This window comes from Caulobacter sp. SRI_008, assembly GCF_057586355.1.
In genome coordinates, this window is record NZ_JBYCZS010000003.1 from 1 (window position 1) to 56202 (window position 56202).

52 protein-coding genes (1 of these 52 only partly in view) are annotated in these 56202 nt (G+C 69.4%); 24 read left to right on the top strand and 28 right to left on the bottom strand.

The window, feature by feature from the left end; all coding sequences use genetic code 11:
- Both AC2YHT_RS03425 and pdeM read left to right on the top strand, forming a co-directional pair.
- Positions 1 to 2061, top strand: a 2061-nt coding sequence (locus tag AC2YHT_RS03425) for a helicase-related protein (RefSeq protein ID WP_487288184.1), incomplete at its 5' end; no start/stop codon positions are given.
- 10 nt (positions 2062 to 2071) lie between these two features.
- Positions 2072 to 2779: a ligase-associated DNA damage response endonuclease PdeM gene (gene pdeM / locus AC2YHT_RS03430; protein ID WP_487288185.1), complete on the top strand. Its 708-nt coding sequence runs from the start codon at positions 2072 to 2074 to the stop codon at positions 2777 to 2779.
- 175 nt (positions 2780 to 2954) lie between these two features.
- On the opposite strand, the gene AC2YHT_RS03435 is transcribed toward pdeM, so the two are convergent.
- The gene (locus tag AC2YHT_RS03435) at positions 2955 to 3245 is read right to left on the bottom strand and encodes a hypothetical protein (protein ID WP_487288186.1); all 291 of its coding nucleotides are present in this window, start codon (positions 3243 to 3245) and stop codon (positions 2955 to 2957) included.
- A gap of 118 nt (positions 3246 to 3363) precedes the next feature.
- Here AC2YHT_RS03435 and AC2YHT_RS03440 point away from each other — a divergent pair, with 118 nt between their 5' ends.
- From AC2YHT_RS03440 to AC2YHT_RS03470, 7 genes are all read left to right on the top strand, one after another.
- A complete protein-coding gene (locus tag AC2YHT_RS03440) occupies positions 3364 to 4584 on the top strand; it encodes a putative DNA modification/repair radical SAM protein (RefSeq protein ID WP_487288187.1) in 1221 nt (406 codons plus the stop codon).
- Positions 4584 to 6098, top strand: a complete 1515-nt coding sequence (locus tag AC2YHT_RS03445) for a UdgX family uracil-DNA binding protein (RefSeq protein WP_487288188.1) — start codon at positions 4584 to 4586, stop codon at positions 6096 to 6098. Before AC2YHT_RS03440 ends, AC2YHT_RS03445 begins: the two co-directional genes overlap by 1 nt.
- Positions 6099 to 6308: 210 nt before the next feature.
- Positions 6309 to 6902 (top strand): RNA polymerase sigma factor, encoded by a 594-nt coding sequence (locus tag AC2YHT_RS03450; RefSeq protein ID WP_487288189.1) that lies wholly within the window; start codon positions 6309 to 6311, stop codon positions 6900 to 6902.
- A complete protein-coding gene (locus tag AC2YHT_RS03455; protein WP_487288190.1) occupies positions 6899 to 7855 on the top strand; it encodes a FecR family protein in 957 nt (318 codons plus the stop codon). Before AC2YHT_RS03450 ends, AC2YHT_RS03455 begins: the two co-directional genes overlap by 4 nt.
- Positions 7856 to 8950: 1095 nt before the next feature.
- Entirely contained in the window at positions 8951 to 12232 is a 3282-nt protein-coding gene (locus AC2YHT_RS03460) for a TonB-dependent receptor (protein ID WP_487288191.1), read from the top strand.
- A 175-nt stretch (positions 12233 to 12407) separates the two neighbouring features.
- Complete coding sequence (locus tag AC2YHT_RS03465; protein WP_487288192.1) at positions 12408 to 13388, top strand: sensor histidine kinase; 981 nt, start codon at positions 12408 to 12410, stop codon at positions 13386 to 13388.
- 16 nt (positions 13389 to 13404) lie between these two features.
- Positions 13405 to 14442: a P1 family peptidase gene (locus tag AC2YHT_RS03470; protein WP_487288193.1), complete on the top strand. Its 1038-nt coding sequence runs from the start codon at positions 13405 to 13407 to the stop codon at positions 14440 to 14442.
- On the opposite strand, the gene AC2YHT_RS03475 is transcribed toward AC2YHT_RS03470, so the two are convergent.
- The 9 genes from AC2YHT_RS03475 to AC2YHT_RS03515 all read right to left on the bottom strand — a co-directional run bounded on the left by AC2YHT_RS03475 (position 14391) and on the right by AC2YHT_RS03515 (position 23057).
- Positions 14391 to 14921, bottom strand: coding sequence for a MarR family winged helix-turn-helix transcriptional regulator (locus AC2YHT_RS03475; protein ID WP_487288194.1), 531 nt, complete (start codon positions 14919 to 14921; stop codon positions 14391 to 14393). The genes AC2YHT_RS03470 and AC2YHT_RS03475 overlap by 52 nt on opposite strands.
- 214 nt (positions 14922 to 15135) lie before the next feature.
- Positions 15136 to 16041, bottom strand: a complete 906-nt coding sequence (locus AC2YHT_RS03480) for a hypothetical protein (RefSeq protein ID WP_487288195.1) — start codon at positions 16039 to 16041, stop codon at positions 15136 to 15138.
- Between the two features lie 82 nt (positions 16042 to 16123).
- Positions 16124 to 16363 carry a hypothetical protein gene (locus AC2YHT_RS03485; RefSeq protein ID WP_487288429.1) on the bottom strand — a complete coding sequence of 80 codons (240 nt, stop codon included), beginning with the start codon at positions 16361 to 16363 and terminating at the stop codon, positions 16124 to 16126.
- A gap of 31 nt (positions 16364 to 16394) precedes the next feature.
- A complete protein-coding gene (locus tag AC2YHT_RS03490) occupies positions 16395 to 16649 on the bottom strand; it encodes a DUF3297 family protein (RefSeq protein ID WP_110121943.1) in 255 nt (84 codons plus the stop codon).
- Positions 16650 to 16744: 95 nt separating this feature from the next.
- Complete coding sequence (locus AC2YHT_RS03495; RefSeq protein WP_487288196.1) at positions 16745 to 18160, bottom strand: serine hydrolase domain-containing protein; 1416 nt, start codon at positions 18158 to 18160, stop codon at positions 16745 to 16747.
- Between the two features lie 86 nt (positions 18161 to 18246).
- Positions 18247 to 20526 (bottom strand): DNA topoisomerase IV subunit A, encoded by a 2280-nt coding sequence (gene parC / locus AC2YHT_RS03500; protein ID WP_487288197.1) that lies wholly within the window; start codon positions 20524 to 20526, stop codon positions 18247 to 18249.
- A gap of 70 nt (positions 20527 to 20596) precedes the next feature.
- The gene (locus AC2YHT_RS03505) at positions 20597 to 20815 is read right to left on the bottom strand and encodes a hypothetical protein (protein ID WP_110121947.1); all 219 of its coding nucleotides are present in this window, start codon (positions 20813 to 20815) and stop codon (positions 20597 to 20599) included.
- Positions 20816 to 20898: 83 nt separating this feature from the next.
- Positions 20899 to 22389, bottom strand: coding sequence for an ATP-binding protein (locus AC2YHT_RS03510; protein WP_487288198.1), 1491 nt, complete (start codon positions 22387 to 22389; stop codon positions 20899 to 20901).
- On the bottom strand, positions 22386 to 23057 hold the full coding sequence (locus tag AC2YHT_RS03515; protein ID WP_110121948.1) for a response regulator: 672 nt from the start codon (positions 23055 to 23057) through the stop codon (positions 22386 to 22388). Before AC2YHT_RS03515 ends, AC2YHT_RS03510 begins: the two co-directional genes overlap by 4 nt.
- A 122-nt stretch (positions 23058 to 23179) precedes the next feature.
- Between AC2YHT_RS03515 and AC2YHT_RS03520 the strand changes: the two genes are divergently transcribed.
- Both AC2YHT_RS03520 and AC2YHT_RS03525 read left to right on the top strand, forming a co-directional pair.
- Entirely contained in the window at positions 23180 to 25999 is a 2820-nt protein-coding gene (locus AC2YHT_RS03520; protein WP_487288199.1) for a TonB-dependent receptor plug domain-containing protein, read from the top strand.
- Between the two features lie 130 nt (positions 26000 to 26129).
- Entirely contained in the window at positions 26130 to 26900 is a 771-nt protein-coding gene (locus tag AC2YHT_RS03525) for a siderophore-interacting protein (RefSeq protein ID WP_487288200.1), read from the top strand.
- Positions 26901 to 27086: 186 nt separating this feature from the next.
- Here the strand turns inward: AC2YHT_RS03525 and recO are convergent, their stop codons facing one another.
- The 5 genes from recO to lepB all read right to left on the bottom strand — a co-directional run bounded on the left by recO (position 27087) and on the right by lepB (position 31350).
- Complete coding sequence (recO, locus tag AC2YHT_RS03530; RefSeq protein ID WP_487288201.1) at positions 27087 to 27818, bottom strand: DNA repair protein RecO; 732 nt, start codon at positions 27816 to 27818, stop codon at positions 27087 to 27089.
- 18 nt (positions 27819 to 27836) lie between these two features.
- Positions 27837 to 28691, bottom strand: coding sequence for an arylamine N-acetyltransferase family protein (locus tag AC2YHT_RS03535; RefSeq protein WP_487288202.1), 855 nt, complete (start codon positions 28689 to 28691; stop codon positions 27837 to 27839).
- Positions 28684 to 29634 carry a GTPase Era gene (gene era / locus AC2YHT_RS03540; RefSeq protein ID WP_487288203.1) on the bottom strand — a complete coding sequence of 317 codons (951 nt, stop codon included), beginning with the start codon at positions 29632 to 29634 and terminating at the stop codon, positions 28684 to 28686. Before era ends, AC2YHT_RS03535 begins: the two co-directional genes overlap by 8 nt.
- A gap of 146 nt (positions 29635 to 29780) precedes the next feature.
- Entirely contained in the window at positions 29781 to 30488 is a 708-nt protein-coding gene (rnc, locus tag AC2YHT_RS03545; RefSeq protein WP_487288204.1) for a ribonuclease III, read from the bottom strand.
- Positions 30489 to 30492: 4 nt separating this feature from the next.
- Positions 30493 to 31350 (bottom strand): signal peptidase I, encoded by an 858-nt coding sequence (lepB, locus tag AC2YHT_RS03550; RefSeq protein ID WP_487288205.1) that lies wholly within the window; start codon positions 31348 to 31350, stop codon positions 30493 to 30495.
- Between the two features lie 207 nt (positions 31351 to 31557).
- On the opposite strand from lepB, the gene AC2YHT_RS03555 reads away from it, so the two are divergent.
- Positions 31558 to 32904 carry a S41 family peptidase gene (locus AC2YHT_RS03555; protein WP_487288206.1) on the top strand — a complete coding sequence of 449 codons (1347 nt, stop codon included), beginning with the start codon at positions 31558 to 31560 and terminating at the stop codon, positions 32902 to 32904.
- Between the two features lie 138 nt (positions 32905 to 33042).
- Here the strand turns inward: AC2YHT_RS03555 and AC2YHT_RS03560 are convergent, their stop codons facing one another.
- From AC2YHT_RS03560 to pyrE, 4 genes are all read right to left on the bottom strand, one after another.
- A complete protein-coding gene (locus tag AC2YHT_RS03560; RefSeq protein ID WP_487288207.1) occupies positions 33043 to 33186 on the bottom strand; it encodes a hypothetical protein in 144 nt (47 codons plus the stop codon).
- Positions 33187 to 33255: 69 nt separating this feature from the next.
- A complete protein-coding gene (acpS, locus tag AC2YHT_RS03565; protein WP_487288208.1) occupies positions 33256 to 33657 on the bottom strand; it encodes a holo-ACP synthase in 402 nt (133 codons plus the stop codon).
- On the bottom strand, positions 33654 to 34409 hold the full coding sequence (locus AC2YHT_RS03570) for a pyridoxine 5'-phosphate synthase (RefSeq protein ID WP_487288209.1): 756 nt from the start codon (positions 34407 to 34409) through the stop codon (positions 33654 to 33656). Before AC2YHT_RS03570 ends, acpS begins: the two co-directional genes overlap by 4 nt.
- Before the next feature lie 5 nt (positions 34410 to 34414).
- Positions 34415 to 34999 (bottom strand): orotate phosphoribosyltransferase, encoded by a 585-nt coding sequence (gene pyrE / locus AC2YHT_RS03575; RefSeq protein WP_487288210.1) that lies wholly within the window; start codon positions 34997 to 34999, stop codon positions 34415 to 34417.
- 67 nt (positions 35000 to 35066) lie between these two features.
- Here pyrE and AC2YHT_RS03580 point away from each other — a divergent pair, with 67 nt between their 5' ends.
- Both AC2YHT_RS03580 and AC2YHT_RS03585 read left to right on the top strand, forming a co-directional pair.
- Positions 35067 to 35477, top strand: a complete 411-nt coding sequence (locus AC2YHT_RS03580) for an NUDIX domain-containing protein (protein ID WP_487288211.1) — start codon at positions 35067 to 35069, stop codon at positions 35475 to 35477.
- A gap of 78 nt (positions 35478 to 35555) precedes the next feature.
- A complete protein-coding gene (locus AC2YHT_RS03585; RefSeq protein ID WP_487288212.1) occupies positions 35556 to 36011 on the top strand; it encodes a carboxymuconolactone decarboxylase family protein in 456 nt (151 codons plus the stop codon).
- 21 nt (positions 36012 to 36032) lie between these two features.
- Here AC2YHT_RS03585 and AC2YHT_RS03590 read toward each other — a convergent pair whose 3' ends face one another.
- Both AC2YHT_RS03590 and rpoZ read right to left on the bottom strand, forming a co-directional pair.
- Complete coding sequence (locus AC2YHT_RS03590; RefSeq protein ID WP_233245374.1) at positions 36033 to 38111, bottom strand: RelA/SpoT family protein; 2079 nt, start codon at positions 38109 to 38111, stop codon at positions 36033 to 36035.
- A 257-nt stretch (positions 38112 to 38368) separates the two neighbouring features.
- Positions 38369 to 38728 (bottom strand): DNA-directed RNA polymerase subunit omega, encoded by a 360-nt coding sequence (gene rpoZ, locus AC2YHT_RS03595; protein ID WP_058350513.1) that lies wholly within the window; start codon positions 38726 to 38728, stop codon positions 38369 to 38371.
- 229 nt (positions 38729 to 38957) lie between these two features.
- Between rpoZ and AC2YHT_RS03600 the strand changes: the two genes are divergently transcribed.
- On the top strand, positions 38958 to 39572 hold the full coding sequence (locus tag AC2YHT_RS03600) for a sulfotransferase family 2 domain-containing protein (protein ID WP_487288213.1): 615 nt from the start codon (positions 38958 to 38960) through the stop codon (positions 39570 to 39572).
- 124 nt (positions 39573 to 39696) lie between these two features.
- Here the strand turns inward: AC2YHT_RS03600 and folK are convergent, their stop codons facing one another.
- Positions 39697 to 40176, bottom strand: coding sequence for a 2-amino-4-hydroxy-6-hydroxymethyldihydropteridine diphosphokinase (folK, locus tag AC2YHT_RS03605; protein ID WP_487288214.1), 480 nt, complete (start codon positions 40174 to 40176; stop codon positions 39697 to 39699).
- Positions 40177 to 40225: 49 nt separating this feature from the next.
- Between folK and AC2YHT_RS03610 the strand changes: the two genes are divergently transcribed.
- A complete protein-coding gene (locus tag AC2YHT_RS03610) occupies positions 40226 to 40828 on the top strand; it encodes a LabA-like NYN domain-containing protein (protein ID WP_110121965.1) in 603 nt (200 codons plus the stop codon).
- 12 nt (positions 40829 to 40840) lie between these two features.
- Positions 40841 to 41515: a uracil-DNA glycosylase gene (locus AC2YHT_RS03615; protein WP_487288215.1), complete on the top strand. Its 675-nt coding sequence runs from the start codon at positions 40841 to 40843 to the stop codon at positions 41513 to 41515.
- Here the strand turns inward: AC2YHT_RS03615 and AC2YHT_RS03620 are convergent.
- The 5 genes from AC2YHT_RS03620 to glpK form a co-directional block, all read right to left on the bottom strand.
- Positions 41512 to 42531 carry a hypothetical protein gene (locus AC2YHT_RS03620; RefSeq protein WP_487288216.1) on the bottom strand — a complete coding sequence of 340 codons (1020 nt, stop codon included), beginning with the start codon at positions 42529 to 42531 and terminating at the stop codon, positions 41512 to 41514. The two genes, AC2YHT_RS03615 and AC2YHT_RS03620, sit on opposite strands and share 4 nt — an antisense overlap.
- Positions 42532 to 42653: 122 nt before the next feature.
- Positions 42654 to 43496 carry an alpha/beta hydrolase gene (locus AC2YHT_RS03625; RefSeq protein ID WP_487288217.1) on the bottom strand — a complete coding sequence of 281 codons (843 nt, stop codon included), beginning with the start codon at positions 43494 to 43496 and terminating at the stop codon, positions 42654 to 42656.
- Entirely contained in the window at positions 43496 to 44599 is a 1104-nt protein-coding gene (locus AC2YHT_RS03630) for a Gfo/Idh/MocA family protein (protein WP_487288218.1), read from the bottom strand. Before AC2YHT_RS03630 ends, AC2YHT_RS03625 begins: the two co-directional genes overlap by 1 nt.
- 23 nt (positions 44600 to 44622) lie before the next feature.
- Complete coding sequence (locus AC2YHT_RS03635) at positions 44623 to 45582, bottom strand: SMP-30/gluconolactonase/LRE family protein (RefSeq protein WP_487288219.1); 960 nt, start codon at positions 45580 to 45582, stop codon at positions 44623 to 44625.
- A 181-nt stretch (positions 45583 to 45763) separates the two neighbouring features.
- Positions 45764 to 47257 carry a glycerol kinase GlpK gene (glpK, locus tag AC2YHT_RS03640; RefSeq protein ID WP_487288220.1) on the bottom strand — a complete coding sequence of 498 codons (1494 nt, stop codon included), beginning with the start codon at positions 47255 to 47257 and terminating at the stop codon, positions 45764 to 45766.
- 143 nt (positions 47258 to 47400) lie between these two features.
- Between glpK and AC2YHT_RS03645 the strand changes: the two genes are divergently transcribed.
- The 5 genes from AC2YHT_RS03645 to AC2YHT_RS03665 all read left to right on the top strand — a co-directional run bounded on the left by AC2YHT_RS03645 (position 47401) and on the right by AC2YHT_RS03665 (position 52728).
- Positions 47401 to 48522, top strand: a complete 1122-nt coding sequence (locus AC2YHT_RS03645; protein WP_110121971.1) for a DUF2336 domain-containing protein — start codon at positions 47401 to 47403, stop codon at positions 48520 to 48522.
- Between the two features lie 58 nt (positions 48523 to 48580).
- Positions 48581 to 49360, top strand: coding sequence for an NAD kinase (locus tag AC2YHT_RS03650; RefSeq protein WP_487288221.1), 780 nt, complete (start codon positions 48581 to 48583; stop codon positions 49358 to 49360).
- A 90-nt stretch (positions 49361 to 49450) separates the two neighbouring features.
- On the top strand, positions 49451 to 49927 hold the full coding sequence (locus AC2YHT_RS03655) for an Hpt domain-containing protein (protein WP_110121973.1): 477 nt from the start codon (positions 49451 to 49453) through the stop codon (positions 49925 to 49927).
- 126 nt (positions 49928 to 50053) lie between these two features.
- Positions 50054 to 51259, top strand: coding sequence for a glycosyltransferase (locus tag AC2YHT_RS03660; protein ID WP_487288222.1), 1206 nt, complete (start codon positions 50054 to 50056; stop codon positions 51257 to 51259).
- On the top strand, positions 51154 to 52728 hold the full coding sequence (locus tag AC2YHT_RS03665; protein WP_487288223.1) for a hypothetical protein: 1575 nt from the start codon (positions 51154 to 51156) through the stop codon (positions 52726 to 52728). The genes AC2YHT_RS03660 and AC2YHT_RS03665 overlap by 106 nt, the downstream gene beginning before the upstream one ends.
- Before the next feature lie 142 nt (positions 52729 to 52870).
- On the opposite strand, the gene folD is transcribed toward AC2YHT_RS03665, so the two are convergent.
- Complete coding sequence (gene folD / locus AC2YHT_RS03670; protein WP_487288224.1) at positions 52871 to 53749, bottom strand: bifunctional methylenetetrahydrofolate dehydrogenase/methenyltetrahydrofolate cyclohydrolase FolD; 879 nt, start codon at positions 53747 to 53749, stop codon at positions 52871 to 52873.
- Positions 53750 to 53873: 124 nt separating this feature from the next.
- On the opposite strand from folD, the gene crtY reads away from it, so the two are divergent.
- Both crtY and AC2YHT_RS03680 read left to right on the top strand, forming a co-directional pair.
- Complete coding sequence (gene crtY, locus AC2YHT_RS03675) at positions 53874 to 55061, top strand: lycopene beta-cyclase CrtY (protein WP_487288225.1); 1188 nt, start codon at positions 53874 to 53876, stop codon at positions 55059 to 55061.
- Positions 55058 to 56202 carry the 5' portion of a phytoene desaturase gene (locus AC2YHT_RS03680; RefSeq protein ID WP_487288226.1) on the top strand. It continues 379 nt past the right edge of the window, so the window shows 1145 of its 1524 coding nt (coding positions 1-1145); it begins with the start codon at positions 55058 to 55060; its stop codon lies off the right edge, out of view. Before crtY ends, AC2YHT_RS03680 begins: the two co-directional genes overlap by 4 nt.

Sequence of the window (56202 nt, forward strand, 5' to 3'; positions counted from 1 at the left end):
CGGGGGGGGGGGACAAAAACCCCCACCGCCCCCCCCAGCGCCAGCGGCCTGCGGCCGTCCCCCTCCGGCCCTCCGGGCCACCTCCCCCAAGGGGGGAGGATCGATCGCGCCCAGAAACCTCCCCCTCTGGGGGAGGCGGCGCTTCGCGCCGGTGGGGGGGCGGTTTCAGCTTCCGAAACGCTCGACGCCCTCCCCCCTCCGATCGCTTCGCGATCGCCTCCCCCAGAGGGGGAGGTTCCTTCCGTCGACCTCGTCCTCGGCTCCGGCGGCGCCCAGCCCGTCGTCGAGGTCCTGGTCTCCGGCGGCCGCGTGCCGTGGGCCGGCCACACCGCCCAGCACGCCATGGCCGAGGTCTATGCGATCATCGCCGCCAGCCGCACGGCGCTCGTTTTCGTCAACACGCGTTTCCAAGCAGAATTTGCGTTCCAGGAGCTGTGGAAGCTCAACGACGAAGGCCTGCCGATCGCCCTGCACCACGGCAGCCTGTCGGCCGAGCAGCGGCGCAAGGTCGAGGCGGCCATGGCGCGCGGCGAGCTGCGGGCCGTGGTCTGCACCTCGACCCTGGACATGGGCATCGACTGGGGCGACGTGGATCTGGTCATCCAGTTGGCCGCGCCCAAGGGGGCCTCGCGGATGGTCCAGCGGATCGGCCGCGCCAACCACCGCCTCGACGAGCCCAGCCGCGCCCTGTTCGTGCCCGCCAGCCGCTTCGAGATGCTGGAGTGCCGCGCCGCCGCCGACGCCATCCTGGAAAACCATCTCGACGGCGAACCGGCCCGGGTCGGCGCTCTCGACGTCCTGGCCCAGCACGTCATGGGCTGCGCCTGCTCCGAGCCCTTCAAGCTGCTCGACCTCTATGACGAGGTTCGCACCGCCGGCCCCTATGCCGACATGTCGTGGGAGGACTTCGAGACCGTGGTCGATTTCGTCTCAACCGGCGGCTACGCGCTCAAGACCTACGATCGCTTCCGCCGGATCGTGGAAGACGTCGACGGCTTCTGGAAGGCCCGCAACGCCCAGGTCGTCCAGCGCCACCGGATGAACGTCGGCGCCATCGTCTCGCCGGCGGTGGTCAATGTCCGCATCGGCGGCGGCCGCAGACCGATGGGCGGCAGGAAGATCGGCGAGGCCGAGGAAGGCTATTTCGAGCAGCTGACCCCGGGCGACACCTTCGTGTTCGCCGGCCAGGTCTGGCGCTTCAACAGCCTGGTGGGCGCTGACGCCTTCGTCACGCCCGCGCCGGACAAGGACCCGAAGATGCCCAGTTGGGGCGGGTCGAAGTTCCCGCTCTCGACCTATCTGGCCGGCCGCGTGCGTAAGATGATGCACGACGAGGCCGAGTGGCTGGCCCTGCCCCCCGACGTGCAGGAGTGGATGGCCTATCAGAAGCTCCGCTCGCTGATCCCCGACGAGGACGAGATGCTGCTGGAGACCTTCCCACGCGGGAAGCGGTTCCACATGGTCATGTACCCCTTCGAGGGGCGGCTGGCGCACACCACCCTGGCCATGCTGCTGACCCGCCGACTGGACCGCCTGGGCGTCGGGCCGCTGGGCTTTGTCTGCAACGACTACGCCCTCAACATCTGGTCGCTGCGGCCGATGGACGAGCTGGATCTCTCCGACCTCTTCGACCAGGACATGCTGGGCGACGACCTGGAGGACTGGCTCAACGAAAGCTTCCTGATGAAGCGCGCCTTCAAGGCCTGCGCCCTGGTCGGCGGGCTGATCGAGCGACGCTATCCCGGCGAGGAGAAGTCGGGCCGGCAGGTCACCTTCTCGACCGACCTGATCTACGACGTGCTGCGCAAGCACCAGCCCGACCACCTCTTGCTACGCTGCGCCCGTATGGATGCGGCGACCGGTCAGCTGGACGTGGCGCGGCTGGGGGATCTACTGGCTCGCATCAAGGGCCGCATCCGCCATGCGGCGCTGGACAAGGTTTCGCCCTTCGCCGTGCCGATCATGCTGGAGATCGGCCGCGAGCGCGCGCCCGGCGACGCGGCCAGCGACATGATCCTGGCCGAGGCGGAGGAAGACCTGATCGCGGAGGCCCTTTCTTGAGGTGTTCGGCTTGACGAGGTTCCAGCTCAGCGACTGCGGCGGCCTGACGGTCATGGTGTCCGAGCGGCTGGTGCTGCTGCGCGGCTCCGGCGCCCTGTGGCTGGAGGCCGAGCGCGCCCTGGTGGTCGCCGACCTGCACTTCGAGAAGGGCTCGTCCTACGCCGCCCGCTTCGGCCAGATGCTGCCGCCCTACGACACCCGCGAGACCCTGACCCGCCTGGAGGCCGAGGTGGCGGCCCTGACGCCGGCGACCTTGATCTTCCTCGGCGACAGCTTTCACGACGGCGCGGCCGAGGATCGCCTGGCCGCCGACGACGCCGAGCGCCTGCGCGCCCTCGCCGTCGGCCGCGACCTGATCTGGGCGGTGGGCAACCACGACGCCGACGGCCCCCGCGCCCTGCCCGGCCAGGTGATCGACGAGCTTTCCATCGGCGGCCTGATCCTGCGCCACGAGCCCGAGCCCGGCGTCCAGCCCGGCGAGGTGGCCGGCCACCTGCACCCGGCCGCCCGCGTCTCCAGCGGTCGCGGCAGCGTGCGCAAGCGCTGCTTCGTCACCGACGGCCAGCGCCTGATCCTGCCGGCCTTCGGGGCCTATACCGGGGGCCTCAACATCCTCGACCAGGCCTTTTCCAACCTGTTCGCCGCCCCGCCCCTGGCCGGCGCCCTGGGCGGCAAGCGGGTGCACGCGGTGGGGCCGCGCTCGCTGCGGCCGGATTAGGTCGCGTTCAAGATCGCCTCGCGCTTGAAGCATCACCCATAACCGCCTCCCTCGCCCTTGTGGCGAGGGCCCATGCCGGCGACCGCTCAAACACAGGCCGTCCTGTAAAGGTTTGAGCAGCGGAACCATGGATCCTGGGCACAAGGCCCAGGAAGGCGATCTCTGGAGATTCGCCCTACCCCTTCGCCAGCCGCCGCCGATTGGCGCGCACCTTGGTCCGGTAGTCCCGGATCACCGCCCGCGTCGCCGCGTCCGGGGCCTGGGGCAGGCCGCCGGTCCAGAACTTCAGCCCCACGTCGGCCGCCGCCGCCATCTTCTCGGTGGTCATGCGGATCGCCTCGCTCTGCGCCCGCGCCCCGCCGCCGGCCAGGACCATGGTCCTAAGGCCGATGACGGCCGAAGCCTCCATCCCCAGCGCCCAGGCGTCGAACATCGTCGAAGGCCAGTCGTCTTTACGGCGCGCCATGAAAGGCTCCTTTTGCTGAAAGGGGATCGCGTGGGACCGACGGTTGTTCCCCGACAGGCGACATAGCGCGCGACATCACGCCGCTGGACGGAACATATGGAGAACGATACGGTAAGCGATGGCCGTTCTCGATATCCGCCGCAAGCTCTCCATCCTCGCCGACGCCGCCAAGTACGACGCCTCCTGCGCCTCATCGGGCGGCGAGAAGCGCGACTCCGTCGGCGGCAAGGGCGTCGGCTCCACCGAAGGCATGGGCATCTGCCACGCCTACGCCCCGGACGGGCGCTGCATCAGCCTGCTGAAGATCCTGCTGACCAACTTCTGCATCTACGACTGCGCCTACTGCATCAACCGGGTGTCGTCGAACACGCCCCGGGCGCGGTTTTCCGTGCAGGAGGTCGTCGACCTCACCCTCAACTTCTACAAGCGCAACTATATCGAGGGCCTCTTCCTGTCGTCGGGCGTCATCCGCAACGGCGACTACACGATGGAGGAGATGGTCCGCATCGCCAAAGCCTTGCGGCTGGACCACGACTTCCGCGGCTACATCCACCTGAAACTCATCCCCGAGGCCTCGCCGGAGCTGGCGGCCGAAGCCGGGCTCTATGCCGACCGGGTGTCGATCAACATCGAACTGCCCCAGGACGAGAGCCTGAAGTCCCTGGCCCCCGAGAAGGACGTCGGCGACATCAAGCGGGCCATGGGCCGCATGCGCCTGGCCATCGACGAGCGCGCCGAGCCGGCCCGCACGGCGCCCCGCAAGACCTTCGCCCGCAGCCAGTCGACCCAGCTGATCGTCGGCGCCGACCAGGCGAGCGACGGCGACATCCTGGCCCGCAGCGCCTCGCTCTACGGCGCCTATCGCCTCAGCCGCGTCTACTATTCGGCCTTCAGCCCGATCCCGGATTCCAGCCACCGCCTGCCGTCTAGCCGCCCGCCCCTGCTGCGCGAGCATCGCCTCTACCAGGCCGACTGGCTGATGCGGTTCTACGGCTTCGAGCAGCCGGAGATCATCAGCGCCGGCGAGGATTTGGACCTGTCGGTCGATCCCAAGACCGGCTGGGCGCTGCGGAACCGCGACAGATTCCCCGTCGACGTCAACGCCGCCGACCGCGAGACCCTGCTGCGCGTGCCGGGCCTGGGCGCCAAGGCCGTCGACCGCATCCTGCTGGCCCGTCGCCAGGCGCGGCTGACCCTCGACGACCTCAAGCGCGTCGGCGCCGTGGTCAAGCGCGCCAAGGCCTTCGTCGTCGCCGAGGGCTGGACGCCGGGCATGGCCACCGACGGTGAGCACCTGAAGGCCCGCCTGGTCGAACCGGCGCAGCTGAGCCTCTTCTGATGCGCGTGGTGCGGCTGGCCTCCGAGATCGACTTCGACGGCTGGCGGGTCGCGGCGCGCGACCTGCGGGCCGAGGGCGTTTCGCCCGAAGCCGTGATCTGGACGGTGGAGCGCGACCTCTTCTCCCCTCCCCCTTCCGGGGAGGGGGCAGGGGGTGGGGGTGTCGGCGCGGAGATGGCCGATCGATCCTCTAGAGACGCCGAGCTCACACCCCCACCCCAACCCCTCCCCGCAAGGGGGAGGGGCTTTACGGTGCCGCCCGCCTTCGTCGAGTTGGCCAAGTCCGTCGTCCTGCACCGCTCCGGCGAGCGCTTCGCCCTGCTCTATCGGCTGCTGTGGCGGCTGGAGCGCGAACCCCGCCTGATCGACAACCCCGCCGATCCCGATGTCGCGAAAGCCCGCGACATGGAAAAGGCGGTGTCGCGGGCGATCCACAAGATGCACGCCTTCGTCCGCTTCCGCCTGGTCGAGACCGAGCCGGAGGCCTACGCCGCCTGGTTCGAGCCGGCCCACCGCGTCACCGAGGCCGCCGCCCCGTTCTTCGCCCGCCGCTTCACCACCATGACCTGGACCATACTGACGCCCGACGCCTGCGTGGCCTGGGACGGGCAGACGCTGAAGGTCTCCGACGGCGCCGATCCGGCCGACGCGCCGGCCGAAGACGCCCAGGAAGAGCTCTGGCGCACCTACTACGCCTCGATCTTCAACCCGGCGCGGCTGAACGAGAAGATGATGCGCCAGGAGATGCCCAAGCGCTATTGGCGCAACCTCCCAGAGGCGCGGCTCATTCCGCAGCTGATCGAAACCGCCCAGGCGCGCGCCGCCGCCATGGTCGCCGCCACGCCCTCCCCCGCTCCCGACCGCGTGCTGAAGGCCGCCCTGCGCCAGGCTCGCGACGGATCCTACAACGGCGACGTCCCCGCCAGCCTCGAGGCCGTGGCGGCCGGCGTGCAGCTGTGCCGCCGCTGCGACCTGTGGCGCGACGTCACCCAGGGCGTCCCCGGCCAAGGCGCGGCCCACGCCCGGCTGATGTTCGTCGGCGAGCAGCCCGGCGACCAGGAGGACCTGGCCGGCCGCCCCTTCGTCGGCCCCGCCGGCCAGGTGTTCGACGAGGCGCTCGCACAGGCCGGCGTGCCGCGCGATCGGACCTACGTCACCAACGCAGTCAAACACTTCAAGCACGAGCCGCGCGGCAAGCGGCGCATCCACAAGACCCCGGACCGGGGCGAGGTGCAGGCCTGCCGCTGGTGGCTCGACGCCGAGCGACGACTGGTCCGCCCCCGGGTGATCGTCGCCCTCGGCGCAACGGCGGCGCACGCGGTGATGGGCAAGATCACGCCCATCGGCGCCAATCGCGGCGAGGCGCTGCAACTGCCCGATCAAACCCGGGCGGTGCTGACCTACCACCCGTCCTTCCTGCTGCGCCTGCCGGACGCCGCCGCCCGCGAGCGTGCACGAACCGAATTCGTCGAGGATTTGCGCCTTGCGGGCGAGCTTGCCGGACTGCTCGACTGAAGGAGGCGCGAGCGCTCGCCTGACGGACAGGCCGCGCAAAAAATCTGCTGAATCTTTTGGCGTCCGCGCACCGGGCGCAAGTCCTTGCCCCACCTCGCAATGTTACCCGCGGAAACACGGCGCATAAGCCCTCTCCGCCGTCGGGGCGCGTGTTCGCCTCTTGCCACGACGGCTTCGCCGGGGTTGGTTCCCGGCCGGGGAACGAGGGCGATGACACCAGAAGACGAACAGCGCCGAGCCTGGTTCCGCAGGGAAATCCTGCCCCTGGAACCGCGGCTTCTGGCCTATGCGCGCAAGTTTTGCCGCAACGGCGAGGCCGATCCGGAAGATCTGGTCCACGACGCCTTCGCCCGGGTGATCGCCTGCAAGACCTGGCGCGAGATCACCAATCCCGCCGCCTTCGCCTCGCGCACCATCCGCAACATCGCCTTCGACGGCCTGCGTCGCCGCAAGGTGCTGACCATCACCGCCGTGGCCGATTTCGAGCAGATCGGCGGCATGGACGAGACACCCGGACCCGAGGCCTCGCTGGTCTCGCGCGACGAACTTCGCCAGCTGCGCGAGGCGATCGCCGAGCTGCCGACACAATGCCGGCGTGTATTCACCCTCAGGAAAGTCTATAGCCTGTCGCCGGGCGAGATAGCGGTTCGCATGGGCCTGTCCGTCTCGACTGTCGAGAAGCACCTGATCAAGGGGCTTCGCTACTGTTCCGAAAAGCTGGGCCGCTCGGGCGCGACCCAGCCAGTGCGTATCGACGAAGGGCGTTCATGGGTCGGGAAGCGGGATCGCGACGCGAAGCAGTGAGAGCAGCCGCCGCCCAGTGGGTGGTGCGGCTGTCCGATCCTGCCTGCGCGCCTGACGAACGGGCCGCCTTCGAGGCCTGGCGCGCCGAAAGCTTCGAAAACGAGGCCGCCTTCGAGCGCGAGCACGCCGCCTGGGAGCGCGCCGATCGTCTGCGTGTGTTCAAGCCTGTCTCCGCCAAGCCGGACGCCGACCTGTTCGCGCCGGAAGAAGCCCGTCGCGCCTTCGACCGCCGCTCGCCCTGGACGATGATGGCCGCGGCCGCCGCGATCGCCGGCGTCCTTGGGGCCGGCATGCTCAGCGCCACTGCCTCGACCGCCTACGCCACCGACATCGGCGAGCGCCGCGTCGTGGTGCTGGCCGACAACAGCCGCATCGAGCTCAACACCGACAGCAAGGTCGTCGTGCGTTACCGCAACGGCGTGCGCGAGGTGAAGCTGGTCAAGGGCGAGGCCCTGTTCGAAGCCGCCCCCGACGCCCGTCCCTTCGTGGTCAAGGCCCGCGACGCCCGCATCGAGACCGGCGGCGGCGAGCTTTCCGTCCGCCTGGGGGCCGAGAACGCCGCCGTCACCGTCCGCCGCGGCGCCGCCGACATCGAGCCCGACGGCAAGGGGCCGGCCAAGGAAGTGCGGATCGCCGCCGGCACGGCCATGGTCTACGGCCCGCACGGCGGTCACGCCCAGCCGCTGTCGGACGCCGAGATCGACCGGGCGCTCGCCTGGCGCCAGGGCGCCATCGCGCTGAACGGCCAGTCGCTGAGCCAGGCCGTGGCCGAGTTCAACCGCTACAACCGCCAGAAGGTCCGCATCGCCGACCCGTCGATCGCCGACCTGCGCCTGGCCGGCTACTTCCAGAGCACCGAACCCCAGGCCTTCGTCACCGCCGTCACCAGCGCCTTCCCGGTCCGGGCCAGCGAAGGCGACGACGGCGTGATCCGCCTGGCGCGGAAGGGGTAGCTCGAGACCCTCCCGTCCCTCAAAGCACCTCTCCCATAGGGAGAGGGAGGGGCCCACGCGAAGCGTGGGAGGGTGAGGGGTTACACCGCCCACGGTCCCACCCCGATCCTCTCCCCGTAAAATCCCCGCGAAAGCGGGGAGCCAGGCTTTTAGCCGTCCCGAACTCGCCCCAAATCCCGCCTCCCTCGCCCCTGTGGCGAGGGCCCATGCCGGCGACCGCTCAGACCTTGAGCCATCCTTGATCGGCCTGAGCGGCTGAACGATGGATCCTGGGCACAAGGCCCAGGAAGGCGGCGTTTGGGGTTGGGGAGGTTACAGGGAGGGAGAGCCTGCCTCTCCTCCGTAAAATCCCCGCGAAAGCGGGGACCCAGGTGTTTTATCGTCGAGCGCCGGGGGTTTCAGAAAAAGCCTGGGTCCCCGCTTTCGCGGGGATTTTACGGAGGGAGGTCTGCTGACGGGGATAGGCGAAGCTGGATCCCCGCCGGCCTCGGATCAAACCCCAACCAATCCAACCCCTTACAACTTTCTCACCGTCCTGGATCAGACGCGCTCAAACCACCCGCATAATAACCCCGTCTCGCCGCACCGAAGGGGCGCGCGGCCAGCGACCATGCGGCGGCGGGATGCGATCGAGCGGGACTGGGGCGGATTGGGAAGATCCGTCGCGTCCGGGGACCTGGCGCTGGCCAGGCCCGCCCGCCGTCGGCTTGGGCGAGGACTACAGAGCACCCCTCTCCTCGTCGCCGTCCAAACGGGAAACCTGGCGGATGGTCCTGGTAAGGCGTTAAGAGCGCCGCCGCCCGGGAAGCCGGCAGCCCAACGACCGCGCGGAGCGCACGGGCTTCGTCGAAACGGTAACAACACAAAGCACCTCCGGGCGTCGCCCGGGCGCTCCGCTCTCCTTCATCAGCTCAGCGGATCACCGCGTGAGGACGAGGTCGCGCGCCCTCAACGTTGCCCATCCGCCACACCCGTCACACCTCCGCCACAAATTTTACGCGCCGACTGGAGGTTTCCGTAACGCCCCCCGTCGAAGCCGGTAAGAACGTCGCGTCGAGGGGGCGCGGCGGACAAAGGGGACTCGAGATCTTGTCCATGCGTACCGATCAACGCCGCCGGACCGTCCGCGGCCTGCTGCTGGCCTCGGCCGCCGTCCTGACCATCGCCGGTCAGGCCGCCGCCCAGGGCTCGCGCCACACCTTCAACATCCCGCCGCAGGACGCCGTCTCGGCCCTGCAGACCTACGCCAAGCAGACCGGCAAGCAGGTCCTGTTCCCGTACGAGGCCGCCGCCGGCCGCAAGACCCCGGCCGTGACCGGCGAACTGCCGGACGCCGAGGCCCTGAAGCGCCTGGCCGAGGCCGCCGGCCTGGTCGTCGCCTCGGACGACGGCAAGACCATCACGCTGCGCGCCGCCCCGGCCGCCCGCCCCCAGTCGGAAGCCGCCGCGACTGAAGCGGCTCCCGAAGAAGTCGCCGAAGTCGAAGCCATCGTCGTCGTCGGCAGCCAGATCGAAGGCGCCAAGACCACCGAAGCCCTGCCGGTGACCGTGGTCGGCGAGGCCGAGATCGTCGCCACCGGCGCCGTTTCGGGCGACGAGCTGTTCCGTTCGATCCCGCAGGCCGGCGACGTCCAGTTCCAGGAAGCCCGCACCACCGGCAACCTCAACGACGCCCGCGGCGACGTCTCGTCGATCAACCTGCGCAACCTGGGCACCGGCAACACGCTGATGCTGCTGAACGGTCGCCGCCTGGTGCTGCACCCCGGCACCCAGACCGAGAACTTCGTTCCGGTGCAGACCGCCAACACCAACGCCCTGCCCGTCTCGGGCGTGAAGCGCGTCGAAGTGCTGCGCGACGGCGCGGCGGCCATCTACGGCACCGACGCCGTGGCCGGCGTGGTCAACACCGTGCTCGACACCAAGTTCCGCGGCCTGAAGATCGAAAGCCAGGTCGGCGGCTCGGAAGGCACCGGCTATCGCGAAGGCTCGTTCAACGTGAAGGCCGGCACGCGCCTGGAAGACGGCACGCGCCTGACCTTCTTCGGCAACTACACCGCTCACAGCCGGATGATGGCCACCGAGCGCGACTACGCCGCCAGCGAAGATCACCGCAGCCAGATCGAGGACGAGCTGTTCGCCGGCTCGACCAGCTTCGACAACCGCTCGACCTCCAGCCCCTGGGGTTCGTTCACGGTGATCCCGTCCTCGACGGTGGTCCGCCAGAACGGCACGGCCCTGACCTCGTCGGGCGTGTTCCACATCGAGCCGGTGTCCAACACCGCCGCCGGCTGCAGCAGCGCCACGCTCAGCGGCGACATCTGCATCAAGTCGGGCACGATCACCGGCACGACCGACCGCGTGCTGCGCTACGACGAAAACACCCAGCGCACCCTCAAGGGCGGGCTGGAGCGCACCAACCTGTTCTCGACCGCCGAGAAGGATCTGGACAACGGCCTGACCCTGTTCGGCGAAGCCGGCTTCTACCACGCCCTGTTCACCGGCCAGCGCGAGCAGTCGGCCCCGCTGTCGTCGGCCCCGATCAGCATCGCGGCCAACGCCTACTGGAACCCCTTCGGCCCGACCACGCTCAGCGACGGCTCGGCCAACCCCAACCGGCTCTCGGGCCTGACGGGCGTGCCGACCACGGGCCTGGCGATGAACATCACCACCTACCGTCCGGTCGACGCGGGTCCGCGCACCTACACCGTCACCGACAACAACTTCCGCCTGCTGGGCGGCGTGAAGGGCAAGTGGAACGGCTGGAAGTGGGAATCGGCGCTGCTGTATTCCGAGGCCAACACCAAGGACGCCACCCACAACGCCATCAGCAACACCCTCTTCCAGGCGGCCGTGAACCGCACGGACTCCACCGCCTACAACCCGTTCAACGGCGGTTCGCTGACCAACTATTCGGGTGAGGATGGCACGCCCAACAGCAAGGCGACGATCAACTCGTTCCTGATCGACGTCTACCGCATCAGCAAGACCTCTCTGGCCCTGGCCGACTTCAAGGTCAACAAGGCCGACCTGTTCAGCCTGCCCGGCGGCGACGTCGGCGTGGCCCTGGGCGCCGAATGGCGTCGCGAGACCTTCAGCGACGACCGCGACGACCGCATGGACGGCACGATCACCTACACCAACTCGGTGACGGGCGTGACCTACGGCAGCGACGTCATGGGCGCCTCGGCGGCTCCGGACGTCTCGGCCCACCGCCAGATCTCGTCGATCTTCGGCGAACTGGCCGTGCCGATCATCTCGTCGGACATGAACATCCCGTTCGTCGAGGAAGTGACCCTGCAGCTCGCCGCCCGCGACGAGTACTATTCCGACTTCGGCAACGTGCTGAAGCCCAAGGGCGCCCTGCTGTGGAAGGTCGGCCAAGGCCTGTCGTTCCGCACCTCGGTGTCGCAGAGCTTCCGCGCGCCGAACCTGCCGCAGTTCTACAGCGAAGGCGCGACCGTCTCGAACAGCCGCACCGACTACGCCGCCTGCCGGATCAACGCCGTCACCTGCTCCAGCGCCAGCACGCTGGAAGTGCGCATCGGCAACAAGGACCTGAAGCCGGAAGAAGCCGACAACGCCTCGATCGGCTTCGTCTACCAGCCGCGCTTCATCCCGCTCGAGTTCGGCAAGGTCACCCTGACCACCGACTTCTGGTCGATCCGCGAAAAGAACGTCATCGGCATCCTGGGCGGCTACAACCAGATCGCCTACGACTACCTGCTGCGTCTGCAAGGCAGCTCGAACCCCAACGTGGTGCGTGAGGCCGCGACCGGCACGAACACCGTCGGCACGATCTCCTACATCAACGACACCTACATGAACCTGCAGCCGCGGGTCCTGCAGGGGGTCGACTTCAGCCTCGACTACGACCTGGACGACACCCCCTGGGGCGACTTCGGCGTCACCGTCAACGTGGCCAAGCTGACCAAGTACGACCAGGCCGCCAGCCCGATCGAACAGATCCTGATGAAGGCCGTCGCCGACGGCACCCTGTCGGGCCTGACGATCTCCAGCGCCGGCAGCCAGATCCGCCTGGACGGCAATCCGGAGTTCCGCGGCAGCGTCAGCATGACCTGGCGCAAGAACGGCTGGGGCGCCGGCGCCTTCGTCAACTACGTCGGTTCGGTCTACGACACCGGCGTGACCCAGGTGAACGGCCGCTACTACGAGGTCGACGACTGGACCACGGTCAGCCTCTACGGCCAGTACGCCTTCAAGAGCGGCGGCCGCATGGACGGCACGACCTTCCGCGTCGGCGTGCGCAACATCGCCGACAAGGATCCGCCGCTGAACTCGTCGAACTTCGGCTACTACGGCTCGCTGGCCAACTCGACCGGCCGCTACTGGTACCTGAACGCCAGCAAGAAGTTCTGATCCTCCACCCAAGGGTGATCACGCAGGGCCCGCCCGTCGCCAGACGAGCGGGCCTTTCCGTATTCGGACCATGGCGGTCGGGATTTGCGTGACCCGAAAGTTGTTTTAGGAAATAGTTCCGGCAACGGCGACGTGAGCTTTCGACGCCGTACGAGTCGGGGCCTTTTCGAAAATCATGTCGCGCGTGGGCTCGTCCTCGATCGCTTTGCGCTATGCCTTGGCGGGCGCCGCCGCCGCGGCCGCCTTCTTCGTGCGCCTGGCGCTGAACAGCTGGTTCCCGCCCGGCTTTCCGTACCTGACCTTCTTCCCGGCCATCGTGCTGACCGCCTATTTCGCTGGCCGCGGCCCCGCGATCCTGTGCGCGACCCTCTCGGGCCTGGCGGCCTGGTACTTCTTCATCCCGCCGTACAACAGCTTCCGGTTCGACTTCGCGACCATGGTGGCGATCGCGTTCTACGTCTTCGTCACGGCGGTCGACATCTTCTTCATCGACGGCATGCGCCAGACGATGCGCAAGCTGGCGGTCGAGCGCGAAAGCCTGGCCGACCTGGCCCGCAGCCGCGACCTGCTCTATCGCGAGATGCACCATCGGGTGAGCAACAACATCCAGGTGGTCGGCGCCCTGCTGCGCCTGCAATCGTCGGGCATGAAGGACGAGGACGCCCGCCACGCCCTGACCGAGGCCGGCGGCCGCATCGAGACCATCGCCAAGATCCAGCGCCAGCTGCACGACCAGACCGGCGAGCCGACGCCCTTCCGGTCCTTCGCCGAGGCCCTGCTGGACGACGCAGGGCAAGCGGCCGGCGCCCGCCACGGCGTGCGGGTCGAGGGCGGCGAGACGGCCCTGCATCCCGAACAGGCCACGCCCGTCACCCTGGTCATGCTGGAGTGCTTCAACAACGCCCTGGAGCACGCCTTCGCGTCCGGTTCGGACGGCCGCATCGTCGTGGCTCTGGAGCAGGACGGCGCCGACCATGTGCTGACCATCCGCGACAACGGCGCCGGCCCGCCGGACGGCTTCGAGCCGGCCAAGTCGCAGAGCCTGGGCCTGCGCATCGTCCACGCCATGGCCCGCCAACTGGGCGGCGCCTTCACCATGGCCCGCGTCGACGGCTGGACCGTCTGCCGCCTGACCTATACGCCTACGCCCGCCTAGAGCGGAGTTCAGCCTCATGCCCCGTCCCGGTCCGCGCAACCTGATCACCGACGTCGCGGGTCTCGCGGTTGGCCACGCCCAGGACGAGGCCGTGCGCTCCGGCGTCACCGCCCTGCTCTGCCCCGAAGCCTGGACGGCCGGCGTCGACGTGCGCGGCGGCGGGCCCGGCACGCGCGAGATCGACGTGCTGAGGCCGGAGAACAATTTCAGCAAGGCCCACGCCATCTGCCTGTCGGGCGGCTCCGTCTTCGGCCTGGGCGCGGCCGACGGCGTGGTCGCGGCCCTGTCGGCGGCCGGGCGCGGCATCCGCCTGGCCCCGACCTCGCCGGCCATCCCGATCGTGCCGGCGGCCGTGCTGCACGACCTGGGCAACGGCGGCGACAAGGACTGGGGCCTGGACCCGCCCTACCGCTGGCTCGGCATCGAGGCCGCCGCCGCGGCGAGTGAGGACTTCGCCCTGGGCTCGGTCGGCGCCGGCGTCGGGGCGATGGCGGGCCTCTCCAAGGGCGGCATCGGCAGCGCCTCGCTCGACCTGGGAGACGGCCTGGTGGTCGGCGCCCTGGCGGCCGTCAATCCGGTCGGCTCGGTGCGGATGGCCGACGGCGAAACCTTCTGGGCCTGGCCCTGGGAGATCGACGGCGAGTTCGGCGGCGTCCGCCTCGCGCCCGACGCGCCGACGCAGGTCGAGCCGATCCCGGACGATTCCAAGCTGGCGGCGCTGGGACGGCTGACGCAGGGCGCCAACACCACCCTGGCTGTGGTCGCGGTGACCGCCGACCTGACGACCGCCGAATGCACCCGGCTGGCCATGATGGCGCAGGACGGGCTGGCGCGGGCCATCCGCCCCGTCCACACGCCCTTCGACGGCGACGTGGTCTTCGCCCTGGCCTCGGGCGCTCAGACCCTGGGAGACGGTCCCGGGCGCGCCGTGGCGCTGGCCCGCCTGGGCTCGGCGGCGGCCGACACCCTGGCGCGGGCCATCGCCCGCGGCGTCTTCGAAGCTCAGTCCTCGACGGGCGGCGCGGCGGCGTCAGGCGGCGCGTCGGCGCCGTAGAGCTGCACGGCGGCGGCTTCCAGGCGGCCCATCAGGCGCTTCAAGGTCGCCACTTCGCCGGGAGCCAGGCCCGCCAGCAGCGCCGCCTCGTAGGCCAGGGCCAGCGGCCGGATCTCGGCGAACAGGCGACGGCCGGCGGCGGTCAGTTCCAGCGTATGCGAGCGGCGGTCGGTGCGATTGGTGATGCGGGCCACCAGACGGCGCTCGACCAGATCCTGGGCGGCGCGGCTGACGCGGACCTTGTCCATGGCGGTGCGCGCCACGGCCTGGTGCTGGGTCAGCGGCCCCTCGATCAGGGTCGACATCAGCCGCCACTGCGGGATCGACAGGCCGAAGCGGTCTTCGTAGGCGCGGGCGATCAGGCGGCTGACGGCGCTGGAGGCCGTGGCCAGGCGGTACGGCACATAGTCCGAGAGCGACAACTGCTCACTGGCGGCGTCCGGCGAACCCGGCGTCAGGGATGAGACCGTCGCGGCCATGCCTATTCCTTTCCTCCTGCTTCGGCCCGCGGCCCGCGAAGACGGAGCCGTCTCTACGCCGAATCACGCTCTGGCGACACACCGCGAGCGCCGACCGATCTGGCGCCGCGATGGAAACGCTCTCAATCGTCCGCCCTCGACTGTGGCGGAAACCGGGTATTTCGCCCTTGCCGTGAGCATACGCACCTAATCGCGCCCAACCAAGCGGCGCCGTTCAGTGGCCGTGACCGCCCCCATGGCCGCCCCCATGGCTATCGTCATGTCCGTGGGCGGACTTCGGGGCCGGCTCGGTCTGGGTCAGCTGCTTCTGGCAGCGTTCGAGCAGGCGCAGATTGTCGGGGCTGTTCCAGACGTCGGCGAACTCGACCACCACCAGCCGCAGGCGGCGCATGTGCTCGTTCCACTCCAGCGGCGGCTCGGGCTTGTCCTCGTCGTGCTCGTGGTCATCGTGATCCTTGCCGTGGGCGTCGGCCCCGCAGGTGCAGCGGTGCGGCGCGACGGCCTGGGCCGGGCTGGCGGCGGCGTTGATGATCACGGTCTGCTTGCTGCTGATCTTCACCTGCGGCGTCGCCAGGGCCAGGCCGCCGATGGTGACCGGCGCGCAGCAGACCACGCACTGGCAGGGCGCGGGCGCCCTGCAGGCCGTCGTCGGCTCATGCGGCTTGGCGTGCGGATCGTGGCCGCCCTTGGCCTCGTCATGGCCCGCCTGAGCGCCGCAGGTGCAGACCTTGGGCTTGGGCTTCGGCTTGTGCTCGGCCTTGACCTCGGGCTTGGGAAACTCGCCGACGCAGGCCTTGCTCAGCGCCTTCAGGGCCTTGCCGCTGGCCCCGAACTCGATCAGCGCCCCGACCCGGGCGTCGACCTCGGCGACCAGCTCCTCGGCGCGGCGCAGCAGCTCGCCCGTCGGCGCGCTGGTGGCGGCCACGCAGCGGGCCAGGATCGCCTTGTGAATGGTCTTGGGCACGTCGCGCCAGCGCTCGTCCCGGCCCTTGCGACCCGTGAAGCGCCCCGCGCAATAGGCCAGGGCGGCGACCGCGAGCGCGATCAGGACGATGCCGGCCAGCAGGGTCGGATCGAAGATCGGGACCGGCGTCTCGACCGGAAACTCGGATTGATACACCCCACCCCTCCCGCAAGCGCCATTCGACGAGCACCGTTATGGTTAACGCATGCGCGCGACGCTTGCACGGCGAAGGTTGGGTTCAGCGGCGGGAAATCACGCCTCGGGCCCGGGCGCCCTGGTCATAGCGGCTCTCGCCGCCATAGACGGCGACCTCGCACAAGATGTCGCCGCCTTCCTGGGCGGCCCAGAGGTAGTTCCGCTCGACCTCGACGTGGCGGCCGGCCGGCGAAATGCCCTCGAAGGTGTCTCCCCAGGGAATCACCTTCGAGAGCTCGCGCCAACTCAGGGTCATGCCGCGCGACAGCTCGTCGTCGGCCATGGCCTGGAGATCGGGATCGCTCACCAGCGTCCTACTCGGACGGGGCTTCGAGGTCGCGGAAGTACGGCACGACCTCGCCTTGCAGCTTGATGGTCATGGCGTTGCCCTTGCGGTCGACGGTCTTGCCGGCGGTCACCCGCACCCAGCCTTCGCTGACGCAGTATTCGTCGACATTGTTCTTCTCGACGCCCTTGAAGCGCACGCCCACGCCCCGCTCCATGGCGGCGGCGTCGTAGAAGGGGCTGTCGGGATTGGCGGACAGGCGGTCGGGAGGCGTATCGCTCATCGGGTCGGCTTTCGAAGTCTGGAGGCGAGCGGGCTCGCCGAAGCGGGCGTGATAGCGAGGAAAGGCGGGAAAACCAAGCGGTTGGGGCGAAGGCCTCAGCGCGAGGCCGGCGCCCGGCCGGTCGGCGGCCCCTTGGAGGAGCCGGCCGGAACCTTGGACGGCGTGTTCGCCGCCTGGCGCACCGGCGGGCGCTCCAGGGCGTGATAGACCCACTTGCGGGTCTCGGCGTCCAGGCCGGGACCCACGCCGCCCAGGCGCTGGATCATGCCGATAAAGAAAAGGTCGTTGGCCGGGTCGATCCAGAACCAGGTGCCGGCGCTGCCGCCCCAGCTGATCGTGCCGGGCCCGACCGGCGCGCCCGAGGCGGCCGGATCGACCGCCACCGCCACGTCGATGCCGTAGCCCATGCCCAGCGCGAATGGGAACGTCTTCTGCTGGCCGGGCTTGAGCACGCCGGACGTGCCGTCGGTCGTGACCTGGAAGCTGGGCGGCAGATGGTTCAGCCGCATCATCGCCACCGTCTCGGGCTCGAGGATGCGCACGCCCTCCAGGTCGCCGCCGTTGAGGATCATCTGGGCGAAACGGGCGAAGTCCTGGGCGGTGGATAGCAGGCCCCCTCCCCCCGACGGCGCCAGGGGCGGCCGGGAGACGTCGCGCCAGCCGCCCTCGACGGCGGGCGTCAGCTTGCCGGTGAGGGGGTCGGCGTCATAGATCGCCGCCAGCCGCGAAAGCTTGTCCGGCGGCGTCCAGAAGGCGGTGTCCTTCATCTTCAGCGGCTTGAAGATCCGCTGGCGCATGAACTCCGGCAGGGCCTGGCCCGACAGGCGCTCGATGATCAGGCCCTGGATGTCGGCCGCGACGCTGTAGCGCCACAACTTGCCGGGCTCCGAATACATCGGCAGGCTCGAGATCTTCTGCACCATCGAGAACAGCGAGTCCGACTGCAGCACGCCCGCCCGGTAATAGGCCTGGTCGGCCAGGCTGCCCGGATCGTCGGCGATGCCGTAGGCGAAGCCGGCCGTGTGGGTCATCAGTTCGCGCATGGTCGGCGGACGGCTGAGCGGCGACAGGACCGGCCGGCCGCTGGCGTCGACGCCGTTGGCGACGCGCAGGTTCTCGAACTCGGGAATGAACTTGGTGACCGGGTCGTCCAGCTTCCAGCGGCCCTCGTCGTAGAGGATCAGCATGGCCACGCCGGTGACCGGCTTGGTCTCCGAGCGGATGCGGAAGATGGCGTCGGCCGGCATCGGCTGGACGTCCTCCAGCGCGCGCTTGCCGAAGGTCTGCTCGCTGACGATCTTGCCGTGGCGGGCCAGCAGGGTGACGCCGCCGGCGATCTGCCCCTGGTCGACCAGGCGCTGCATGGTCTCGTCGACGCGCTTGAGCTTCTCCGACGAGAAGCCCGCGGCCTCGGGCTTGGCGCGCGGCAAGCCGCCCGCCACCCCGGGATGGGCGGCGGCCAGACCCAGGAACCCGGCCAGGGCTCCGACGGACTTGCGCCACAAGCTCATAAGTCGACTTATCTCACAGGTGGTTGGCGAGAGCATGGCGCCTACCTACGCGCGCTACGCCCTCGCCCATATCACATCACTCAAGCCTACTTGGGCTTGAACCGCTTCGACGTCGGGAAGCCCTTGGGCGCCAGCTTGCCGGCGCCGGCCCGGCGGCCGACGAAGGTCTGCCAGTCGGCCCAGTCACGGCGGCGCAGGGCCGAGTCGATCCAGAAGCCGCCCGTCTCGGCGTTGAACGACAGGCCGTCGCGCAAGCCGCCCTCGCGGTAGGCCTGCAGCTTGACGCCCTTGCCGCGCGGCATCTCCGGCAGCTCTTCCAGCGGGAAGATCAGGATCTTGCCGTTGTCGCCGATCACGGCGAACTGGTCGCCCACGGCTTCCAGGCAGAAGGCCGCGCCCGAGGCGTCGACCGTCAGCACCTGCTTGCCCGCCTTGCGGTTGGCCAGGGCCTCCTCCTCCGGCAGCAGGAAGCCGTAGCCCTGCTTGGAGGCCAGGATGCGTTTGCGGCCGGCCTTGAACGGGAAGACGTCGATGATCTTCACCTTGTCGTCCAGCTCGATCATCATCCGCACAGGCTCGCCATGACCCCGCGCCGACGGCAGGTTGGCGCAGCCCAGCGTGAAGAACCGACCGTCCGAGGTGAACAGCAGGAGCTTGTCGGTGGTCTCGGCCGGCACCAGGAAGCCGAGCTTGTCGCCTTCCTTGAACTTCAGCTCCGACGGATCCTCGATCTTGCCCTTGGCGGCGCGGATCCAGCCGCGCTCGGACAGGATGATGGTGATCGGCTCGCGGACGATCATCGCCTCGATGGCGGCGTCGGCGTCGACCACCGGGGCCACGTCGAACACCGAGCGGCCGGTCACGCCGGTGGGGCGCGGCTTGTCCAGCGGGTGCTTGATCTTCAGCAGGGTGGCGCGCACCTGGCGCAGGCCCGTGCCGACCAGGTCCCACTGCTTCTTGTCGCTGGCCAGCATGGCCAGGATGCCGTCGCGCTCTTCCACCAGTTCGGCGTGCTCGCGGCGGATCTCCATCTCTTCCAGCTTGGCCAGTTGGCGCAGGCGGGTGTTGAGGATGGCGTCGGCCTGGATGTCCGAGAGCCCGAAGGTCTCGATCAGCTTTTCCTTCGGCTTTTCCTCGTAGCGGACGATGCGGATCACCTCGTCGAGATTGAGGTAAGCGATCAGCAGGCCATCGAGGATGTGCAGACGGGCTTCGATCTTAGCCAGGCGGTGACGAGCCCGGCGGGTCAGCACCTCGCGGCGGTGAGCCAGGAAGGCCATCAGGGCCTGCTTGATGCCCATGACGCCCGGCGTGCCGCGCGCGTCCAGCACGTTGATGTTGACCGAGAACCGGCTCTCCAGCGCCGAGAGCTTGAACAGACTCTCCATCAGCACTTCGGGCTCGACGTTCTTGGACTTCGGCTCGAGCACCAGGCGGATGTCCTCGGCGCTCTCGTCGCGGACGTCGCCCAGGAGGGCGGCCTTCTTGCTCTCGATCAGGTCGGCCAGTTGCTCGACCAGATCCGACTTCTTCACCTGATACGGGATCTCGGTGACGACGATCTGGTAGGTGCCGCGGCCGGTCTCTTCCTTTTCCCACTTGGCGCGGGTGCGAACGCCGCCGCGACCGGTCTCGTAGGTTTCCAGCAAGGACGCGGCCGGCTCGACGATGACGCCGCCGGTCGGGAAGTCGGGGCCCGGCACGCGCTCGAGGATGTCGGCGGTCGTGGCTTCGGGGTTGCTCAGCAGCAGCAGGCAGGCGTCGATCAGCTCGGCCGGGTTATGCGGCGGGATCGAGGTGGCCATGCCGACGGCGATGCCGGCCGAGCCGTTGGCCAGCAGGTTCGGGAAGCCCGACGGCAGGACCACCGGCTCCTCGTCCTGGCCGTCATAGGTGGGCCGGAAGTCGACCGCGTCCTCGTCGATGCCGTCAAGCAGCAGCGTCGCCGCCGCCGTCATCTTGCATTCGGTGTAACGCATGGCCGCGGCGTTATCGCCGTCGATGTTGCCGAAGTTGCCCTGCCCCTCGACCAGCGGGATGCGCTGGGAGAAGTCCTGGGCCAGGCGCACCAGGGCGTCGTAGATCGACTGGTCGCCGTGCGGGTGGAAGTTACCCATCACCTCGCCGACCACCTTGGCGCACTTGCGCGCGGCGGACTCCGGGTTCAGGCGCATGTTGCTCATGGCGTAGAGCACGCGCCGGTGCACCGGCTTCATGCCGTCGCGCACGTCGGGCAGAGCCCGCGAGCCGATGGTCGACAGCGCATAGGCCAAGTAGCGCTTGGACAGCGCCTCGGTCAGCGGCTCTTCGAGAATGCGGTCGCCGTCGCCGGGACCGCCGGGGGGAGGAGTGACGGGCTTGTTCATCAATCAGATTCGTTTCGGCCCGCCAGCCTAGCAGATGTCGGCCGCTCGATTCGAGGCGCGTGGGGGCTTTTTACGAGCTAACCGCCGCCGGCGCCCCGAGAACGGCCCCAGCCCGCTCGACGAGGTCGATCACCGCCTCGTCGCGCCACACCTCGACGGCCTGGGCGCTGCCATGGTCGCGCAGCAGCGACAGGGCGTGCCGGCGATAGGCGCCCTCGTCCAGGTCCTGGATATCGACGGCCGTGGCGACCTGGTTCGCGGCCAGACAGACGAACGTGTAGGTTTTCATCAACAGCCCTCGCCCCAAGCGTAGCAGATCGAAGGCGCTTGTTAGTCGCCTGGCCGACCGATCACGGGATTGGGATCGGCGCGTCAGCTTTCGGCGGTTTCGCCGGTGCGGGCCGGCAGGGCCAGGGTAGCGCGCAGGCCGCCGATCGGGGCGCGGCCCAGGGTCAGGGCCCCGTCGTGCAGCTCGGCCAGCTCCAGGGCGATCGGCAGGCCAAAGCCGTGGCCGGCGCCCCGCTCGTCCAGGCGGCTGCCCGGCACCAGAGCGGCGGCGGCGGCCTCGTCGGTCAGGCCGGGGCCGTCGTCGTCGATGACCAGCACCGCCCTGCCCCCGTCGCGGCTGGCGCTCACCCGAACGGTCCGCTCGGCGAACTTCCAGGCGTTGTCGAGCAGGTTGCCCGTCATCTCGTCGAAGTCCTGCGGATCGCAGGCCACGAAGAGATCCTCGGGGATGTCGAGTTCAGCACGCACGCCGGCGGCGGCGTGGATGCGCGACAGGGCCGCGACCAGATCCTCCAGGCGCGGCCTGACGTGCAGGGCCGGACGGCCCGGCGCCCCTGGCGAGGCGGCGCGGGCGCGGCCCAGGTGATGGCCGATCGCGCCGTCGATCTGGGCGATCAGGCTGGCCAGGCTGCCGTCGGGATCACGCCCCGGCTCGGCCAGCCGCACCGCGAGCGTCGCCAGCGGGGTCTTCAGGCCGTGGGCCAGGTTGGAGACATGGCTGCGCGCCTTGGCCAGGGCCGCTTCATTGTGGTCGAGCAAGGCGTTCAGCTCGGCGACCACCGGCTCCAGCTCCTTGGGCTGGCGGTCCTCGATGCGCTGCTGCTCGCCGGCCCGCACGGCGGCCAGCGAGGCGCCCAGCTTGCGCAGCGGTCGCAGGCCCAGCTCCAGCTGGCCGATCATCGCGGCCAGCAGGCCCACGCCCAGCACCGACAGCGACAGCAGCAGCGGCCGCAGACCCTCGTCGCGCATGCGGTCGCGGATATACCGCGGCGCGCCGGCGGTGATCACCACCGCGCCGCGGCTGGAGTTCACCGTCAGGGTGCGGAAATAGAAGCTCTCGTTCCAGCCGCTGCGCGAGCGCCAGCGGCGCGACTCCTTCAGCGGACCGGTCGGCGGCTTTTCGAGATGGGCGTCGCGCGCCGAACGCTCTCCCTGGGGGCGCTCGCCTTGAGGACGTTCGCCCAGGGGCCCCTGCGGACGATCGCGATCACGATCGGGACGCGGCCCTTCGGCCTTGGGCCAGGGCGACGGGCCGCCGCTCTGGCGAGGGTCCATCATCGCCACGGTCTGCGAGCGCAGCGTCCCCGCCGGACCCTTGACCACCCAGGCCCAGCCCGCCCCGCGCCGCACGAACGGACCGACCGACTGGATGCGGTCCTGATCGAGCTTCCCGTCGCGCTTCACCGCCCGGGCCAGCACCGAGATCTGCGACTCCAGGCTGGCGTCGACGCTGCGGCGGACGAACTGGTCGAGGGTGGGCTGGATGGTCAGGGCCGCCAGCACCACCGCCAGGATGGTGAACAGCACGCCGCTGATCAGCAGCCGGGCGCGGATCGAGGTCAGGGAGGTGATCACGACGGCTCGCCCCCGGCCGTCAGGCGATAGCCGCGGCCGCGCACGGTCTCGATCATCTCGTGGCCGATCTTGCGCCGCAGCCGGCCGACGATGACCTCCAGCGAGTTGGAGTCGCCGCCGGCGTCGCCCTCGTAGGCCTGCTCCAGGATATCCATCCGCTCGACCACCACCTCCTTGCGCAGGATCAGGCACGACAGCACTCGCCACTCGAAGCTGGTCAGCTTCAGCGGCATGCCGTCGAACTCGAACCCGCCCAGCTGGGCGTCGTAGGTCAGCCGCCCGCAGGCGATCTTCGGGCCGTGGTGGCCGGCGGCGCGGCGCACCAGGGCGCGCAGGCGCATGACCAGCTCCTCAACCCGGAAGGGCTTGGTCAGATAGTCGTCGGCCCCGGCCTTGAAGCCCTCGACCTTCTCGGTCCAGCCGTAGCGGGCGGTGAGGATCAGCACCGGCAGCGGCCGGTTCTGCTCGCGCCACGACCGCAGCACCGACAGGCCGTCCTGCTTGGGCAGGCCCAGATCGAGCACGGCGGCGGCGTAGGTTTCGGTCGAGCCCAGGTGCGCGCCGGTCTCGCCGTCGGCGGCGATATCGACGGCGAACTGCTCTTCGCGCAGGGCCTGGGCGATGCTTTCGGCCAGCGGCGCGTCGTCTTCGACCAACAGGATGCGCATCCCCCATCCTTAGCCGATGAACCCAAACCGAACCTGAACCAGTTCGTTCAGGCTGTGTCGGGGTTCGATGCGTTAGAGAGGCTGAACTCGAGGGATTCGGCCGAGCCGTGGGGATATAGGAAATGACGAGGAAGATGGCCCTGCTGGGCCTTCTGGGCTGCATCACGCCGTCGATGCTGTACGCACAGGAAGTCGCCAAGCCCGCCCAGACGCGCCAGGTCGCCCAAGAGGCCGAGGACGTCGAGGTCGAGGGCATCGTTGTCACCGGTCAGCGCCAGTACGGCGCGGTGCTGGGCGACATCCAGCCGGAAGAGACCTTCACCGCCGCCGACGTCCGCTCCCTCGGCGTCAGCTCGGTGACCGAACTGCTGTCGGAACTTTCGGCCCAGACCACCAGCGCCAGCGGCGGCTCGCCCGTCGTGCTGCTGAACGGCCGCCGCATCTCCGGCATGGGCGAGATCCGCGACATCCCCACCGAAGCCATCCAGCGGGTCGAGATCCTGCCCGAGGAAGTGGCTCTGAAGTACGGCTATTCGGCCGACCAGAAGGTGGTCAACGTCGTGCTGCGCCAGCGTTTCCGCGCCCGCACCGGCGAGGTCAGCCTGGCCGGTCCCACTGACGGCGGCCAGACCACCGAGCAATTCGAGTCCAGCACCCTGCGCCTCAATCGCCAGGGCCGCCTGAACAGCGCCTTCAAGTACAGCCACAGCGACAAGCTGCTGGAAAGCGACCGCGACCTCGAACCGACCGAGACCGACCAGCGCTATGACGGCGACGTCTCGCCCTACCGCACGCTGAAGCCCCGCACCGACAGCCTATCGTACAACACCGTCTACAACCGCGTGCTCGACAACGGCGTCTCGGCCACGGTCAACGGCAGCCTGTCCTACGACCAGAGCCAGTCGCTGCAGGGTCTGTCCAAGGCCCGGCTGAACATCCCCACGACCAGCCCGTTCTACGCCGGCGACACGACCCTCTATCGCTATGTCGCCGACCTCGGCGCCATGGAGCAGTGGAACCGCTCGTGGAACGCCCACGGCGGCTTCACCCTGGACGGGTCGATGAAGTCATGGCGCTGGAACCTGACCGGCAACTACGACCACGACGAAAGCCGTACCTCCAGCGACCGCGACGCCAGCGTCGTCGACCTGAACCAGCGGCTGGCCGCCCTGGATCCGACCTTCGATCCCTATGCCGGCCTGCCGACCGGCAGCTTCCAGCGCAACACCGCCCACTCGATCAACGACACGGTCAACACCCAGCTGGTGATGAACGGCGCGCTGTATCGCCTGCCGGGCGGCGACATCTCCTCGACGGTCAAGCTGGGCGCTGAAGGCGCCTGGGTTGATTCCTGGTCGCGCCGTCTCGGGGTCGAGAGCGAAGCCGACCTGTCGCGCGGCACGGCCAACGCCCAGGTCAGCTTCGACGTGCCGATCACCAGCCGGAAGAACAACTTCATGGCCAAGGTCGGCGACCTGTCGGCCAACCTGAACCTGGCCGTGAACCAGCTGTCGGACTTCGGGACCCTGAGCACGATCGGCGGCGGCCTGAACTGGTCGCCGATCAAGCCGATCAGCTTCATCGTCTCGGGAACCCGCCAGGAGAACGCCCCCAGCATGTCGCAACTGGGCGGGGCCCAGGTCACGACCTCGGGCGTGCAGGTGTTCGACTACGTCAACGGCGAGAGCGTCGAGATCACCCGCGTCAGCGGCGGCAATCCCGACCTGAAGTCCGAAGAGCGCAACGTCCTGAAGTTCGGCGTCACGGTGAAGCCGCCGCAGATCGACGGCCTGTCGGTCAACGCCAACTACACGCGCACCCGCATCGACAATCCGATCTCTTCGTTCCCCAGCGCCACGGCGGCGACCGAGGCGGCCTTCCCCGACCGGTTCTTCCGCGACGGCGACGGCACGCTGGTCCGCATCGACGCCCGCCCGGTGAACTACGCCAAGCGCGAGAGCGAGCAGATCCGCTGGGGCTTCAACTACTCGCACCAGATCGGCAAGACCCCGCCGCGTCCCACCCCGACGCCGGAAGAGATGCAGCGCTGGCGTGAACGCCAGGGCCAGGACGGCCAGGGCCGCCAAGGTCAGGGTCAGGGTCAGGGTCAGGGGCAGGGGCAGGGGCAGGGGCAGGGGCAGGGGCAGACGGCCCAGGCCGCTCAAGGTCAGCAGGGCCAAGCCCAGACCGCGGATGGCTCGACCCAGCCTCCCGGCATGGACCTGCTGCAAGGCCTCCAGCGCCAGGGCGGCGAGCAGCGCAGCGGCGGCGACAACGCCAACGCCCAGCCCTCGTCCGACCAGACCCGCACCACCGGCGACCAGGCGTCCAGTGGCGGCGACCGGGGTCCCGGCGGCGGTGATCGCGGTCCGGGCGGCTTCGGCGGCGGACCGGGCGGCGGCTTCGGCGGTCCCGGCGGCCCGGGCGGCCCCGGGGGCGGCGGCCTCGGCGCGGCGCGCCTGCAGCTGGCCCTGTTCCACACCGTGCGCCTGCGCGAGCGGATCTACATCTATGACGGCGGAACCCCGCTCGACCTGTTGAGCGGCGACGCCATCGGCAGCAGCGGCGGCACGCCCCGCAACGAGGTCGAGGCCCAGGTCGGCTTCACCAAGCAGGGCATGGGCGCGCGCCTGACCGCCAACTGGCGGCAGGCCACCGAGGTCGACGGCGGCACGACCGGCAGTTCGACCGGCACGCTGAAGTTCTCCGACCTGACGACCGTGAACCTGCGCCTGTTCGCCAATCTCGGCGCCCGCCGCGAACTGGTCGCCAAGTATCCGGTGCTGCGCGGCACGCGGGTGACCTTCGGGATCACCAACCTGTTCGACGAGAAGCAGACCGTGCGCGACGCCACGGGCGAGATCCCGACCAGCTACCAGGAAGACTATCTCGACCCCATCGGCCGCAGCGTGAAGCTGAGCGTCCGCAAGGTGTTCTTCTAAGACCTGGAAACGGCGGGATCCTCGGATCCCGCCGTTTTTATTTCTCCGCCAGACATCCCCGGGCGGATGCGGGGGTCTAGGGTTCGCCGGTCCGGGCCGACTCCCATCCTCCGAAAAGGATATCCCGCCGATGACCACCCCCGCCGAAACCGCCGAAGCGACCGACCGCTGGGTCCTGCGCCGCGTGCGCCACGAAGTGCGCCGCCGCGTGCTGACCGTCACCGCCGTCGAGCGCCTGTCGCCCGGCATGCTGCGCCTGGTCTTCGCCTCGCCCGACCTCGCCGACTTCGTCAGCGCCGGCTTCGACGACCACATCAAGCTGTTCTTCCCCGTCGAAGGCGGCGAGCCGGTGATGCGTGACTACACCCCCCGCAGCTTCGACAACGCCGCCCAGAGCCTGGTCATCGACTTCGCCGTGCACGAGGCAGGACCCGCCACGGCCTGGGCGCTGGCCGCCAAGGTCGGCGACACGCTGAACATCGGCGGCCCGCGCGGCTCGGTGCTGATCCCCGACGCCCTGCCCTGGCTGGTGCTGATCGGCGACGAGACCGCCCTGCCCGCCATCGGCCGCCGGCTGGAAGAAGCGGAAGACGGCGAGACGATCACCACCCTGGCCATCCTCGACGCCGCCGACGACGCCCTGACCGTCGAGACCAAGGCCGCCTGGACGCCGCACTGGCTGGTCCGCGACGGCGGCGACGACACCCACGCCCTGATCGCGGCGCTGGACGCCGTGCTGCCGGCCGACAAGGAAGGCTTCATCTGGCTCGCCGCCGAAGCCCGCGTCGCCAAGGCCCTGCGCGCGCACCTGGTCGAGGTTCGCGGCTTCTCGCCCAAGCAGATCAAGGCCGCCGGCTACTGGGTGCGCGGCGCCGAGGGCGTCCACGAGCGGATCGAGTAGTCCCCAAGCTCGTCATCCCGGGCGAAGGGCCGCGAAGCGGACCGCAGACCCGGGACCCAGGGGCCGGCGCAGTGAGGTGGCGACCGCCAGGCGCTTGATCCCCGCGCTGAGCCCAGTCCCCTGGGTCCCGGCTCTTCGCTTCGCTGCGGCCGGGATGACGACGGGTTTGAGCGTTGAGGGTCTTTGCTAGAGCCGCCCCGCCTCGCCCAGCCGATCCAGCAACCACATGCGGGCCGGCGGCAGCGGGCGGTTCAGCGGGCCGAACACGAACTGCTCGAGGAAGTGGCCGGTGATGTCGAGGCCCGCCTTGACGTCGCCGTCGCTCAAGCCGCCCTGCGACGACAGCAGGAACGGCGGCAGCGGCAGCAGCTTGTCCTGATAGGGCGCACCGGCCTTGCGGCTCACCGCCCGTCCCGTGCGCGGGCTGACATAGACCAGGTCGTCGAGGTCGCCGGTGGCGGCGCATTTCGACAGGTCCAGGCCAAAGCCAAGGTCCTGCAACAGCCCCGCCTCGTAGCGCACATAGACCGCCGGCCAGATGTCGGGGATCTCCAGCACCCGGATCAGGGTCTCCAGGGCCAGGAACGCGCCCGGGTGCGGCTCACGCTCGGGCAAGGCCCCAGCCGCGACCGAAGCGGCCGATTGCAGGCCGGCCAAAGCCAGGCGGTCGTCGAACAGCGACGAGGGCCCCTCGCCCATCGGCTCCAGCTGGGCCGAACCCATCTGATCGGGACCACGGGCGCGATAGCGGACGATCACCCGCGCCCCGGCCTGCAGGAACGGCTTCATCCGCCGCGAGGCCGCCCCGGCCACGTGGGCGACGAACTTGCCCCGATCCTGGGTCAGCAGCTCGACGATCGCCCCGGTCTCGCCGTGGGCGCGGGCCGACAGCACGAAGGCGTCGTCCTCCCATTCCATTTAGTGGGGCCACTCCATCTAGGCGGGCATCCCCCAGCCCACGACCTTCTCCAGCACCGCGCGCCATTCCGGCTCGACCGGCAGGCCGATGACGTCGCGCAACACCGTCTCCAGTTCGTCGACCGACAGGTCGCGCTGCTCGACCAGGGCGCCCGTGGCGTCGCGGTGGGTCAGGCGGTTATTCTTCAGGGCGTAACGGGCGGTCGGCGTCGTGCGGCCCACCGTCATGCTCCAGGTGAAGTGCGAGCTGGGGTGGGTGTAGGTGAAGAAGTTGGCCGGCTCGTAGTCGACGTCGTCCCACGGCCCCAGCGCCACCTGGTAGAGGGGCGCCCACTTGCCCGAGAGATCGGCCAGCACCAGGCGCTCGCCACCCATCTCCGGCGCGGCCGGCTCGATGCGAAAGGCGCCGTTGGGCGTGGCCTGGATCTCGTCGGAGCACAGGTCCAGCGGCGCGGTCAGCACGCAGCCGCCGAAGCCGGCGTCGGCCAGCCAGTCCTTGCCGTCGATCGTGACCTTCAGAATCATGTGTGAGCGGGCGCGGGTCGGCGCTTCCGGCGGTTTCATCCACCAGACGCGCGCCATCAGCGACTGGACCTCGAAGCCCAGCGCCTTGAGCACCCGTTTCAGCAGCCCGTTCTGCTCGAAGCAGTAGCCGCCGCGGCCGGCGCTCAGCAGCTTGGCGTCGATGTCGGCCGGGACGATGCTGATCCCCCGGCCCAGCAGCACGTCGAGGTTTTCGAACGGGATGGCGTCCGGATGCTTCTGGCAGATCGCCCGCAGGGTCTCGAGCGTCGGCTCGCGCGGGCCGGCGTAACCGATCCGCGCGAAATAGGCGTCGAGGTCCACGCTGGGGGCGACCTGGCCGTCAAACATCGAAGTCGAGACCCATGTCGCTGAACAGGCCGCGTTCCTCGGCCCAGTTCTCCTTGACCTTCACGTGCAGGAAGAGGTGCACCTTGCGGTCCAGGATGTCCTGCAGTTCCTCGCGCGAGGCCTGGCCGATCCACTTCAGCACCTGGCCGCCCTTGCCCAGCACGATGGCCCGCTGGCCGTCGCGCTCGACATAGATGGTCTGCTCGATGCGGGCGCTGCCGTCGGCGCGTTCCTCGAACGAGGTGGTCTCGACGGTGGCCGCGTAGGGCAGCTCCTCGTGGACCCGCAGATAGATCTTCTCGCGGGTGATCTCGGCGGCCAGCAGGCGGGCCGGCAGGTCGGCGGTCTGGTCTTCCGGATAGAGCCACGGGCCTTCCGGCATGGCCTCGACCAGCTTGGCCATCAGGTCGTCGACGCCCGCGCCGGTCTCGGCGCTGATCATGAAGACGTCGGTGTAGACGCCGGCGTCGAAGAAGTCCTTGGCCACGCCCAGCAGGGTGTCGCGCTTGATGCCGTCGATCTTGTTGAGCGCCAGGATCACCTTGCGACCGCTCTCCTTGAGGGCCTCGATGATGGTCTGGACGTCCTGCACGGCGCGGTGCTCGGCCGGAGTGGCGTTGCGGGCGCGGTCGGCCAGTTCGGCCTGCACGTCGACGAGGTGCACGGTGACCTCGGCCTCTTCCGAGCCGGCCCAGGCAGAGCGCACCATGGCGCGGTCGAGCCGGCGACGCGGGCTGAAGATCCCGGGGGTGTCGACGAGGATGATCTGGGCGTTGCCCGACAGGGCGACGCCGCGCACGGGGAAGCGCGTCGTCTGCACCTTCTGGGTGACGATCGAAACCTTGGCCCCGACCATGCGGTTGACCAGGGTGGACTTGCCGGCGTTCGGCGCGCCGATGATGGCGGCGAACCCGGCGCGGGTGTTCTGGGTGGAGTCAGTCATTGCGCGTGCGTGTAGCACAGCAGCGCCCAAAATCCTCCCCCGAAACCCCCTCCGGCCCTTCGGGCCACCTCCCCCAGAGGGGGAGGATCTTCGCCGCGCCAGATGCTCCCCCTCTGGGGGAGCTGTCGCGGAGCGACTGAGGGGGTTTAACCCGCCCCCACCTGCTCCAGCAGCGCCTTGGCGGCGGCCTTCTCGGCTTCCTGCCGCGACTTGCCCTTGGCGATGGCGGGATCGACGTCCTTGACCAGGACCTCGACGGTGAACACCGGCGCGTGGTCGGGGCCGGTGCGCTCGAGCACGCGGTAGGTCGGCAGCGGCTTGCCCTTGCCCTGCGCCCATTCCTGAAGGGCCGTCTTGGGATCGCGCGGACGCCCCTGCCCGGCCCGGTCGAACTCCTCGGACCACAGGTCGAGGAACACCTTGCGGGCCAGTTCCAGACCGCCGTCCTGGTAGAGCGCGGCCATCAAGGCCTCGCAGGCGCCGGCCAGGATCGACTCCGTCTCGCGGCCGCCGATCTTGCTGGACGAGGCCGACAGGCGCAGGGCGGGACCCAGATCAGCGCCTTTGGCGACGCGAGCGCAGGTCTCGCGGCTGACCAGGGCGTTCAGGCGCGGGGCGAGCTCGCCCTCCTTGGCCTTGGGGAAGCGCTCGGCCAGGGCCTCGGCAGCCAGGAGCCCTAGCACCCGGTCGCCGATGAACTCCAGCACCTCGTTGTCGCGGACCTTGGCCTTGGCGCCGTCGCCGACGCTGGCGTGGGTCAGGGCCCGCTCGAGCAGTTCGCGGTCTTCGAACCGATGACCGATCCGGCGCTCCAGGTCGCCGACGGCGGCGACCCGTCTGTCCTTCACGGCCATGATGTTACTTCAGCACGCGGAAGAAGCGGCTCGGACGGGCGTCCAGGAACCAGGTCCAGGGCTTGAAGAGGTGCGCGTCGGCGTTCCACGACAGCAGGATGATCTGGGCCTTGCCGACCAGGTTCTCGGCCGGGACGAAGCCCACGCCGATCGAGTCGCCGGTGTACTGGTCGTTCTCGTAGTTCCACTTGCAGGTCCCGGCGTCGGTCTTGAACGGCGAGATGCCCGGGTTGAAGCGGCTGTCGGCCGAGTTGTCGCGGTTGTCGCCCATGAAGAAGTAGCAGTTCTCGGGAACGACATAGACCCCGGTGTTGTCGCCCTGCGTATCCGGGCCGGCGTCGGCCTGGGTCAGATAGGTGCGGCCCTCGGGGGTCGTTTCCTGGATGCGCTTCATCGGCTGGGTGAAGCCGTAGCCGCTGTCGACCAGCACGTCGGCCAGTTCCTGGCGCTTGACGGGCTTGTCGTTGATGAAGAGCGCGCCGCCGCGAACCTGGATGCGGTCGCCGGGCAGGCCCACCAGGCGCTTGATGTAGTCGACGTGGCCGTCGCGCGGCAGCTTGAAGACGACGATGTCGCCCCGCTTGGGCGTCGAACCCAGAATGCGGCCCTTGAACAGCGGTGGGCTGAACGGGATCGAGTGCTTCGAATAGCCGTACGAGAACTTCGAGACGATGATGTAGTCGCCTTGATAGAGGTTGGGCTCCATCGAGGCCGACGGGATCGTGAACGGCTGGAACAGCAGAACCCGCAGCACCAGGGCGATGCCCAGGGCGTAGGCCACGGTCTTGATGATCTCGATGAATTCGTTGACGGCGCCGCCCTTCTCTTCTTCGGGGGGCGTGGTCTCGACGGCTTCGGTCATGCGCGGCGGGGCTCTTTGCGAATGGGGGTCGGGCGAGCCCGACAGGTCTTGCTAGACGCGGTTGCCGCCGCGAGCAAGCATCGGCGCGATAGTGACGCTTCATGGCGACGATTGGGCGAAGCGAACCATGATCGCCTTAAAGATTATTCATTGGCCGCGACCGTCGGCGAATGATGTTCTCCGGCGCGGTTCGTCAGGGGATCCGCCATGCGCTCGTCCATCCCGCTTCTCGCCCTCGCCGCCGGCCTCTGCGCCGTCTCTGTCGTCCAGGCCGCGCAGGTCGCGCCGCGCCCCGTGGTCGACGGCGTCGCCAAGGCCATCGCCGACAACTACTACGACGCCGCCAAGGGCGCGGCCGTCGCGGCTCAGCTGCGCGCCGAGGCCGAAAAGGGCGCCTACGACCGCCTGACCGACCCGCGCGACCTGGCCACCACGCTCACCGAGCGCCTGCGGCCCCTGGACCACCACTTCAGCGTCTCCTGGTCGCCCCCCTCGGCCGACGGCCCGCCGCCGCAAGGCGCCGGCCCAAGCGCGGGCGTCGGCCCCGCGCCTCGCCTGGCGCCCGCCGGACCGGCCAACGCCCAGCGTGATCCCTTCCGCCGCGCCAACTACGGCGTGCGCCGGGTCGAGATCCTGGGCGGCAATCTCGGCTATATCGATCTCCGGATGTTCGCCGACTTCGAGTTCGGCCAGCCCGACGCCCCGGCCCGCAAGACCATCGAGGCGGCGCTGCAGACGGTGGCCAACGCCGACGCGGTGATCATCGACCTGCGCGACAACGGCGGCGGCTCGCCGGCCATGGTGGGCTACCTCTCCAGCGCCTTCACGCCCAAGGGCGCCGACATCTACAACACCTTCAAGTACCGCGAGGGCACGGCCAGCGAGGCCCCGACCGACTGGTACGCCGCCCCGCGTCTGGACGTGCCGCTCTATCTGCTCGTCAGCCCGCGCACCGGCTCGGCGGCCGAGGCCTTCGCCTACACCCTGAAGAACGCCAAGCGCGCGGTGATCGTCGGCGAGGCCAGCGCCGGCGCGGCCAATCCCGGCGGCCCGGTGCCGGTGGCCGGCGGCTTCGCGGTCTTCGTGTCCAACGGCTCGCCGATCAGCCCGATCACCAAGACCAACTGGGAAGGCGACGGCGTGCAGCCCGACGTCGCGGTCGTCCCCGCCAAGGCACTGGAGACCGCCCGCGCCCTGGCGCTGGAGACGGTGCTGAAGACCGCCGACGGCCCCGACGCCCAGGACGCCCGCTGGGCGCTGGAGGCGATCCGCGCGGAGGCCTCGCCCCCCGCCGCCAAGCCCCTCGCCGACTATGTCGGCGGCTATGGCGGCATCGACATCGTTCAACTCGACGGCCGCATCGGCATGAAGCGCGGCAAGCGTCCGGTCACCGTGCTGCTGCCGCTGGGCGGCGACAGCTTCACCGTTCTGGACGAGCCCAGCCGCCGCGTGGTGTTCGAACGCGACGCCAAGGGCGCGGTGACGGCCTTCGAGGCGATCACCTCCGACGGCCGCAGCGCGCGGTATCGCCGCGAGGCAGCTCCGGCGAGCTAGAGGCAGCAACTCTTCCCGTAAAATCCCCGCGAAAGCGGGGACCCAGGTGTTTTATCGTCGAGCGCTGAGGATTGCAGAAAAAGCCTGGGTCCCCGCTTTCGCGGGGATTTTACGGAAGAAGGACGATCCTCGGCGAAATCAGACCGCTAAGGTCGCCAAAATCGCCACCAGCACCAGCGCCAGGAAACCCCAGCCAATAGCCAACCAAGCGAACGGCCTCTGCTGCCAGGGCGCCAGATTGGAACGCTTGGGTTCGACGTGTTCGTCGGTCCAGATGGTCATGTTGCAGTCCCCCGTTCCGAAACGGCGCAAGGGCCGACCGGAGAAGGAATCACTGCAAGCCGCGCGCCGTCAGGACGCCGGCAGGGCCTCGATGATCACAAAGGCCTGGGCGTAGGGGTGGTCGTCGGTCAGCGACAGGTGGATCACCGGGACCATGCCCTGCGGCACCAGTTGCGCCAGCTTGGCCGCCGCCCCGCCGGTCAGGGCCATGGTCGGCTTGCCCGACGGCAGGTTGACCACGCCCATGTCGGCCAGGTGCACGCCCTGCTTCAGCCCCGTGCCCAGCGCCTTGGAGCAGGCCTCCTTGGCGGCGAAGCGCTTGGCGTAGCTCGAGGCGCGGTCAGGCTTGCGCTCGGACCGCTTGCGCTCGATCTCGGTGAAGACCTTGTTGGTGAAGCGCTCGCCGAAGCGTTCGAGGGATTTCTCGATCCGGCGGATGTCGCTGAGGTCCGAGCCGATCCCGATGATCACGCCGCCAACTCCAGTCTCGCGGCGTCCATCAAGGTCCGCATCCGCAGTATGGCCTGCGGCAGGCCGACGAAGATCGCCTCGCCGATCAGGAAGTGGCCGATGTTCAGCTCGACGATCTGCGGGATGGCGGCGATCGGCTTGACCGTGGCGTAGTCGATGCCGTGGCCGGCGTGGACCTCCAGCCCCAGCGAAGCGGCCAGGGCCGCGCCCGACTTCAGGCGTTCGAGAATGGCGGCGGCGCGCTCGGTGTCGCCCTCGCGGGCGGCGTCGCAATAGGCGCCGGTGTGAAGCTCCACGACCTGTGCGCCGGCGTCGGCCGAGGCCTGGATCTGGGCGGGATCGGCCTCGATAAACAGCGAGACCCGCGCGCCGGCGCTGCGCAGGCGGCCAGTGGCGTCGGCGATCCGGTTGGCGCCCTTGACCACGTCGAGGCCGCCTTCGGTGGTCACCTCCTCGCGCCGCTCGGGCACCAGGCAGGCGGCGTGCGGCCGGGCCCCGATGGCGATGCCGACCATCTCGTCGGTGACCGCCATCTCGAAGTTCAGCGGCTTGCCGCGCTTGAGGCAAAGGTCGGTAAGCACGGCGATGTCGGCGTCGCTGATGTGGCGACGGTCTTCGCGCAGGTGCGCGGTGATGCCGTCGGCGCCCGCCGCGAGCGCCAGCTCGGCGGCCCGCACCGGTTCCGGATAGCTCGACCCGCGCGCGTTGCGGATCGTGGCCACGTGGTCGATGTTGACGCCGAGCCGCAGCATGGGGCTCAGCCCTTCAGCCGGCGGCTGCCCGGATCCTCGATCGGGATCGCGGCCAGTTCGGGCGGCAGGGCATCGGCGGGATAGGCCGGCACGTCCAGGCTGGCCAGGGCGATCAGCGGCACGCCGACATCGGCCTTGCCGTCCGAGCGGTCGACGATGCAGGCCGCGGCCACGACGTCGCCGCCGGCGTCCTTGATCGCCTGGATGCACTCGCGCGACGACAGGCCGGTGGTGACGATGTCCTCGACCATCACGACCTTCTGGCCCGGCTCCAGGTGGAAGCCGCGGCGGAACTTGAAGCCGCCGCCTTCGCGCTCGACATAGATCGACGGCACGTTCAGGTGGCGGGCGGTCTCGTAGCCGGGGATGATGCCGCCGACGGCCGGCGAAACCGCCACGTCGACATGGCCCACCGTGGCGACGATCTTGTCGGCCAGGGCCTTGCAGAGGCGCTCGCAGCGCTCGGGCCGCATGAACACCAGGTTCTTCTGCAGGAAGACCGGGCTGTGAAGGCCGCTGGACAGCACGAAGTGGCCTTCGCGCAGGGCGCCGGCGGCGCGGAATTCTTCGAGGACGTCTTCGTTGGTCATGAGCCGTGGATATAAGGCCAGCGCGGCGAGTCTACAAACCATCGACGAAGGGGCGTAGGACAGCGCCATGAGCGACTCCCCTCTCCGCCCCCGCGTCGGCTGCGGCGCGGCCATTCTCGACGCCCAGGGCCGCATCCTGCTGGTCCGGCGCCGCCGCGAGCCCGAGGCCGACCATTGGGGCCAGCCGGGCGGCAAGCTCGACTGGGGCGAGCCCGGCCGCGCCTGCGCCGAACGCGAGATCCGCGAGGAGCTGGGGATCGAGGTCGTCGCCGGCCCGGTGCTCGCCGTCACCGACATGATCACCGCCGACAGCCACTGGCTGGCCGTCACCTACCGCGCCGACGGCTGCGTGGGCGAGCCGGCGATCCAGGAGCCCGAGGCCATCGCCGACTGGGGCTGGTTCGCCCTCGACGCCCTGCCCTCGCCCCTGACCCAGGCGACGCGGGACGCGGCGGCGGCGCTGCGGGGCTCGACCTGAAATTATTTCGCGAGGCCGCGTCACACGCGCGGCCTTCGCCTCGTCATGACGGCGCAACCCTCTCAAAGGAGACCCGTCATGACCGCCAAGCTCGATCCCTTCGCCGTCGCTCCCGCCGTGATGAAGTCGTGGTTCACCGCCTCGACCATCATCGCCGCCAGCCTGGAGCCCAGCCTGGTCGAACTGGTCAAGATCCGCGCCTCGCAGATCAACGCCTGCGCCAACTGCATCAACATGCACACAGCCGAGGCCCGCGCTCAGGGCGAGACCGAGCAGCGCATCTACCTGCTGTCGGCCTGGCGCGAGGCGCCCTGCTACACGCCCCGCGAACGCGCCGCCCTGGCCTGGACCGAGGCCCTGACGCGACTGTCCGAAGGCCACACCCAGGAAGCCGCCCACGCCGATCTCGCGGCTCAGTTCAGTGAAGAAGAGCAGGTCAAGCTGACCCTGATGATCAACGTCATCAACGGCTGGAACCGCCTGGCCGTGGGCTTTGGTCTCTGGATCGAGCAGCCGGTGAAGGCTGCGGCCTGACGCGCGGCGACGGACGCGGGGTCAGCCCCGCGTCCGGTCCACCGTCTCGACCGACGGGCAGGTGCGCAACGCCGCCGAGATGTTGGTCAGGTGCTTGGCGTCGCGCACCTCGACGTCGATGTCGGTGTCGAAGAAATCGCTCTGCCGGTGGTGCATGCGCAGGTTGACGATGTTGCCGCCCGCCTCGCCGATGATCGTGCAGACCTGCCCCAGCACGCCCGGCGCATTGCCGATGGTGGCGTGCAGGCGGGCCAGCGAAACGGTGTCGCGTTCGGCTTCCGGCGTCCAGTTGAGGTCGCGCCAGAGGTCCTCGCGCTCCTCGAACTCGGCCAGCTTCGGGCAGTCGATGGTGTGGACGTCCAGGCCCTCGCCGTCTTCGCGCAGGATGCCGACGATGCGGTCGCCCGGCACCGGGCTGCAGCAGTGGGCGAAGTGCAGCGACACGCCGGGCGTCAGCCCGCCGCCGCGCACATAGAGCCGCGCGCCCTTGCCGCCCTCGATCTTGCGTCGGGCCGTGGCGGCTTCGCGCTCGGCGTCCTTCATGCCGGGGAACGCCGTCTCCAGCACCTGGCTCGGCGTCACGCGACCGCGGCCGACGGCGTCGAACAGGCTCTCTTCGCTCTCCAGCACGAACCGTTCGAGGATCGGCCGCAGCGACACGTCCTTCAGGCTCTTGCCGGCGCGTTCGAAGATCTGCTCCACCGAGGCCCGCCCCAGGCGCAGGAACTCTTCCTTCTCGGTCTGGCGGATGTGCCGGCGGATGGCGGAACGCGCCCGGCCGGTCACCGTCAACGAGCGCCAGTCCGGCGGCACCACGGGCTTGGAGCCCCGGATCACCTCGACCACGTCGCCGTTGGTCAGGATGGTGCGCAGGGGCTTCAGCTCGCCGTTGATCTTCACGCCGATACAGGTGTCGCCGACGCTGGTGTGAACCGCATAGGCGAAGTCCAGCGGCATCGCGCCCCGCGGCAGGCTGACCAGCTTGCCCTTGGGGGTGAACACGAACACCTGGTCGAGGAACATCTCGAGCTTGGCGTGCTCGACCAGTTCTTCGCTGTCGCCGCCGTGCTCCAGCACCTGGACCAGCTGGCGCAGGTTGGCCAGCGGATCGCGACCGCCGGCGGCTTCCATGCCTTCCAGGTCGAGGCCGTACGAGGCGTCCTTGTAGCGGAAGTGGGCGGCCACGCCCTCTTCGTTCACCCGGTCCATCGACTCGGTGCGGATCTGCATCTCGATCCGCATGCCGCGCGGGCCGACCACCGTCGTGTGCAGCGAGCGGTAGTTGTTGCGCTTGGGCGTCGAGATGAAGTCCTTGAACCGGTCGGGCACGCTGGACCAGGCGCGGTGGACGACGCCGAGCGCGCGGTAGCAGTCCTCCTCGCTGTCGACGATCACGCGGAAGGCGTAGATGTCCGACATCTGCGAGAAGCCGATCGATTTGCGCTGCAGCTTGCGCCAGATCGAATAGGGGGCCTTTTCGCGACCGAAGACGCGGGCTGGCAAGCCGGCCGATTCCAGGCGGGCCTGGATCTCCTGGCTGACCAGCTGGACCGCCCCGCCCTGCTCTTCGCGCAGCTTTTCCAGCCGGCGGACGATGGCGTCGCGGGCGACCGGGTTGGTGTGCTGGAAGGAAAGCTCCTCCAGCTCCGTACAAATCCGGTGGCAGCCGATGTTGCGGGCCAGCGGCGCATAGATGTCGCGCGTCTCGCGGGCGATGCGCTCGCGCTTGGCCTGGGCCTTGATGAAGTGCAGCGTCCGCATGTTGTGCAGACGGTCGGCCAGCTTGACCAGCAGGACGCGGACGTCCTTGGAGATGGCCAGGATGAACTTGCGCAGGTTCTCGGCCTGGCGAGTGTGCTCGGCCTGGAGTTCCAGCTTGGAAAGCTTGGTGACACCCTCGACCAGCTCGGCGATCTCCTCGCCAAACAGCTTGCCGATCTCCTCCTTGGTGACCGGCGTGTCCTCGATCACGTCGTGCAGCAGCGCCGTGACGATGGTCGCCGTGTCGAGCCGGTATTCGGTGAGGATGCCCGCCACCTCGATCGGGTGGGCGTAATAGGGATCGCCGCTGGCGCGCGTCTGGCTGCCGTGCATGCGCATGGCGAAGACGTAGGCGCGGTTGAGCAGGGCCTCGTCGGCCGTCGGGTCGTAGGCGTGGACCCGTTCGATCAGCTCGTACTGGCGAAGGAACTTGCGCGGCTTGGGGGCCGGCGGAGCCTCGACCGTCGGCTCGACGGCGGGCTCAGACGAAGACGCGCCCGATTCCCCTCCAAGCAAAGGAAAGGATTCGGGCGCGCGTTCGGGCGTAGCGGCGGCGGGCGCCGCTTCAATGATCAGAGGGTCTGCGCCGTCGGGGCTCAGTACCGCTCCTCCTGACCGCCGTCGCGGTCGCTTTGCAGCGCGCGAACGAGTTCCAGTTCGCTCATCTGCATGTGGGTCGGATCGGCCAGCAGGGCGAGGGTTTCGGCCTCTTCCTCGGCTTCCGAGTGCTCATCGACGCGCTGCAGCGTGGTGATCAGGTGCTCCTTGAGCCCCTCGTGATCGATCACGTCGTCAGCGATCTCGCGCAGGGCGACGACCGGGTTCTTGTCGTTGTCGCGATCGACCATCAGGGCCGCACCGGCCGAGATGCCGCGGGCGCGGTGCGCCGACAGCAGGACGAGCGCGAAGCGGTTCGGAACCTTCTCGACGCAATCTTCGACGGTGACGCGGGCCATGAATTCCTCGGGCTGAGCGTTGGCTCTTGCAAAATAGGGCTCCGTGCGGCGTCACGCAACGCCGCTTCGGCTGTAACCCAGCTTTCGCGAGGCGGCGTGTATGCCCCCTCCCCGGCGCAAAGTCCAGCCGCAACAACGGTCACGATCGGGAAGTCGCTTCGATACAGGCCCGCGACAAGGTCCAGAATCCCGAAAATCGGCCGCAACAGCGTTCGCCGACCCTGTCGCCATGATCATTTCGCACCGCCACCGCTTCATCTTCATCAAGACCCGCAAGACCGCCGGCACCAGCATCGAGGCCTATCTGTCGAGCCTGTGCGGCCCCGAAGACGTCGTCACCCCCGTCCATCCGCCCGAACCCGACCACCAGCCGCGCAACGCCGCCGGCTTCGCCAACCACATGTCGGCCGCCCAGGTCGCCGCCAGGGTTCCCGACCTCTGGCGCGACTACTTCACCTTCTGCGTGGAGCGGAATCCGTGGGACAAGACGCTGTCGCACTACTTCATGAAGCGGAACTCGGCCTCCCACGGCGGCGATCGCGAGCTTTGCCTGGATCGCTACCTAGCCGCCGGCGACTACGCCCTGAACCTGCCGCTCTACGCCAGCCGGCTGTCCGGCAAGCCCCTGGTCGACCGGGTGCTGCGCTACGAGCACCTCGACCGCGAACTGGGCGATGTGTTCGAGCAACTGGGCGTGCCGTGGTCGGGCCGCCTGCCGGTGAAGGCCAAGAGCGGCTGGCGTCCGGATCGGCGTTCGTATCGCGAGGTGCTGAGCCTGCGCCAGGCCGTACGGATCGAGAAGATCTTCGCGCGGGAGATCCGGCTGCACGGCTATGCGTGGTGACTTGTACCTCTCCCCGTAAAATCCCCGCGAAAGCGGGGACCCAGGTGTTTTATCGTCGAGCGCCCCACGTTTCAGAAAAAGCCTGGGTCCCCGCTTTCGCGGGGATTTTAAGGGTTAAGTGCGACTAAGCAGGCCGCGCGTCAGACCCCACGCTCGCCTCGGCCGCCAACTCCGCCGCCGTCCGCCCCAGCACCGGGTGAACCCACTCCGCCGCCACCTCCGCCAGCGGCCCCATGACGAACAGCCGCTCGTGGGCGCGCGGATGCGGCAGGACAAGGTTTCCGTCGATCACCGTCCGTCCATGGGCGATCAAATCAAGGTCCAGCGTGCGAGCGGCGTTGCGCTCGGCCCTGGCGCGACCGAACTCGGCTTCGATGCGATGCAGGGCCGCCAGCGCCTCGGCCGGCGCCAAGTCCGTCTCCACCAGCACGACGCCGTTCAGATAGGCCGGCCCGGTCGGATTGGGCCAGGCGGCCGAGGTCCACCAGCCCGAGCGGGCGACCACCACCATGCCCTCGCCGGCCAGCGCCGAAACCGCCGCTTCCAACAAGGCCTCGCGACTCGTATAGGCTCCAGGCAGATTGCAGCCGAGGGCGACGACCACGGCCGCGTCCAGACCATTTCGATCAAGCCGATATTTCAAGGATTTACCCGTGACCTTCTATCCGACCGAGCGGTTGGCGCTGTTCATCGACGGGGCCAATCTCTATTCCGCCGCCAAGGCGCTGGGCTTCGACATCGACTACCGCAAGCTCCTCGACGAGTTCAAGAAGCGCGGCCTGCTGGTGCGGGCCTACTACTACACCGCCATCGCCGAGAACGACGACTATTCGCCGATCCGCCCGCTGGTCGACTGGCTCGACTACAACGGCTTCACCCTGGTGACCAAGCCGGCCCGCGAATACACCGACAGCCAGGGCCGCAAGCGCTGGCGCGGCGACATGGACATCGAGATCGCGGTGGACATGATGCAGATGGCCGACACGGTCGATCACCTGGTGCTGTTCTCGGGCGACGGCGACTTCCGCGCCCTGGTCGAGGCCGTGCAGCGCAAGGGCCGCCGGGTCACCGTCGTCTCCACGATGAAGAGCCAGCCGCCGATGACCAGCGACGACCTGCGCCGCCAGGCCGACAACTTCGTCGACCTCAACGACCTGGGCAACATCATCGGCCGCCCGCAACGCGCGCCGCAACAGCGCTACACCACCGCCGACGCCCGCACCCCGGCCGAACGCGAAGCCGACGACGAATACTGAGACTTAAAGGCCATGCAGCACTCCAACATCGTCGGCGAGGTCGTCCCCTCCCCGGCCGAGCCGCCCCGCGACTGCCCGCTGTGCCCGCGCCTGGTGGCCTATCGCCGCGAGAACGAGGCGCTCTATCCGGACTATTTCAACGGTCCGGCCCCGTCGTTCGGCGACAAGGACGCGCGCCTGCTGGTCGTGGGCCTGGCACCCGGCCGCAAGGGCGCCAACCGCACTGGCCGTCCGTTCACCGGCGACTATGCCGGTACGCTGCTCTACGACACCCTGATCAAGTACGGCTTCGCCACCGGCAAGTTCGAGGCGCGCATCGACGACTCGCTGAAGCTGGTCGGCTGCGCGGTGACCAACGCCGTCCGCTGCGCCCCGCCCGGCAACAAGCCCGAGACCTCCGAGGAGAACGCCTGCCGCCCCTTCCTGAAGGCGCGGCTGGACATGTTCCCCAACCTCAAGGCCATCGTCACCCTGGGCGACGTCTCTCGCCGCAACGTGCTGAAGACCCTGGGCCTGAAGGCCTCGGCCGGCATCCCCGGCCACGGCTCGGAGTTCCAGGCCGGCCCCTACCGCATCTTCAACAGCTATCACTGCTCGCGCCTCAACACGAACACCGGACGCCTGACGACGCCGATGTTCGAGGAGTTGTTCGCCCGGGTGAGAGCCTATGTGGACGCGGCCGACTAGGCCTTGGCCCTGATGCGGTCGAGGGTCAGGGCGCCGTCGGCGTCGAGCCGGACCTCCGCGACGTATCGGTCATCCTGCAATCGGAAGCGCATGGCGCCGTCCTGCTCCACCACGCCGCCGCGGAGCTGAACGGTGTCCAGCAGGACCGCCACGGCTTTGGTCAAGGCCCGCCCCGCCTCGACGATCGTGGCCGCGTTCGCCTGCGCCTGGAAGGCGACGATCTCACGCGCCCCGAGGGATAACCGGCCAAAGCCCAAGGTCCTGCCCGAGAGGATCCAGTTGCGAAGCGCCAGGGCGACCGTGACCTGATCCTTCGGACCGACGATCAGTGGCCCTTCGAGTCGCTCGAACAGCCAGGGCCGCAGCGTCGCCAACGCATCCTCGACCAGGGCGATGCGCGCTTCCGAGGTCGACGCCGTCTGTCCTGCCCGCACCACCAGGCCGACATAGATCTCGACATGGTCGGCGAACTCCACCGCCGAACAGGCCTTGCCCAGGGCGAACAGCGCCGCCTCCCGGGCGATGGTCCGGCCAGCGCGCCGCACCGTCTCGACCAGTCCAAGGATCGCGGCCTGGCCCTGGCTGTCCATGAACTGGAACACCGAAGCGTCGCCGACGCCGAGCTCGGACAGCAGGGCCCGGCCCGTCCAATAGTCCGCCAGGGTCAGCAGGCCGGCCTTCGTCAGTACCTTGCGCGCCTTGGCCAGGTCGGGTTCCGACCCGGTCTGTTCGGCGGCGATCAGGACCTTCAGGTCAGCGGCGCTGATCTGCATCAGCTTCAGCGGGCTGACCGCCAGGCCGAGCCCAGGCAGCACGATCTGGCCAACGCCATGAAGGTCCGATTGGAGATCCGCGATCAGTCCGCTCTCGTCCACATAGTCGAACCGCCGCGCGCCGGGGCTGATCGCCCACTCCAGCCAGGCCGCGCCCGAGGGAATGAGCGAAAGGATCAATTGCGTCGTCGCGGAAAGGTCTTCCTGGCGCCGCACCGGGCGGCCCGACAAGGTCACGGTCATCGTCACGCACTCCAGACACTGAAATCGCCGCGCGTACAATCCGCGCCGCACCTGGAGCGAGCCGTCCCCGAGACGCCCTCCCCTGGCGGCGGCGACCTTCACATCCTTGGATTGACCGGAACTTAAGGTCGCGCCGTCCAGCCGTTGTCGCTCAGCCAGTCGCGCAGGCGCTCGGGCCAGACCTTGATGGCCGCCTTGTCGGTTCGGAAGCCCATGTTGAAGGCGTGGCCGCCGCTCTGGAACAGGTGGAACTCGACCGGAACCTTGGCGGCCCGGAACTTCTGCAACAGCTCCACCGGCGGGGCCGAGCAGCACTCGTCGTCGTCGGCCGCCAGGATGAAGGCGGGCGGCGTATCGGCCGGGATCTTGTCGGGAATGCCGGTCGGACCCGGATAGATCAGCACCTGGAAGTCGGGCCGACCGCTGACGGCGTCGATCGCATCGACCTTCGGGTCCTTCGCCGTCGAACCGTAGACGGCCAGGTCCACAACCTCGCCGCCGCCGGAAAAGCCCATCAGGCCGATCTTCTTCGGATCCACCCCGAACTCGGCGGCGCGGGAGCGCACCAGCCGCACGGCCCGCACCGCGTCCTGGCGGGCGTGGTCGATCGTGTAGGGCGAGCCTTCCTCCTGGCTGAGGCGATACTTCAGCACAAACACCGCCACGCCCATCGGGTTCAGCACCTTGGCGACGTCGGTCCCTTCCGGGTGGATGACCAACATCTTGTGGCCGCCGCCCGGCAGCACGATCACCGCCGCGCCCGTGGCCTTGTCGGCCGGCGGCAGATACGCCGTCACCGACGGATCGTTGATCGACTTGGCCCAGTATTCGGCCGCCTGCTCGGGGATGGCCTTGCGGGCCTCGAAGCCCGGCGCGCCATTGGGCCACAGGGCCACGCGCTGCTGGGCGCAGGCCAGGCTCGGCAGGGCGAGCGCGATGCTCGCGGCGAGGATCAGGCGGCGCATCACAGCTTCACCGTCCGGCCTTCGCGAGCCGCCTTGTAGATGGCCTCGATGATCCGCAGGTCCTTCAGCCCCTCCTCGCCCGGCACGATCGGGTCGCGGCCGGTGAGGATGCATTCCGACAGGTGGTCGAGTTGGCCGGCGAACTGGCTCTTCTTCGTCGCCGGCGGCGTGCGGGGTCTGGCCTGCCCGTCGAGATTGGCCCTCATGGTCTGGCCCTCGTAGCTGGTGGCCGGATCGATCTCGACCCAGCCCTTCGGCCCCGACACCCGGTAGCGGTTGCAGTTGGCGCTGTAGGTCGAGACGCAGTTGGCGGTCGCGCCCGACGGGAACAGGAGCTGGAAGTTGATGGTGTCCTCGACCTCGGCGAACACCGGATTGGAGCGGTCGGTCGATTCCATGGCGTTGACCGCGATCGGCTCCTCGCCGGTCAGGTAGCGGGCGGCGTTGAGGCTGTAGATGCCGATGTCCATCAGGCTGCCGCCGCCCGACAGCGCCTTCTTGACCCGCCACATGGTCGGGTCGCTGGCGGTCCAGCCATGGTCGGCGACGATGGTCGCCACCGGTCCCAGCGCCCCGCCACGCGACAGGGCGATGGCGTCCAGATTGTGCGGCTCAAAACGGCTGCGGTAGCCGATCATCAGCTTGCGGCCGACGGCCTTGCAGGCGGCGATCATCGCCTCGCAATCAGCGACCGAAGTCGCCATCGGCTTTTCGCACATCACATGCTTGCCGGCCTTGGCGGCCCGCTCGGTGAAGGCGCGGTGCAGGCTGTTGGGGGTGATCACATAGACGATGTCGACCGCCGGATTGTCGGCGATGCGGTCGAAGGTCTCGTAGGAATAGCGGTTGGCCTCGGCGATCCCGTATTGGGCGCCGTATTTGGCCAGCTTGTCGGGCGAGCCGCTGACCAGGGCGACCAGCTTGGAATGCTCGCACTCGGAAAAGCGCGGCATGATGATCTGGGTGGCGTAGTAGCCCAGGCCCAGCACCGCATAGCCCAGCTTGCGGCCCTCGGCTTTAGCCTGGGCCAGGGCGGCGGCCGGCGCCGTGGCGGCCATGGCGCCGACGGCGAGGCCGGCCTGCAGGAACGTGCGCTTGTTCATCACCTCGCCCTTCCCTTCTTTCGCTACCAGACCAGGCCGGTCGTCTTCAGCCGCACCCGCGCCAGGGTCTTGTCGGCGGTCAGGAACAGGGTCTTGCCGTCCTCGCCGAAAGCGCAGTTGGCGATCGGACCGCCGGTCTCGATGACGCCGATCAGCTCGCCCGCCGGCGTGATCACCAGCACGCCGCCAGGTCCCGTGGCGTAGAGGCGGCCCTCGGTGTCCAGGCACATGCCGTCGGGCAGGCCCGGACCGCCGGCCTTGTGCAGGGCCGCGGCGTCGAAGAACACCTTGCGCGACGTCGGCAGGCCATCGGCGCCCAGGTCGTAGGCCATGATCACCGGCCCTGCCGGGTCCGAGACCGCAACATAGAGGCGCTTCTCGTCGGGGCTCAGCGCCACGCCGTTCGGGAAGGTCAGCTTGTCGTCGACCACCGCCAGCGAGCCGTCGGCGCGCAGCAGATAGACGCCGTTGAAGCTCAGCTCCTTGGCCGGCGAGGCGTCGAGCCCTTCCAGGCCATAGGGGGGATCGGTGAAGTAGATCGCGTCGGACTTGGCCACGGCCAGGTCGTTGGGACTGTTGAAGCGCTTGCCCTGGAAGCGGTCGACAACGACGCTCTTGGCCTTGGTCTTCAAATCCAGCTTCGTGATCGCCCGATAGCCGTGATTGCAGACCAGCAGATCGCCCTTGGTGTCCAGCGCCATGCCGTTCGAGCCCGGCTCGCGGAAGATCTTGGTCGGCGGGCCGTCATAGCCGGACGGCTGCTGGAAGACGCTTTTGCCGTCCTTCCGGCTCCAGCGGTACATGATGTTGGCCGGCACGTCGGAGAAGACCAGGTACTGACCGTCCTTCACCCAGACCGGCCCCTCCGACCAGACGAAGCCGTCGGCCAGGATCTCGATCTTCGTATCGGGCGCGACCACGGCGTCGAGGGCTGGCGACAGGCGACGAATGGCGCCCACGGTCGGGGCGGCTTGGGCGGACATGGAAAGGCCTCCGGCGGCGAGTGCGGCGCCGGCTCCGAGAGCCAGCGTGACGGTGCGGCGCGTCGCGGTCATGCGTGAGGCCTCCCTTATGCGGTTATTGCTTTTGACAGCGATGTCATAGCAATACCCGCCCAGGTTGGCGAGACGCTTGTCGACACGTCTTGAGATTTGCGGCGCTCCCTCAGGAACGCACGCGCGGCACGCAGTCCAGCCAGCGGGCATAGGCCGCCTCGCGGGCGTGGACGGCCATGGCGGGCTTCAGGTCCTCGGCCGCCGGGCGCGCCTTGGCGGCCGTCTCCAACGAATCGTAGACCCCGGCCCCCAGCCCCGCGAACAGGGCCGCGCCCAAGGCCGTGGTCTCCTGGTAGCTCGCCCGAGCCACCGGCAGGCCGGTCAGGTCGGCCAGGCGCTGGCTGAACCAGGCGCTCTTGGACATGCCGCCGTCGATGCGCAGTTGGGCCTCGCCGAGGAAGGCGTCCGGCGCGTCGGCGCGCATGGCCTCGATCAGGTCGCGGCTCTGCAGGGCGCAGGCGTCGTAGGTCGCCGAAGCGATCTCGGGCAGGCCGGCGTCGCGGGTCAGGCCGAAGATCGCGCCCCGCGCCTTGGCGTCCCACCAGGGCGCGCCGAGACCCGTGAAGGCCGGCACGACAACGACCCCATGGTCGGCCTTGGCCGAGCGGGCCAGGGCCTCGGCCGAGCGCGGACCGCCGGTGATCCCTAGCCCCTCGCCCAGCCACTGGATCGCCGCGCCGGCCACGAAGATCGAGCCTTCCAGCGCATAGGTCGCCTGGCCGTTCACCCGCGCCGCCACCGTGGTCAGCAGCCGCGAGGCCGAGACCGGCCGCGTCGTCCCGGTGTTGATCAGCATGAAGCAGCCGGTGCCGTAGGTGGCCTTCATCTCGCCCGGCCGGATGCAGCCCTGCCCCATCAGCGCCGCCTGCTGGTCGCCGGCCACGCCCCGGATCGGCAGCGGCCGGCCCAGCACCTGGGCCCCGACCTCGCCGAAGTCGGCGGCGCAGTCCAGCACCTGCGGCAGCAGCGAGCGCGGCACGCCAAACAGGTCGAGCATCGGCTGCGACCAGTCCTGGGCCTGGATGTCGAACAGCAGGGTGCGCGAGGCGTTGGTGGCGTCGGTCACGTGCCGCGCCCCGCCCGTCAGCTTCCAGATGACCCACGTATCCATGGTGCCGGCCAGCAGCTGCCCCGCCTCGGCCCTGGCCCGCGCGCCGGGCACGTTGTCGAGCAGCCAAGCGATCTTGGTGGCCGAGAAATAGGGGTCGAGCAGCAGGCCGGTGACCGCCGTGACCTCGGCTTCCTTGCCGTCCTTGCGCAGCTTCTCGCAGGCCTCGGCCGTGCGGCGATCCTGCCAGACGATGGCCGGATGGATCGGCCGGCCGGTGGTCTTGTCCCAGACCACCACCGTCTCGCGCTGGTTGGTGATTCCCAGCGCCACGACCGCGTCGAGGTCGGCGCCGGACTTCTCGACCGCCTCGCGGATCACGGCGACGCAGGCGGCGGCGATCTCGTCGGCGTCGTGCTCGACCCAGCCGTCCTTGGGGTAGCTCTGGCGCAGCGGACGCCCGGCCTCGGCCACGGCGGCCCCTTCACTGTCGAACAGGATCGCCCGCGTGCTCGTGGTGCCCTGGTCCAGCGCCAGGATCAGTGCTCGCCCCATACGCGTTTCCTCTTTCAAGACGCCCGCTTCACCTGCGACAGAGCGCCGCTATTCTCTCGGTTCCGTGGCTTGACCAGTTTAAGCATGTTTTCATCTGGAAACACCAAGGTGCCCATAGTCTCGTTTGGCGCCCGAGGAGGGTCGTGAGCCAAGCCGTACAGACCGCCGAACTTCTAGCCCTGGCCCGCAGCCGCGAGCCGGAAGATCGCGAACGGCTGCTCTCCGGGGTGATCGATCTCTGCGAGACCGGCGAAGCGCAGGGCAAGCCCGCCGCGCCCGAAATCCAGATCCTGCTCGATTCGATCTTCATGACCCTGGTGGTCGAGGCCGAGCGCGACATCCGCCAGCGCCTGGCCGAACGTCTGGCCGACGCGGCCTGGGCGCCGTCGGCCCTGGTCAACATCCTGGCCCTCGACGAGATCGAGATCGCCCGCCCGATCATCGCCCGCAGCCCGGTGCTGCAGGACCACGACCTGATCCGCCTGCTGGTCCAGGCCACGCTGGAGCACCAGATCGAGGTCGCCCGCCGTCCCGGCCTGCGCGCCCCGGTCGTCGAGGCCATTCTTTCGCAGGCCGAGCCGGCGGTGCTGACCGCCCTGGCCGGCAACACCACCGCCCAGCTCAGCCAGGACGCCATGGGTCGCCTGGTCGGCCACGCCAAGGACGTGGTGGCCCTGCGCTCACCCCTCGTCCGTCATCCCGGCCTGTCGCCACTGCTGGCCGAGCAGCTCTATCTATGGGTCGGCCGCGCCCTGCGCGACTCCCTGGCCGAGCGTTTCGAGCTCGACCCGGTCAAGCTGCGCGCCGCCGTCGACGAGGCCACCCACGCAGCCCACCTTGGCCTTCAGCCCACCGCTGTCGGCGCCCTGTCCGTCGAGGACGAGGCCGACCGCGAGGAGATGGAAGCGGCCCTGGTCGAGAAGCTCGACTCCGCCGGCCAGCTGCGCCCCGGCTACCTGCTGCGGGTGCTGCGCGAAGGCCGCCTGCCCCTCTTCGTCTTCGCCATGGCGCGGCTGGGCCGCTTCGACGTGCGCCAGGTGCGCCGCGCCATCGACAGCAACCGCCCCGAACTGCTGGCCTTGGCCTGCTCGGCCGTCGGCATCGACCGCAGCGTCTTCCCGACCATCCTCGAGCACGTGCGCCAGCTGAACGGCGGGCGTCCCGGCGGCGGCGCGGAAGCCGCCCGCAAGGCCAGCGGCGCCTTCGGCCCGTTCCGTCCGGACATCGCCGCCATGGCCTTCCGCCAGGCCGTCAGCGCCGCCTGACGAGGTCTTTCCCCACGTTGTTTGACAAGCGCCGGGCGATCCCGCCACTTGGGCCGGCATGTTCCAAGCCCAGCCTTACTCGACTCGCCTGACCTTCCAGGCCAGCGACCGCCCCGAAGCCATCGAGGCCCGCGAGCGCCTGACCGCCCGCTATGGCGACGCCGGCGAGGACGCCCAGATCGTCGTGGCCCTGGGCGGCGACGGCTTCATGCTGGAGATGCTGCACGAGACCATCCTCAGCCAGAAGCCGATCTACGGCATGAACCGCGGCTCGGTCGGCTTCCTGATGAACGAGTACAGCGAGGACGGCTTGCTGGAACGGATCAACGCCGCCGAGCGCGCCGTCATCCATCCGCTGGCCATGGTCGCCATCGATTCTCGCCGCCGCCAGCACCGGGCGCTCGCGATCAACGAGGTCTCGCTGCTGCGCCAGACGCGCCAGACCGCCAAGCTGCGCATCTCGATCGACGGCAAGGTGCGGATGGGCGAACTGGTCTGCGACGGGGCCCTGGTGGCCACCCCGGCCGGCTCGACCGCCTACAATCTGTCGGCCCACGGACCGATCATCCCGATCGGCGCCCAGGTGCTGGCCCTGACCCCGATCAGCGCTTTTCGACCCAGGCGGTGGCGGGGCGCGCTTTTGCCGCAGAACGCGAGGGTGACGTTCGAGGTCCTGGAATGCGATAAGAGGCCCGTCAGCGCCGTGGCCGACAACTATGAAGTCCGCGACGTCGTCGAGGTGCACATTTCCGAAGACCGAGGTTCGACCCTGTCGATGCTGTTCGACGCGGGCCGCAGTCTCGAGGAGCGTGTGCTGACCGAACAGTTCTCTGCGTAAGCTTTCGTGTGGGTGAAATCGCGATCTCACTCATTCTTAACGCCTGGCATGTGACCGTTCCCGAAGTAACGCCGACGGGGAGGCGACCCGATGAATAAGCCCGCTGAGGTTATCCAGGTGCCGAACATGCTCAAGCTCAAGGTGGGCGGGCGTGGCGGTATCGACATGGCCGCCATCGCCAAGGCCGAAGCGGCCTTGAAGAGCCTGTCGGGCAACTTCGCCCAATGGCTCAACGACGAGATCACCAAGCTCGAAGCCGCCCGCCAGGGCGTCCGGGCCGACGGCCTCACCGCCCAGACGGTCGAGACCCTCTATCTCCGCGCTCACGACCTGAAGGGCCTGGGCGCCACCTACGAATTCCCGCTGATCACGCGCCTGGCGGCCTCGCTGTGCAAGCTGATCGACGATCCGGCCACCCGCCTGCAGGCGCCGATGTTCCTGGTCGATGCTCACATCGACGCGATCAAGGCCTGCGTGCGCGACGAGATCAAGACCGACGAGCACCCGGTCGGCCGCGCCCTGGCGGTCGAACTGGAAGGCCGCGTGGCGGAATATCTGGCCGGATAACGCCGGCCAGAATCCTCATTTGCGTCAAGGCTGTAACAAGCTCGACTGACGCCCGATACCAACACAACAAACTGCCGGCAGAGTTCTCCGGGAACCTGACGCTCCTTCCAACGGAGCGCCGTTCCCATGGGTCAGCACACCACCACCATCCGTCCCGCGCGCCGCGCCGCCTCGCCCGCGGCCGCCGACTGGAACCGGCCGCAGGTCTCGGTGGTGATCTGCACCCTCGACGAACACGAGGCCATCGGCGGCGTGCTCGAGGCGCTGAGCGCCGACCTCGCCGACGTCTTCCATGAGATCATCGTCGTCGACGACTCCGCCGACGACCTCACCGCCCGGGCCGTGCTGGACGTGGCCATGCGCCGTCCCGCCATCCGCCTGCTCAAGCGCGAAGGCGTCGGCGGCCTGGCCTCGGCCGCCATCGCCGGCTGGGACGCCGCTCGCGGCCAGACCCTGGCGGTGATGGACGGCGACGGCCAGCACGATCCGCGCCTGATCGGCGCCATGCTGCGCAGGATGAGCGCACAGCAGCCAGACCTCGTCGTGGCCAGCCGCTATCTCGACGGCGCGGGGTCTGGCCTGTCGGGCGTGCGCCACGCCATCAGCCGGGGCGGCGTCAACCTGGCAGGCCTGCTGCTGGGCCTGCGCCTGGCCGACCCGATGAGCGGCTGCTTCCTGATGAACCGCGACTGGTACGAGGCCGTCCGCCCACGCCTGTCGGGCGTCGGCTTCAAGATCCTGGTCGACGTGGTCGCCTCGGGCACGCGCCGCCCGGCCGTGGCCCAGATCCCCACCGCCCTGCTGCCGCGCGCCGGCGGCGAGTCCAAGCTCGACCTGCGGGTGGCCTTCGACCTGATCGGCCTGCTGGCCGAGAAGCGCACCAACGGCGTCCTTTCGGCGCGGCTCTTCCAGTTCCTGGCGGTCGGGGCTAGCGGCCTCGTCGTCCACCTGGGCGTGCTGGGCGCGACCCAGGCCGCCGACATGGCCTTCTGGAGCGGCCAGACCCTGGCCATACTGGCGGCCATGACCTGGAACTTCGGGCTCAACAACGTCCTGACCTTCCGCGACAAGCGCCTGCGCGGCGCGGCCCTGTGGCGCGGCCTGCTCAGCTTCTACGCCGCCTGCCTCGGCGGCGCGCTGATCAACGACCTGGCCGGCGCGGGCCTCAACGCCATCGGCGCGTCCTGGGCGCTGGCCGGGGCCGGCGGCGCGGTGCTGGGCGCGCTGTGGAACTATCACGCCTCGCGCCGGGTCACCTGGCGCGACGTTCCCGAGAGCCCCGAGGCCGAAACCCAGGCCCCCTCCTCCCTGGCCGGGGAGAGCCGCGCCTGACCGCTTCGCCCGCCTCCGACCGCCGCGCCTGGATCCTGGCCGGCGGCCTGCTACTCGCCGCCGCCTTCGCGATCCGCGCCTGGCAGTTCGGCAACCCGCTGCTCCATGTCGACGAGAACTTCTACCTGCTGGTCGGCGACCGCATGCTGCACGGTGCCCTGCCCTATGTGGACATCTGGGACCGCAAGCCGGTCGGACTGTTCGCGCTATACGCCGCCATCCGCCTGCTCGGCGGCGACGGGATCGTGCAATACCAAGTGGTCGCGACCCTGTTCGCTGCGGGAACCGCCCTGCTGATCGCCCGTCTCGCCGCCCCGGCTGCCGGGATCGTCGCGGCGACCGCGGCGGGCGTGGTCTACCTCCTGATGCTGCCGCTGGCGGGCGGCTGGGGCGGCCAGGCGCCGGTGTTCTACAACCTGCTGGTCGCCGGCGCGGCCCTGGCGGCGTATCGGGCCCTGAACGCCGACCCGCGCAGGATCCGCCGCCTCGGCTGCCTGGCCATGCTGCTGATCGGCCTTGGCCTGCAGCTGAAATACACCGTGGTGTTCGAGGGCTTCGCCTTTGGCGTGCTGCTGCTGGGCGTCTCGTGGCGGGCCTCGCGATCCTGGACGCGCCTGGCGGCCGACGCCGCCCTCTGGATCGGCCTGGCCCTGGCGCCGACCCTGCTGGCCCTGGGTTTCTACGCCTGGCGCGGCGAGGCCCAGGCCTTCGTCTACGCCAACTTCCTGTCGATCGGCGCGCGGGCCGAGGCCAGCGACGCCGAACTGGCGCCGCGCCTGCTGAAGGCCGCCCGCCTGCTGGCCCCGCCGCTTCTGGCGGTCGGCCTGGCCGCCTGGATCGGCGGCTGGCGCACCCGCCCCGGCGGCCGGACGGCCTTCGGCTTCGCGATCGGCTGGCTGGCGGCGGCGCTGGGCGGCTACCTGATCTTCGGCACCTATTTCGACCACTACGCCCTGCCGCTGCTGGCGCCGCTGGCCCTGGCCATGGCCCCGCTGTTCGCGCCCCGTCAGCGCCGGCTGGGCATCGCGATCGCCACGGCCGTCATCGCCCTGGGCGTCACGGCCGACAGCGTCGCCTTCGTGAAGGGCAAGGCCAAGCGCGGCGACGCGCACGAGATGGGGCAGCTGCTGGCCGCCATCCGGCCGGGCCTGTCGCAAGGCCTCTGGGTCTGGAACGGCGACAGCATCCTCTATCACCTGACCGGCGCGCCGCTGCCCTCGCGCTGGCCGTTCGCCGGCCACCTGAACCTGCTGCGCGAGCACGGCGCCGTCGGCATGGACCAGGAGACCGAAGTGCGCCGCATCCTGGCGACCCGCCCCGGCGTCATCGTCGACCGCACGCCCCGCGCCAAGGACTTCAACGTCGCCGTCGTCCGCATCGTCGATGCGGAGCTGGCGCGGCGCTATCGGCCGGTGAAGACCGTGAAGCTCAGCAAGTCGTCGCTGATCGTCTACCGACGGGCCGACTGAGGAAGATCCTCCCCCTCTGGGGGAGGTGGCGCGAAGCGCCGGAGGGGGCCCGTTTTCAGCTTCCGAGAAGCTGACAGTCCTCAGCCACTCCCCTCTCCGTCCGCTTCGCGGACACCTCTCCCACAGGGAGAGGGTCTGAGCCCTATTCCCCGATCCCGTTCAGCCGCTTGGCCGCCAGCACCGTGTTGGCCAGCAGGCAGGCGATGGTCATCGGACCCACGCCGCCCGGCACCGGGGTGATGGCCGAGGCCACTTCCTTGACCTCGTCGAAGGCCACGTCGCCCACGAGGCGGGTCTTGCCGTCGTCCTTGGGGATGCGGTTGATGCCGACGTCGATGACCACCGCGCCCGGCTTGACCCAATCGGCCTTGACCATCTGCGGACGGCCGACGGCGGCCACGACGATGTCGGCTTCGCGGACGACGGCCGGCAGATCCTTGGTGCGCGAGTGGGCGATGGTGACAGTGCAGTCGGCGGCCAGCAGCAGCTGGGCCATCGGCTTGCCCATCAGGTTCGAACGGCCGACGACCACGGCGCGCTTGCCCGACAGGTCGCCCAGCTGGTCGCGCAGCAGCATCATGCAGCCGGTCGGGGTGCAGGGCGTCAGGGCCGGCAGGCCGCTGGCCAGGCGGCCGGCGTTGGCTACGGTCAGGCCGTCGACGTCCTTGTCGGGCGACATGGCGGCGACCACGGCGGCCTGGCTGATGTGGTCGGGAACCGGGAACTGCACCAGCACGCCGTGCACGGCCGGATCGGAGTTCAGCCGCTCGACCAGGGCCAGCAGCTCGGCCTGCGAGGTCTCGGCCGGCAGGCGGTGGGTTTCCGAATGCATGCCCGCTTCCAGGGTCTGTTCGCCCTTGCTGCGCACATAGACCTGGCTGGCCGGATCCTCGCCTACCAGCACCACGGCCAGGCCGGGCGTCAGGCCGTGCTCGGCCTTCAGGCCGGCGACCTCGGCGGCGATGGTCTCGCGCAGGCGGGCGGCGAAGGCCTTCCCGTCGATGATGGCGGCTTGGGTCATGTGGGGGCGCTCCTGTGCGCGCTCCCCTATCCCCTCGCCCGCCCAGGTGCAACCGGTGAACCCGCGCCAAGTTCATGCGAACGCTCTGGCGTGGACGTCATTCTTTCGTGCTAGAGCCGAGGGGATGGAATCTCCGTCCGCCGCGTTGCGCGCCGACGTCGTCCTGGTGGGCGGCGGACTGGCCAACAGCCTGATCGCCCTGCGCCTCAAGGCGCTGCGGCCGGGCCTGCGCGTGCTGTTGCTGGAGCGCGGCGCGACCATCGGCGGCCAGCACACCTGGTGCCACTTCGAGACCGACGTCGACGCCGCCATCGGCGGCTGGCTGCGGCCGCTGATCGCTCATCGCTGGACCGGCTATGAGGTGCGCTTCCCCGCCCACAGCCGCCGCCTGCCCACGCCCTATCTGGCCATCACCTCGCGTCGCCTGCACGAGGTGGTCACGCGCGCCCTCGGCCCCGACGCCTGGACCAACATCTCGGTCGTCGACGTCAATCCGCATCAAGTCACGCTGGCCGACGGCCGCCGCATCGTCGCAGGCGCGGTGATCGACGGCCGTGGCGCGCGGCGCAGCAAGCGTCTGGCCCTGGGCTGGCAGAAGTTCGTCGGCCAGGACCTGCGCCTTACCGCGCCCCACGGCCTGACCGCCCCGATCATCATGGACGCCACGGTGCCGCAGACCGACGGCTACCGCTTCGTCTACGTCCTGCCGCTCGACGCCCGCCGCCTGCTGGTCGAGGACACCCGCTACAGCGACGGACCGGCGCTGGACCGCATCGCCCTCTCCGACGCCATCGCCGACTACGCCAAGACCCAAGGCTGGAGCATCGAGGCGGTCGAGCGCGAGGAGCACGGCGTGCTGCCCATCGCCCTGGGCGGCGACATCGACGCCTATTGGGCGGAAGCCCGGCCGCAGGTAGCCGAGGTCGGCCTGCGCGCGGCGCTGTTCCAGCCGACCACCGGCTACTCGCTGCCCGACGCCGCGCGCTTGGCCGACAAGATAGCCGCCCTGCCCCGCATCACCAGCGCCACGGTGCGCGCCTGCGTCGAAAGCCAGTCCAAGGCCGTGTGGCGCAAGCGCCGGTTCCTGCGCCTTTTGAACCGCATGCTGTTCCGCGCCTGCGCGCCGGAAGAGCGCTATCGGGTGCTGGAGCGCTTCTACCGGCTATCGGCGCCGCTGATTCAGCGCTTCTATGCCGCGAGACTGACTTGGCGCGATCAGGCGCGGATTCTGATCGGCAAGCCGCCGGTGCCGATCCCGGCCGCCATGAAGTGCATCCGCGAAAGTTCCGTGTTTGGAGGACAAGACGCATGAACGCCCACGCCTCGCTCCCGCCCCGTCCGAAGGCGGCCGTGATCGGCGCCGGCTTCGGCGGCCTCTCCCTGGCGGTTCGACTCCAGTCACAGGGCTTCGACGTCACCCTGTTCGAGGGCCGCGAGAAGCCGGGCGGCCGGGCCTATGTCTGGGAGCAGGACGGCTTCACCTTCGACGCCGGCCCCACCGTCGTTACCGATCCCGATTGCCTCAAGGAGCTGTTTGAGCTCTCCGGCAAGCGCATCGAGGACTATGTCGAGCTGCTGCCGGTCGATCCGTTCTATCGCCTGCTGTGGGAAGACGGCGACGTCTTCGACTACGTCAACGACCAGGAAGGCCTCGACCGCCAGATCGCCGCCCGCAATCCGGCCGACGTCGAAGGCTATCGCCGCTTTCACGACTATTCCGAAGAGCTGTACCAGAAGGGCTATGTCGAGCTGGGCGCCGTGCCGTTCCTCGACTTCGGCAGCATGATCGCCGCCGCCCCCTCGCTGATGAAGCTGCAGGCCTGGCGCAGCGTCTATGACAAGGTCGCCGGCTTCGTGAAGGACGAGCACGTCCGCCAGGCGCTGTCGTTCCACAGCCTGCTGGTCGGCGGCAGCCCCTTCGCCACCTCGTCGATCTACGCCCTGATCCACGCGCTCGAGCGGCGCGGCGGGGTCTGGTTTCCGCGCGGCGGCACCCACGCCCTGATCCGGGCTCTCGCCCAGCTGTTCCAGGATCTCGGCGGCAAGCTGCACCTGTCGCGCCCGGTCGAGCGCATCGCAATGCGCGAGGGCCGCGTCACCGGCGTGATCACCAAGGAAGGCTTCGAGGCCTTCGACACGGTCGCCTCCAACGCCGACGTCATGCACACCTACCGCCACCTGCTGCGCGAGGACCCGCGCGGCAAGAAGGTCGGCAAGGCGCTGGAAGCCAAGCGCTGGAGCCCGTCGCTGTTCGTGGTCTATTTCGGCCTCAAGACCCAGCACCCAGAGATCCGCCACCACACCATTTGCTTCGGCAACCGCTATCGCGAGCTGATCGGCGAGATCTACGGCAAGAACGCCCTGGCCGAGGACTTCTCGCTCTACCTGCACCACCCGACCGCCAGCGACCCGGCCATGGCCCCGGAGGGCTGCTCGACCTTCTACGCCCTCTC

What these genes read in the sequence shown, in the direction of transcription:
- AC2YHT_RS03435 (WP_487288186.1), bottom strand. Translation starts at nt 3,245, where the DNA reads ATGGCGCGCCGTAAAGACGACTGGCCTTCGACGATGTTCGACGCCTGG.
- AC2YHT_RS03440 (WP_487288187.1), top strand. Translation starts at nt 3,364, where the DNA reads ATGGCCGTTCTCGATATCCGCCGCAAGCTCTCCATCCTCGCCGACGCC.
- AC2YHT_RS03445 (WP_487288188.1), top strand. Translation starts at nt 4,584, where the DNA reads ATGCGCGTGGTGCGGCTGGCCTCCGAGATCGACTTCGACGGCTGGCGG.
- AC2YHT_RS03450 (WP_487288189.1), top strand. Translation starts at nt 6,309, where the DNA reads ATGACACCAGAAGACGAACAGCGCCGAGCCTGGTTCCGCAGGGAAATC.
- AC2YHT_RS03460 (WP_487288191.1), top strand. Translation starts at nt 8,951, where the DNA reads ATGCGTACCGATCAACGCCGCCGGACCGTCCGCGGCCTGCTGCTGGCC.
- AC2YHT_RS03465 (WP_487288192.1), top strand. Translation starts at nt 12,408, where the DNA reads ATGTCGCGCGTGGGCTCGTCCTCGATCGCTTTGCGCTATGCCTTGGCG.
- AC2YHT_RS03470 (WP_487288193.1), top strand. Translation starts at nt 13,405, where the DNA reads ATGCCCCGTCCCGGTCCGCGCAACCTGATCACCGACGTCGCGGGTCTC.
- AC2YHT_RS03475 (WP_487288194.1), bottom strand. Translation starts at nt 14,921, where the DNA reads ATGGCCGCGACGGTCTCATCCCTGACGCCGGGTTCGCCGGACGCCGCC.
- AC2YHT_RS03485 (WP_487288429.1), bottom strand. Translation starts at nt 16,363, where the DNA reads ATGGCCGACGACGAGCTGTCGCGCGGCATGACCCTGAGTTGGCGCGAG.
- AC2YHT_RS03490 (WP_110121943.1), bottom strand. Translation starts at nt 16,649, where the DNA reads ATGAGCGATACGCCTCCCGACCGCCTGTCCGCCAATCCCGACAGCCCC.
- AC2YHT_RS03495 (WP_487288196.1), bottom strand. Translation starts at nt 18,160, where the DNA reads ATGAGCTTGTGGCGCAAGTCCGTCGGAGCCCTGGCCGGGTTCCTGGGT.
- parC (WP_487288197.1), bottom strand. Translation starts at nt 20,526, where the DNA reads ATGAACAAGCCCGTCACTCCTCCCCCCGGCGGTCCCGGCGACGGCGAC.
- AC2YHT_RS03505 (WP_110121947.1), bottom strand. Translation starts at nt 20,815, where the DNA reads ATGAAAACCTACACGTTCGTCTGTCTGGCCGCGAACCAGGTCGCCACG.
- AC2YHT_RS03515 (WP_110121948.1), bottom strand. Translation starts at nt 23,057, where the DNA reads ATGCGCATCCTGTTGGTCGAAGACGACGCGCCGCTGGCCGAAAGCATC.
- AC2YHT_RS03520 (WP_487288199.1), top strand. Translation starts at nt 23,180, where the DNA reads ATGACGAGGAAGATGGCCCTGCTGGGCCTTCTGGGCTGCATCACGCCG.
- AC2YHT_RS03525 (WP_487288200.1), top strand. Translation starts at nt 26,130, where the DNA reads ATGACCACCCCCGCCGAAACCGCCGAAGCGACCGACCGCTGGGTCCTG.
- recO (WP_487288201.1), bottom strand. Translation starts at nt 27,818, where the DNA reads ATGGAATGGGAGGACGACGCCTTCGTGCTGTCGGCCCGCGCCCACGGC.
- AC2YHT_RS03535 (WP_487288202.1), bottom strand. Translation starts at nt 28,691, where the DNA reads ATGTTTGACGGCCAGGTCGCCCCCAGCGTGGACCTCGACGCCTATTTC.
- era (WP_487288203.1), bottom strand. Translation starts at nt 29,634, where the DNA reads ATGACTGACTCCACCCAGAACACCCGCGCCGGGTTCGCCGCCATCATC.
- rnc (WP_487288204.1), bottom strand. Translation starts at nt 30,488, where the DNA reads ATGGCCGTGAAGGACAGACGGGTCGCCGCCGTCGGCGACCTGGAGCGC.
- lepB (WP_487288205.1), bottom strand. Translation starts at nt 31,350, where the DNA reads ATGACCGAAGCCGTCGAGACCACGCCCCCCGAAGAAGAGAAGGGCGGC.
- AC2YHT_RS03555 (WP_487288206.1), top strand. Translation starts at nt 31,558, where the DNA reads ATGCGCTCGTCCATCCCGCTTCTCGCCCTCGCCGCCGGCCTCTGCGCC.
- AC2YHT_RS03560 (WP_487288207.1), bottom strand. Translation starts at nt 33,186, where the DNA reads ATGACCATCTGGACCGACGAACACGTCGAACCCAAGCGTTCCAATCTG.
- AC2YHT_RS03570 (WP_487288209.1), bottom strand. Translation starts at nt 34,409, where the DNA reads ATGCTGCGGCTCGGCGTCAACATCGACCACGTGGCCACGATCCGCAAC.
- pyrE (WP_487288210.1), bottom strand. Translation starts at nt 34,999, where the DNA reads ATGACCAACGAAGACGTCCTCGAAGAATTCCGCGCCGCCGGCGCCCTG.
- AC2YHT_RS03580 (WP_487288211.1), top strand. Translation starts at nt 35,067, where the DNA reads ATGAGCGACTCCCCTCTCCGCCCCCGCGTCGGCTGCGGCGCGGCCATT.
- AC2YHT_RS03585 (WP_487288212.1), top strand. Translation starts at nt 35,556, where the DNA reads ATGACCGCCAAGCTCGATCCCTTCGCCGTCGCTCCCGCCGTGATGAAG.
- AC2YHT_RS03590 (WP_233245374.1), bottom strand. Translation starts at nt 38,111, where the DNA reads ATGCGCATGCACGGCAGCCAGACGCGCGCCAGCGGCGATCCCTATTAC.
- rpoZ (WP_058350513.1), bottom strand. Translation starts at nt 38,728, where the DNA reads ATGGCCCGCGTCACCGTCGAAGATTGCGTCGAGAAGGTTCCGAACCGC.
- AC2YHT_RS03600 (WP_487288213.1), top strand. Translation starts at nt 38,958, where the DNA reads ATGATCATTTCGCACCGCCACCGCTTCATCTTCATCAAGACCCGCAAG.
- AC2YHT_RS03615 (WP_487288215.1), top strand. Translation starts at nt 40,841, where the DNA reads ATGCAGCACTCCAACATCGTCGGCGAGGTCGTCCCCTCCCCGGCCGAG.
- AC2YHT_RS03620 (WP_487288216.1), bottom strand. Translation starts at nt 42,531, where the DNA reads ATGACCGTGACCTTGTCGGGCCGCCCGGTGCGGCGCCAGGAAGACCTT.
- AC2YHT_RS03625 (WP_487288217.1), bottom strand. Translation starts at nt 43,496, where the DNA reads ATGCGCCGCCTGATCCTCGCCGCGAGCATCGCGCTCGCCCTGCCGAGC.
- AC2YHT_RS03630 (WP_487288218.1), bottom strand. Translation starts at nt 44,599, where the DNA reads ATGAACAAGCGCACGTTCCTGCAGGCCGGCCTCGCCGTCGGCGCCATG.
- AC2YHT_RS03635 (WP_487288219.1), bottom strand. Translation starts at nt 45,582, where the DNA reads ATGTCCGCCCAAGCCGCCCCGACCGTGGGCGCCATTCGTCGCCTGTCG.
- glpK (WP_487288220.1), bottom strand. Translation starts at nt 47,257, where the DNA reads ATGGGGCGAGCACTGATCCTGGCGCTGGACCAGGGCACCACGAGCACG.
- AC2YHT_RS03650 (WP_487288221.1), top strand. Translation starts at nt 48,581, where the DNA reads ATGTTCCAAGCCCAGCCTTACTCGACTCGCCTGACCTTCCAGGCCAGC.
- AC2YHT_RS03655 (WP_110121973.1), top strand. Translation starts at nt 49,451, where the DNA reads ATGAATAAGCCCGCTGAGGTTATCCAGGTGCCGAACATGCTCAAGCTC.
- AC2YHT_RS03660 (WP_487288222.1), top strand. Translation starts at nt 50,054, where the DNA reads ATGGGTCAGCACACCACCACCATCCGTCCCGCGCGCCGCGCCGCCTCG.
- folD (WP_487288224.1), bottom strand. Translation starts at nt 53,749, where the DNA reads ATGACCCAAGCCGCCATCATCGACGGGAAGGCCTTCGCCGCCCGCCTG.
- crtY (WP_487288225.1), top strand. Translation starts at nt 53,874, where the DNA reads ATGGAATCTCCGTCCGCCGCGTTGCGCGCCGACGTCGTCCTGGTGGGC.